Origin of the sequence: Pectobacterium araliae (assembly GCF_037076465.1) — a bacterium.
Lineage (GTDB): Bacteria > Pseudomonadota > Gammaproteobacteria > Enterobacterales > Enterobacteriaceae > Pectobacterium > Pectobacterium araliae.
On sequence record NZ_AP028908.1, the window covers coordinates 3,861,266 to 3,918,936 of the forward strand.

A 57,671-nucleotide genomic window follows, 5' to 3' on the forward strand; every position below is an offset into this window, starting at 1 on the left:
GCCTGCGGCGCTGCTGCTGGGTGTGTCTCCGGTCACAGCGGTAGCGTCTTTTGCTGCCGTTTCCGCCCTGTTCGTTCTGCCGACCTACCCGACCCTACTCGCAGCAGTGGAGATGGACGACACCGGCTCAACACGCATTGGCAAGTTTGTGTTTAACCACTCCTTTCTGATCCCCGGCGTGATAGCGATTACGCTGTCGGTAATATTTGGCTTCATCCTCGGTAGCATCCTGATCTAAAGATTTCCCTTCAGATAGGCCTCGCGGATCGACCTGACAGGTCGATCCGTATCATTTCCTCACGCAAATAAAGCAAGGTATAGTGTGGTTCTGGTTGTCTGGGATTTTGCTCATCTGACACGGAGGATATGATGTCTGACCGCCCGCTTTGCGACGCTGTCGTCATATTATGTACCGCACCTGACGATGCCTGTGCGCAACAGCTTGCCAACGCGCTGCTGGAAGCGCGGCTTGCAGCCTGCATCACTCTGCTGCCCGGCGCACGTTCGCTCTACTACTGGGAAGGAAAGCTCGAACAGCAATCAGAAGTACAAATGCTGATAAAAAGCGATATCTCACATCAGCAAGCGCTGCTGACCCACCTGAAACAACAACACCCTTATGATACGCCGGAACTGTTAGTCCTGCCGGTATCCGGGGCGACGGCGATTATCTGACATGGCTCAACGCATCTTTACGCTGATTTTCCTGTTATGGACAGCTGTCGGCACACCCAGTGTGGCCGCCTCTTCTTTTGGTCAGAAGCTATTTGGCAACAGTACGACGTCACGCTTTCTACCAGTCGATGGGGCTTTCGCCTTTGAGTTTCATCAGCAGGATAACCAGCTCAACCTGCGCTGGGATATCCATCCCGATTACTACCTGTACCGCGCGCAAATCAAGATCGAGGGAAACGGTGCCACGCTTGGCAAGGTGGAACTGCCACAGGGAGAAAGCCATAACGACGAGTTCTTCGGTCAGGTCTTTATTCTGCGGGATCGATTGGCGCTAACGGTCCCGATTGAACAGGCCGAAAACAGCACGACCGTCAAAGTAACCTATCAAGGCTGCGCTGATGCAGGTTTCTGCTATCCGCCGGAAACCCGTGTCGTTCCTCTCAGTCAGGTGTTGACTAACGCAGGCACAGGAGCGCCGCTCAATACCACATCAAACCAAAGCGCACCGCCGCAGAACACACCGATGCCCTTCTCACCATGGTGGGCGCTGTTGATTGGTATCGGCGTCGCCTTTACCCCCTGCGTCCTGCCGATGTACCCGTTGATTGCCAGTCTGGTGCTGGGCAGAAAAGAACAGCTGACACCGCGCCGCACGCTGCTACTGTCGATGACCTATGTTCAAGGCATGGCCTTGACCTACACACTTCTCGGGCTGGTTGTCGCCGCAGCCGGATTACGCTTTCAGGCCGCGCTCCAGCATCCGTACATTCTGATTAGCCTGTCGGTGATGTTTGTCGCACTGGCGCTTTCAATGTTTGGCCTTTATACGCTACAACTCCCGTCATCCGTACAGACTCGGCTGACAGAGTGGAGCAACCGCCAGCAAGGCGGCTCCGTCACTGGCGTATTCTTCATGGGCGCGCTGGCAGGGCTGATTTGTTCCCCCTGCACCACCGCCCCGCTCAGTGCCATCCTGCTTTACATCGCCCAGAGCGGCAACATGCTGGCAGGCGGCGGCACGCTCTATCTCTACGCACTCGGAATGGGTTTACCGCTCATTCTGGTCACGCTGTTTGGCAACAAACTGCTGCCGCGCAGCGGCCCGTGGATGCAGTACGTTAAGGAAGCGTTTGGCTTCATTATTCTGGCACTGCCCGTCTTTCTGCTGGAACGCATTCTGGGCGAAACGTGGGGAATGCGTATGTGGAGCACACTCGGCATCGCCTTCTTCGGCTGGGCGCTCATGCTGACGTTGCGTAGCAGCAAAGGCTGGATGCGCGGCGTACAGTTGCTGCTGCTGGCAGGCGTAGTGATCAGCGCTAAACCGCTGCAAGACTGGGTATTCCCCCCAACTGGCGTGGCGCAAACCCACACCTCGGCACTGAACTTCTCCCCAGTCGCCAACATTGCCGATCTCAACAGCGCGCTGGCAAAGAGCGCTCAGCCTGTTATGCTCGATCTTTACGCTGACTGGTGCGTGGCCTGCAAAGAGTTCGAGAAATACACGTTCAGCGACCCAGCGGTGCAAAACCATCTGTCGCGCATCACGTTACTACAAGCGGACGTCACCGCTAACCGCGAAGAACAAAACGCGTTGCTGAAAAAGCTACAGGTTTTAGGGCTGCCGACCATCGTCTTTTTTGACGCTCAGGGGAAAGAGATCCCCGGCTCGCGCGTCACTGGCTTTATGAACGCTGAACAATTTCAGGCACATTTGCAGAAATTCAGCCCATAAACAACACGATATATGTGCTTCTGGAGGAGACTTAATGCAACGGGAAGACGTTCTTGAACATGCGCTTACTCTGCTGGAGCAGCACGGATTTGCCATGACGACGCTGGATATGCTGGCGGAAAAACTGGGGGTTTCGGTAGAGGAACTGACGCCATTCTGGCCGGATCGGGAGGCGCTGCTGTACGACGGCCTGCGTCACCACAGCCAGCAGGTCGATACCTGGCGGCGTCAGCTATTATTGGATGACGAGAGAAGCATCGAGCAAAAGCTGCTGGCGCGCTATCAGGTTTTACATGAGTCGGTGAACAAACAGCGCTATCCAGGCTGTTTGTTTATTGCGGCGTGCAGCTTCTTCCCCGATATCAACCACCCTATTCACCAGATTGCGGAACAGCAGAAGCTGGCGTCTTACCAGTACACTCGCGATTTACTGGAAGAACTGGAAACGGACGATCCCGAGATGGTGGCACAGCAGATGGAGTTGATTCTGGAAGGCTGCCTGAGCAACCTGCTGGTCAAGCATCAGGCCGCCAGCATCGCCACCGCCCAGCGGCTGGCAGAAGATGTCTTACGCTTTGCGCTGTGCCGCAAAAATGGCGCACTCACCTGATTTCAGAAACAAAATGCGGTAAAGCCCGCATTTTGGCTGAAAAGTCGGCAGTCAGCAGGGTTTTCCGCGCTTTCGTTGATAAACCCGTTGACGCCGTGCGGCCAATACGGTTTAATGCGCCCCGTTGCCCGGATAGCTCAGTCGGTAGAGCAGAGGATTGAAAATCCTCGTGTCCTTGGTTCGATTCCGAGTCCGGGCACCATCTTTCCTTTTTTATGCTTCCTTATCAATCCCTATATTGTTGCGATTCAATAAGTTGGCGTGAAAATCTTTTCCGATGCGTTTTGATTTATCCCTTCGTATCGGGGAATTTGTGGGTCAGATTGCGGGTCATTCAGTTCGATGAACGGGAGTGACCCTCACATGTTAACTGACAGCAAAGTCCGATCCGCGAAACCTCTCGCAAAATCTTACAAGCTCACCGACTCGCAAGGCTTATACCTGACGGTATCCACCAGCGGCGCTAAGCTATGGTATTTCCGCTACCGTTTCGGCGGTAAAGAAAACCGTCTGGCTTTTGGCCCCTACCCGCAAACTACACTGGCGGAAGCCCGTGAAAAGCGCGATGCAGCGCGTAAGCTGCTGGCATCCGGCATCAGCCCTTCTCAGCTTCGCAAAACGAACAACCCCGCCGTTGATGAATCCCGCACCTTTCAGTATGTCGCTCAGACGTGGCACACCAGCAGCCTGAAACTCTGGTCGGACGCGCACGCCGATAAAATTCTCACCTGCCTGAAACGCTACGTTTTCCCGTCCATTGGTGCGATGGATATCGCGCAGGTTGAAACCCGCCATCTGGCGCAGTTGGTTAAGGCAATTGACGATAAAGGCGTGCATGACGTCGCCGGACGGGTACGCCAGCATCTGACCAAAATCATGCGTCACGCCGTCCAGCAGGGTGTCATCAAATACAATCCGGCTTACGATTTAGATGGCGTCGTGACCCCGGTTGTGACCCAACATCACCCCGCCCTGCCGCTGAAACGCCTGCCTGAACTGCTGGCGAAGATTGACAGCTACAAAGGCCGGATGCTCACCCGTCTGGCGCTGGAGCTGAATCTGCATGTTTTCTTGCGATCCAGTGAACTGCGTTTTGCCCGCTGGGATGAATTCAACCTGAAAGCGCATATCTGGAGCGTACCCGCCCAGCGCGAACCGGTAAACGGCGTGAGATTTTCAGAGCGTGGCGCAAAGATGAAAGATGAACATCTGGTGCCGCTGTCACGGCAGGCGGTCGCCCTGCTGAAACAGATTCAGGCGCTTTCCGGCGAATCGGTCTTCGTTTTTCCGGGCGCACATACGCTGAACAAGCCGATGAGTGAAAACACCATCAACAAGGCGCTGCGCGTGATTGGCTACGACACCAAAACCGAAATCTGTGGGCATGGTTTCAGAACCATGGCCTGTAGCGCCCTGAACGAGTCCGGACGCTGGTCAAAAGACGCCATTGAGCGACAGATGAGCCACAAAGAGCGCAACGGCGTGCGGGCGGCTTACGTGCATAAAGCGGAGCATCTGGAAGCCAGAATCGAAATGATGCAGTGGTGGTCGGATTATCTGGACGTCAACCGCGAAGGATATGTCGCGCCGTATATCTATGCGCGGAGTCATTCGGCAGACTAACGCGCTGCGCTTGTTGGCTCCTGACGGGCTTTCTATGTGATAGAAAACCCGTCAGGAGCGTTGTCGTAAAACCATTCGAGCATTCTGCCAAATGTTTCTTATACGTCAGGGTTTCACAGGCTTGTCGCGTTTTGGCGCTGCCAGTTTTCGGTTGCAAGCATCCAGAACCCAGGCTGAGAAATTAGCATCGGGATCTTCCGTTTTCTCCTGCGCAACGCTGGCGTTTATTTCTTCGATAAGCTCATGCGGGAAGCGGATTCCCTTCGTGGTCGAACGCTTGTTTTTAGAACCTGTAGGCATGCCGTTTTCCTTTCTCGCTGAACGCATACTATACAAGGAAAAATATTTTTAAACACGTTGACGTGTATGTGCACCTAGCGTTAAGGTGTATGAACACCAAGAGTGAATTCATGGTGAAAAACGAAACCCGGCAGTGCGCCAACACTAACCGGGCTTCTGACCACAACATTATGAGGACTAATGCTATGGCTGACACCAATAGTAACACGGGCGCGTCTTATCAATCACTGCCGGATTATGAGAACCGTTACTCTGCCATGAGTGCCGCGCTGGCTCGTCTGGACTTTTCACACATGGACAATGACGAACTTTCGCTGGTCACTGAATATTGCGCCGAAACGCAGGCAGGACTTTGCCATTGCCTGAATTTCATTGGCGATGCGCTAATTACCTTTGCCGATAATGACGTGTGCGAATCGACACCGGAAAGCCTGTGCCAGTTGGGACATGGACTAACCGCAATCAGTTTACTCATCCCTGCACTTACCGATATGCAAAAACGCGCACATTCACTCACCGCCAGATAGCCATCTGAATATAGACTGCCTGATTAAAGCTCTGCCGTTGTTGACTCACGGTCAGAGCTTTTTTGCTTTTGTGGCTGAATAACAATAATTCTTCCCATCCGATATTGAGTTGTTTGCAGGCAACATCGCCCTTTCCCTGTAGCCTTCCCTACTGGCTGATTTCAGTGGGGATAGATATGCCAGCACGTTTTATTTTCGCAACGCTGACCGCGCTCAACAGACCATTCAGCCACGATGCAGGACGCGACGGGGTTAGGCGATTGAATGCCTGCGCCTCACGCGCATTAAACCGTGGCGTGAGGCGAGTAAATGCCATTTCGCAGAAAGGGCACATTTGCGTCGCCCGAACCCACCTGCGAGCGCTTCCCCCAAGGGAAACCGAGCAGGCCGGGGGGAGCCGAATAAATTTTGCCGCCCCAGCGAGCAAAAAGACGCGCCCACGCGTCGGTTTATTTGGGGGGCTTCAGCCCCGCACACCGTCGCGGCTAAGTCTCCGGCCACAAGCCGGTAGCGAGGCGCGACTACCCGCTTTGAAGGCGTTTTCCCATTTTTTCGCTGACCGGAACGGGCAAAAGAAAAAGTGGGCTAAAAACGGCGTATCAAAGGGGGTAGTCGCGCGTAGCGCGCGACGGTGTGCCGCTGTTGACGTTGGGGGTTTTGGCGTGGCGTCCAGCAGCGACATTACCCCCATGCGACAGGCAATAAGGGCGTCCAGCCCGCATGAACTGGCGCACGCCGTTCTGTGCCGGGAAATGTATTTTCCGGCGCATGGCTGCAAAGCTGCCACCTCTTTATCCCCACAAGATCGCCTCATGACGTCGACTCATGCCAGTACCCCAAGGTATGCGCCCATGTAATGAGGCGATAAAGCCGAAAGAACGAACACCCCAGTAAAATGCGAAGGAGGAACCATGCTGATTTCTGATTACCGTGAACGCCGGGCGCGTAGTCACGAAAAAATGCGACTTCTGCTCACCTTTCTGAAAGAAGAAACCTACAGCGACTTTAAAACGTTAATGCTGCTTTTTGATTATAAAAATCACAAGCCGCTTTATCTGTTGCTGGCAAAAGCCATCGACATGGGATTGATCCAAAAGTATGAAATAAACACCAGAATGGTGAAAACCTCTCTGTGGGGGATCACCAATGACGGATTATCCGTTGTTGTCACACCCCATGAGGATGGTTTTCCTGCACGGTTTGAGCCCTCGAAAGTCACTGGCTGGACGCTGATGCAGCGCCTTGATCGTCAGCTAGCACGGCTCCTTCTTGAGAAGAAAGGCGCTTATGGGTGGATCAGCGGCGCGGATTCAACATTCCGCAGCCGCTATGAGGTACATCATCGCCCGGCCGGGGTGATAACGTTACCAGACGAAACCGTCATCGCCGTTGAGACTGAACGCCATCTGAAAACCAAAGCCCGTTATCAGGCGATTATCACCCAACATTTGATAACTCGTACTCAAAAACGTTGGATGTACGTCTTCTATATCGTGCCCGATCCGCAGATAAAGCGAGCTATTGAACGGATGTTCAATAGCGTGCAATACGCCATCGTCAGCCATCAGCGTATCCCGCTGGAAGCGAAGCACCGCAATGTTTTTCGGGTTTATACGTTTGAGGAGTTGAAGGGGTTGGATTTGAATCTTGGCTAATTGCTGAACAACCATGCGAAGTATATACTCAGAGTGTGCATAAAAGAGGATCACTATCATGAAACACCGCGTCAGCGTTACCGTAGACAAAGACAATTATCAGGTTCTGAGTGCTGCCGGAGTCAATATTTCCGGGCTGGTGAATGATGCCATTGGCAAAGAAGCCCGTCGCATTAAGGCTGAGGAGTGGAAAAAGGAAAATCGCGAAGGGATGGAGGAAGTCACCCGATTTATCGCGCAGCATGGCTCCTTTGCAGATGAAAACAGGAACTGGTGATCATGCAATTCATGGTTTATCAATACAAACGAGCCAGTCACTACAAAATGTTTGTCGATGTGCAAAGCGATATTGTCGAGACACCGAAGCGGCGCATGGTCATCCCGCTTATCGAATCGCATCACCTGTCTGAGAAAGTGAATAAGACTTTGTTTCCTCTGATCCGCATCGACGGCGAAGATTATCGGCTGATGACAACTGAGCTGTCTAGTGTTCCGGCTGAGGTTATTGGTGAAGAGATCGCGGATCTTGGCGAGTATGCCGATGAGATTAAGGATGCTATTAATCTTATGTTTTGGGGGATTTGAGAGGGGTTCATTGTGCTTGCATCAAGTCTTATGCATAGCGTCTCTTAAGCTGAGTACAATCAGTATGTCGGAAGAGCTCTAAAAGTGAATGCCTCAGCTTATTGGTATACTTACAGGCCATACCCAGGGTGTTTCGCAACAATTTTCCCAGTAGTATTATCCAGTCGGTACTGCGAAATAGTTCCGTCCACAATGTGCTGGATAACGGCCTGAACTGTAGCCAATGGGACATTAAACCACTCTCTTGGAGTATAGATCTGACCATTATGGCTCTTGAGCGTAATGTTGAGCCGACGGGCAGCGAGGAAACCATGTACCAATGCCTCTAATTTTTGAGCATTGAGGTTAAAACACTGGCTGGTAGCCACAATCCTGACAGGTGCTTCAAGGAAAGTACGGTCTTTCTCGGCATGCTCAATGCGCTGCTCCACAGTTGTTTCAGTAAAACCAATTTTGTAAAGACTTTGTTTATAAGGAATAAGCGCTGGGTCTGTACTTGTGGTCGCGAGCACATAAACCAAGCCGGTCGGCACCGCAGTATCTGATGGTTGCAACGTCTTGCCATTGAGTTGCACCTTGCGCCCTTCTTTATCCCTCACCAAACCGTGAGTTAAGGATTGATAGAGCATGTTCATTTCGGTGCCATTCTCAAATATCAGTCGCAATCGGGCGTTGTAAGTACGGTACTGACCCAGACGTTCACCAGCACTATGGACATATCCCAGTAACCCATTAAGAATAAAAAAATCGCCTTCAACAATTTTCAATTTATGTGTAAAACGCTCAAGACTAAAAACCCCATTTTTTAAGCCTTTATGCAGGCTATAAAACAAGGGCTCGAAACGCTGGAAGTCTTGACACGGCTGGCGCTGAGCAATGTCATCTGGCTGCTCTTTTTTATCAGCAGAAACATACTGTAAGCTGAAGATATCAGGCTCTGCAAAATTTAATAAACCGTCCTCATCGTCGGCAAAAATATCCTCTAAAGAAGTCACCAGTTCTGATTTGTTGGCATAGGATAATGGTGTTGGTTCAGCGGCTAGTGGGGTTCTACCATTTTCAATGTGATTTGAAGCCAGAAGCCCTCGGCAATCCAGCGTTTGCAACGAAGCACATATGTTGGGATTTTCTTTAATGATGCGCAATCGTCTTGCTAGGCGTTTTTCATCAAGAGAAGCGGCGCTGTTTTCAGTTGGCAGACGGCCATGCCGATCGTAAAACGCGGCAATTTCAGCAAACTGATTGCCAGCCAAATCGACGGGACTCGCCTTGTGCTTCAGAGGGTGAACATCCAATAAACAGAGATCATCTTCTTCACTGAGGATCTCATCTAATGTTGATTTGGCCGCTAATCGCGTTGTCGATAACCGGATCATTTTACTGCTCCTGATTAGCCAACTTCTGTTGCTTCATTTTGCGGATAAACGCCAGCGCTTCGGCATAACGCTTCTCAATCGGATCACTGGCATTCAGCGATGGCTCTCTCTGTTGTTCTCGGGTGAACTGCTTGATCTTAGGCCAAAGGATAATTGCCTCTTCTTCGGAGACCTGCGATCGGCTGGCACTTACTGCTTCCTGAATGGTTTTCAGCATAGGCGCAGTTACCGATTTAGAGATAATTTCATAAGCACCATGGAACGGATTCACCGCATCTATCAGGTCTATATCCAGATTATCAATACAGATGAACTTTTCACCCATCTTCAGGAACTGCTTACCTGCGACACTGTTTACTGACTCTTCTTCAGCGCCATTCGCCATATCCACATTGGCATCCTGCGGCAGGTCTTCCCAATCAACCACGCCCCCTTTCTGAGTGATCAACATACTTTGTAATACTCCTATGCGTACCTGTTCCTGCTCTTCGTCGGTCAAATCTGGGTAAAGCGTCTGAATCACAGCAGGCAAAGCCACTTGAGTGAAAGTTTCGGGGGGGATGGTTTCACTAATTGTCTCTTTGACCAACTGTTCGTTAGCCATCAGAGTCGCCATAATTTCGTTCTTGTCGCTGTTCAGAATATCCAATACTTTCGGGGATACCGGTAAGGTTGCGGAATCATCTACAAGCAGAGTATTAGGTGGTAGTGGCTGACCGTCCCATTGAGAACGAGGCTTGAACTGGATGTTGGGAGCCAGGATCTGCTCCATCAATAACGACGTGGTGATCGCCTTAAGCATATTATTGACCGATGCCTTCACATCATCATCCTGTGCATCAGGTTGAGCGATGAGATTGGTAAACTGAGCATGCGTTTTTCCCGTACAATCTCGGGTCGCCCGGCCGATAATCTGCACAATTTCTGTCAGAGAGCTGCGATAGCCAATCGTCAACACATGCTCACAGCAAGGCCAATCAAACCCTTCTTTCGCCATGCCTAAGGCGATGATGATGTCCATATCATCAACCGCTTTGATATTACGTAAATACGCCTGGACTTTGGATCGTTCGTTAGGATTATCATCAACCAGATTGGCTAATTTGAGCTCACAGCCATTTTTTCCCGCAATATAATAAACCCCAGTCAGAGGATCGCGTTTTATCACGCTGCCAATCACATCAAGGATAGAATCAACTTCTCCATATTTATCTTTGGTCGATTCACCGGAATTAACATTCGGGATATGAATAATCGTTTTTTTGCTGGTATCGAGTACCGTGGGCAATGCATCAATATAACGCCCCTGATAAAAATGATAACCAATACCCAGAGATTTAAGATATTGATAGCCATTCAACTGCTCGTAATAGGTGTATGTCACCTTAGTGAACTGCGCCTCATCCTCAGGCAACAAGATCGGCACGGTATCGCCTCGGAAATATGATCCGGTCATGGCAACGATATGCACACTCGATTTTTTTATGAGCTCATCAATAAGATTACCAAGCCGATTATCACCATCGGCAGAAACATGGTGAAACTCATCAATAGCCACCAGGCAATTATCGAAATCTGTTACCACTAATTTATCAAAGGCAAAACGCAAGGTCGCATGAGTACATATCAGAATACGTTCGTTGCCATGCATAAAGCGTTGGAAAGCATGAACCTTACCCGCTTCCCCACCATCCACACACAGATTGTTCTCGGATGTAACACGCCAGTCAGCAAAAAAACCTTGTTCGGTTAAATTGGTCTCCTGAAAAGAGCCACCGATAGACTTTTCCGGAACGGCGACAATCACTTTTCGCACGTTCTGATTTTCCAGTTTATCCAGCCCCAGAAACATTAACGCACGCGATTTCCCCGAAGCCGGAGGGGCCTTGATCAATAGATACTGACTATTTCGTTCAGCAAAAGCTCGGGCCTGCATTTCACGCATTCCCATCGAATTAAGGCCGGTACTTTGCCCCGTCTGACCATACTCAACGTGCAATAAATTATTCATTATGGTTTCCTGCGTTGGCCGGTGTTCTGCTCTTTCTTGGTTTAGCCTGAGTTACTGTCAGTTTCTGCGTCAGTGCTTCATAACGTGCCAGCAGGCAGCTTAAGCGGTCGGCTGCATCTTTGAATGGGCGCTCACGGTAAAGTCGATCCACCGCGGTATCGAGAGCCTGATGGGCGGTTAACAGCTTTTGCGGCATCTTATCGGGATCATAGAGTTCAGCAAGTGTACGTCCTAGGAATTCTTCACGGATTAAAATCACGTCTTCGGCGAGCATCTCGATTTGTTTGCGTTGTATGGATGTCACTTCAGGCCAAGGAAAAGGGTTGTAAACGACTGAAGCGGAATAGCGATAGTCACTTTTCAACCTACCAGCAACCAGTCTCATCCAGTCGTTATGCATTAACGAAGAAAGTATTGCGAATTCGTATAACGTGCCGTCAGGGATAATATAATTTGCATTTGTTGAAATTACTTCTGCATTAAAAAAACCAAGAGGAACATAAATACGGCGTTCAGAAGAAACACTTGGAACAAGAATGTAACTTCCTGATGCTGGATGTCTGTTTTCGTCAAACAGATGCGGGCTATTCGATTTTTTTCTTGTGCCAGATTTGGAGCTTTTAAGACGGGCATTTTTAACAGCAAGAACCCTTTTCCCGACTAATGGCATTGATTCTAAATCAGCAACACTCGCCTCAACCAACCATAAGCACCAACGTTCTTTTCCATTAAAAAACTCATCGGCGCCTAATACCTTTTTGAGCCAGCGTTCAGCTTGCGGTTCTTGTTTGAGTAATTCATCACGTTCAAAACGATCTAACAGTAGATAACCACCATCAGTAGGTTTATTTCCAAAAAATAATGGAGGTACACCTTTTATTAACGGGGAGTTTCGTGGAATAATTGCCAGCCGGCTTCCTTCTACTAAGTATGGGCTGATATTGTCGACCATTTTGCAATGCCATTCGCCTTGTACGTATTGATAAAGTCTGCTCTTTTCTGAACTCGCTGAAAGCCCAATAATGATTACATGTACCGCCGCTTTATCACGGGCATTATTTGCCCATGGAAATGTTGGGTATGCAAAATGGATATTTAGCCCGAGGGAAAAAATTGGCGGCCACAGTGTCGCAACCTGCTCTCCCTGACAAATGGAATTGGTTGCTACCAGAGCCAGCTCAGCACGTGAATTTTGAATATATTGCGCCCCTTTCCAGAACCAGCAAGCAACAAAATCTAAGGTTCCTAACGCTTTGAAGTCGCTAAATACAGCCTGCATATCAGCACGTTGCTCATCTGAACGTCCCAGTGTTCCTAAAAATGGCGGGTTACCGATTACATACACTTCGTCATCAGCTTGCTTAGGACAGACCTGATGCCAGTCAAGACGCAAACTATTACCACTATGAATATTTCCACTTTCACGTAACGGCAATGCCGGTGGCGCGAAACCAAACGCTTTTTCCCACTGACAATTCACCTGGTGCTCCGCCAGCCAGAGGGATAACCGAGCAATCTGGCAGGCGAAATCATCAATCTCAATGCCGTAAAACTGTGACAGGTGAAGACCGCTCATTGAAAATGTTTGAGGTTCCAGCTCACGCAGAGCCTCAATCACTTCAATTTCCAGATTGCGTAACGCTTTGTAGGCCACAATCAGGAAATTACCGGATCCACATGCAGGATCGAATACTTTGATCTTGCCGAGTCGCACCAGTAACGCTTTAAGCCCCTTGGCATTGTTACGTTGTTTATCCAGTTCAACGCGTAACGGATCAAGAAACAGGGGCTGAATCACCTTCATGATATTGCGATATGAGGTGTAGTGCTGCCCTAAGCGGCTGCGCTGTTCCACATCAATCACGGCCTGGAACATGCTGCCGAAAATGTCTGGGTTAATCTCACTCCAATTCATGGTTCCGCATTCGAGTAAGATCTTGCGCCCCTTTTTGCGCAGTTCGGGAACCGGTTCATCGCTGGCAAACAATCCACCATTTACATACGGAAATGCTGCAAGATGGGCGGGTAGCCTTTGTCGCTGCGGGCTGTCAGGCTTCTCATCTAACACACCAAATAACTGATAAAGAAATGAATCCAGATCGCTGCCATCTTCTTCGGTGAAACTTTTGACAGCAGACGTGAACTGGGCGAGGGCAAAAATACCGGTGTCTTCGGCAAAAAGGCAAAATAACAAGCGAGTCAGGAAGACGTTAAGGGCATGGATATCTTCCGACTTACTGAGGTCATTGTGGACTCGGATGAGGTCAAACAATCTCCCCATCTTCTCGGCGGCCTTCACATCAGCAGGGTTTTCACTGCTGATAATGGCTTTCTCAAGGCCCACTAACGGCAAAAAGAAACCATAGTTGCTATGTAACTCGTCCATTTCAATGTCGAGCCGCTCTTTACTTGCGGTATCCCAAGCCAGAAAGCGAGTAAAATCAGTGATCAGCACGAAGCGGATCTTATTTTTAGCTATCGCTGGGTCATCAATGCACTGATTTAGCAGAGTCTCAAGCTCTTCTCCTTCCGCAGCAGACTGAAACCAGAGTTTATTCTTGATACCGACCTGACCAGGCTCTTTAGCGATGTTACGGCTACTGCCCTGACGCACCTGTGTAATCGTTGGTTTACCTACAAGCGGTATATAGTTATGGCAAAAAACAAGTTATGCATTCTGAAGGATCATGTATGGCAGTGAATCAGGCGAGGATTTTCGAGCAGCTTGAACAGATAACCCACGAGCTGAATCGTGATGAATTTATTTATGGTTTTATGGCCGCTTTTGATTTTCCTAAATCAACAATTATGCAGATGAGCGTTATCTGGCGATCTGGCATTCTCCGTGCTTTTAGCAGGAGGAAATGGCGTGTTAATAGGCTATGTCAGGGTATCAACAAATGACCAAAACACCGATTTACAACGCGAAGCGTTGGAACGGCTAGGATGTGAACAGATATTTGAAGAGAAAATCAGTGGGACTACAGAGAAAAAACCGAAACTCAATAGTGCTCTGAAGGCATTACAGGCGGGGGATACGCTCGCGGTGTGGAAACTGGATCGATTGGGACGAAGCATGAGACAACTTGTCAAATTAATGGACACGTTGCAACAACGCGGGATTCATTTTCGTAGTGTGACCGATTCCATAGATACCGCCACGCCAATGGGAAGGTTTGTTTTTCACATTATGGGGGCGATGGCTGAAATGGAACGAGAACTTATTGTCGAGCGAACCCGCGCAGGTTTGGCTGCCGCTAGGGCTAAAGGACGTATAGGCGGACGCAGACCCAAGCTGACGCCGGAGCAATGGGCGCAAGCCGGACATCTTCTGGCTAATGGCGTCCCGCGACAGCAGGTGGCACTGATTTATGACGTAGCAGTAGATACCTTATATCGAAAATTCCCTGTCGGCAGAAAACTGAGTGCCAAAACGTAACGTTGAAAAGATTAAGTAATCTATTTTTGGTAAACCTGTCTTCCAGCAGAGAGACAGGTTTACCACACTGATTATCCGGCCAATTCACCACGAGCCCATACCGCTACAGCAGATAGTCAGATATTCCACTGTTCAGGTACTGAAACCGCATACTCGATACCAATTTCTCTAAAGTGTGCCTCGGCAGACTTGATTTTGGCATTTTCGGAGGGTCTCCTTTTTTGTTCATCCATAGTGCTCTTGGTTTCACGCACCATGTAGATTCGATCCTCACCTTCTTCGGATTTGATGATGGCCCAGTCGGGGTTATAAGGGCCAACTGGCGTGTCGATCTGGAATCTTGGCGGTAGCTTCATAAACAGCCTGATATCCTCGCGGTGATCGAGAAACTCGGCGAACTTCCGCTCCGGGCTGTCCGGCCCGCCATCAAACACGACGTAATCAAAATCGGTTTTCTCGGGGTGTTCGACACGGTACAAATGCTCTTTGAAGAAATCCTTTTCGGCAAGGCCATCGGCTTGCAACTCGCGGAGTTCATAGATGGAGCCGCCGATCTTTTCATACTGAACACCCTCCACAATGACACGCTGTAGCTCACCCTCTACGCAACGGCGTACCATCGCCATAAAGTCGTTCGGATTGGCAATGAACTCATCCAATCTTCCGCTACCAATGAGAATATCCACCAGCGTCTTGCGTGTAAGAGACGTACCTTGCTGCAACTCACCGATAATGTCCGGCAGATCATAACTGCCTTTGAGATCGACAGTTCGTGCCCCCAGTTCTAGCCCTTGCGTGCCGCCACGTAGCACCCTGACACCAGCACGAGTGACATCAATACGTAACGGCTGGATTTTCGGTTCAGCCTTGATCGCCTTTATACACGCCTCAACCAGCATAGGGTGTTTAACTGTCACCCGATAAGTAGTTTTCTGGCTGATAGCGCTCCAAAGCTTCTCAAAATCCGGCGAGGCGTAGAGCTCTTTATTGAATTTGCGCTTAGCCCGCGCACTTACAGGTTTCACATATTTCTCAATACCCGCATTAAGGATGCACCGGATAATATCTGATTCGTAAGGCCTGAGATCATCAGGCAAATGTAATGAGAATCCTTCTGCATCCGGCAGAAACATGGACGTTGTCTTACCATCCTTGATGAATCCTGCGTTTTCCAGATGCTTGAAGATGGCAGAAGATACCTTAAACCCCAGCATATCATCGGTCATCACGCCATGAATATCTCGCTTCGTCAGCCTGGAGAATTCATTGGGTCGCACCTGTCCGATGGCTACGCCCGCATCTTTGTATTCGGCTTGCAGATTCTCAGCGAAAGTAGCATAAGACTCATTAGCAACCACCGTGAGTTGTGCAACACTGCGGTCGGTAACGCGCTCATAACCTTTTACTGTTTTCGCTACAGGCAGACGCAGACCACGCCCCAGCGTCTGTCGACGTTCCGTGTCCGCGCCCATTTCACGCAGCGTACAAATCTGAAACACGTTGGGATTGTCCCAACCCTCGCGCAGTGCGGAATGGCTAAAGATGAAGCGCACAGGCTCATCACCATCCAGCAAGCGCTGCTTATCTTGCATGATGAGTTTGTAAGCGTCATCATCTTTGACCGTCGTACCAGATGAATCCACAAAGGTCGTGCCACCACGCATTTTCAATTGGGAAAAATACGCCCGCCGTAACTCGCCAGGATCCTGCGGCAGTAATTTTTGGTAGACGTCAGACTTGCTACGCTCTTCTCTGAACACCTCATCGAACCACTTGGTAAACTCGCCGTTTGCGTCTTCGTTATTGACCCCGTCGCCGAGAAAACTCGCCACTTTGTCTACGAAAAACAGACTCAATACTTTAATCCCCTTCGGGTGCAACATGGCTTCCTTGCGCAAATGCTCACGCACGGTTTCCCGAATCATCTCCTTGTAAATCGCGCCCGTTGCGCCCCCGAGGGATTCGCCTTCATGCAGCAGGTTTCCGTTCGGCGTCAGTTCAATACTGGCTGGTTCACCGAAAGCGGCGATGCTCAACGCATTAATACGCCAGCCTGCATAAGCAGGATTTCCAGTGACGTCTGACAATTCCTGATGCGGTTTGACCTTTTTGCTACGACGCGCGATAGAGCCATCGGCCTTGCGGCAAGCCAGTTCAAGCTTCGCGGCTTTCGTGTCTTTCACTTCGAGCAACTTGACGTAAGGAGCCACATCCGCACCGTGCTGTGCGACTTCAGCCACGACGATCTGTTTCACCAAACCGAGATCGTGCGCGTCAACCGGATCGAGCCGATAGACCAGGTTTCGCCGCTGCTTATGCGTAGCTGAGTAGCGTAGTGTGAATACAGGATCAAAATCACCCACAGCAGACTGCGATAGCAGTGATTCCATATTTTGTGGTTCATCCATGATCACCACAGGATGCGTGCCTTTCAGGTAATCCAACGGACGCAAGCCATTGAGCTTGTCATAAGGTTTGTGAATGATGCGCGCATTCTTTTTTTCATTTTTATTCTTGTCACTACGTATCGCATCAATCGTCATCACCAGTATTTGCACGTTGGTTGCAGTAGCAAAAGCCTGTACTTCCTCGGCCTTGTCGCCTCTGTAGACATTCGCATCGAAAGGCTCCGCCGGATAGAGGCTACGGAAGTGCTCGCGCATCAGGCGAATACTGGTGTTCACGCCTTCACGAATGGCGACGCTGGGAACCAGAATGATAAATTTGGTAAAGCCATATTTCTTTGCAAGTTCGAAAACGGTACGCAGATAAACGTAAGTTTTGCCCGTACCGGTCTCCATTTCGATGTCGAAATCCAGTTTGCCATCAACCAGCTTTTCGCTGACCTCCAACCCGTTGCGATCCTGTACCGTTTGTAAGTTAGCAAGGATAGTGCCTTCATCCAGTACCAAATTATTGCCGATAGCGCCGATCTCCTGCTCAATACCTAAATCCAGCTCACCTTCCCGTCTGGCAACGCTGCCACGCAAGGCAATCGCGAGCTTGTCGGCATCCTTTGGCTGACCATCGAACAAATCCACCACGGCGTTGATGGCATCAAGCTGATATTGCTGATGCGAATCAAATTGAAAGCCCGTATTTTGAGAATGACTGTTCATCACGCTGTCCTCAGATCAATACCTTTGCTTCTGGCATATTGAGCAATATTGGTTTTCAATTCATCATCGCCGTGGAAAGCATCTTCCAGAACGATCAGGCGCGTAGGTTCGGCATTCACCAGTTCCCGCAATTGTTCCAGTGTGGGCTTGGTTCGCTCGTTTAAGTAGGCCAGCAGGCGTGGCTTATCGGTATCGCCAACTATGGCATGGATGTCCAGCCCGGCGATAGTCTGCATACTGAGATGTTCGTTCAACGAATAGCCAAGTTTCAACAGCAGCTCAGTAAGCAGATCATCGAGACTGGCATCATCAACGCTACTACCACGCAGGTCGAGCAAATGCTGGGCTAGCTTGTCAGGTTCGATATCGCTGGTGACGCGCCATTTGGTGAAATTGGTGTCCGTCAGCTTATAGGCGCGAAAGCCGGTATCTATATTGCTTTCTGCAACATCGGATTTTATTTTCTCGCCCGCTAGTTCGATGCGCTTGCGTGAGATATCAGCAATAGTGGCAAAGCCTGCCTTGCGCGCTTCTGAAGCTTCAGGAGTAGGTTCCGGCAGTTGTACCATGATAAAACGACGTTTGCCGTTGTCTTCAGCATTAAGCTGCATTACGGCATGAGCGGTGGTGGCACTGCCAGCGAAGAAATCCAGTACAGTAAAATTATCTTTTTTTGAAGCTATAGTGAGAATGTGCTCAATTAACCGAACAGGCTTAGGACTATCAAAATAAGCTTTATCATCAAATAGAGCTTTTACTTCCTGTTTAGCTTCTTGATTATGCCCTACATCTGAATGCATCCAGATAGTATTTGGTCTAAGTCCATCTTGAACCTCAGATAAGAAAGTTTTGAGCCTTGGTGTACCACTCCCCTCTTTACCGAACCAAATGCGTTTACCTCTCACCAGCTCGTCGAATTTTTGTTTACTTACGCTCCAAAAACGCCCATCTGGGGGTGGGCAAACTCTACCACTAGGTGTAGTTATGTCATAGCGAAGCTTATCTGTACCTGATTTAGCAGATAAAACAACAGAGGTCCAAATCCCTCTAGGGTCGTTATCAGGATTCGAGTAACCGGCTGGTATTTCCTTTCCCCTTGGAAGTAAGTTCAGTACCCACGAATTTTCAATACTTGTCAGAGAGCTCGACTTTACATAGCACAATATATGATCATGCATTGTGGAGAAGTACCTAGCATCATTCGAACGACTAAACTTTTTTTGCCAAATTATATTTGCAACAAAATTATCCTCACCAAAGACCTCATTGCAGAGTTTCTTGAGATTATCCGCCTCATGATCATCAATACTAATAAAAATCACCCCATCATCAGCAAGCAGATTACGGGCTAACTTAAGGCGCGGATACATCATGTTCAGCCAGTTGGAGTGATAACGCCCTTCGGTCTCGCTGTTGGTGGAAACTTTCTTACCTTCCTCATTCACCTGCCGCGTCCACTCCAGATAACTGTCCAGCCCCTCCTTGTAGTTATCGGGATAAACAAAATCCTTGCCGGTGTTATAAGGGGGATCGATGTAAATCAGTTTGACCTTGTTGTGATAGTGTCGTTGCAGAATCTTTAGTACCTCAAGGTTGTCTCCCTCAATAAACGCATTCTGCGTTGTGTCCCACTCTTTCGAATTGGCGAAGTCTGGTTTCAGTGTTGCAGTCGTCGGTGCTTGTGCGGCACGCAGCGCACGCTTTTTGCCCGGCCAGAACAGGCCAAAGCGCTCGTTACTGTCAGCCACATCATCAGCCAGCAGCTCACGGAGCTTTTCAACATCCAACTTACCATCAGCAACAGCCTCTGGAATCAGTTCGGCAAGCTGACCAGCCAGTTCGGTGCGAAAATTCGGGGTTGTGCTCGGGATCTCAAAGAGGTCGTTGCTGATATCAGAAAATGATGAACGAGACACCTTCTTCTGGCCCTCGGCCAAAGCATCAACACTGCAACGTTGTTCCGCATTTTCTTTCTGTTTAGCGCTATATTCAGTAATACGTTCATTTGCCATACTGATAATCCGGTGTGACATCAGTCAGAATCAGCAGGCATCCTCGCTCTGAAGTGCTAAATTAAGTTTTGCTATCGACTCAATGACTCGTAACATTCATATGTTATGTACAACAATCACTAAAACACACCGGATTATCAGTGTGATATGTAAAACACGTCGTCTGGATAGACAGTCTGATTAGTCGAGATCCCGACATAAAAAATGACGATATTTAGCTCAACATCGTCATATAAAAGTTATCTACATTGCTAAAGTGGGCTGATAAGAACCCTATCAACTGAATTGACTGAGATAGCGCCGGGTGGCGGAAGTCTCTTACCGTTTTTCGCTGCTATAGCCTGAAATCGAAGTAATTCCACAGAGGCAATTTTCAGGGCATCATCATGCGTTGAAGCCGTCACAGACAGGTTATCAAGATCGGAGAATTTCAATGTAACCGTTGTATCATCGACATCAATATCCGCTGGGTAAGGAACAAAGATGGAGGCGAGTTTTTTAGCCTGTTTCTTATGTGCATCCAGTTTGCTCACGAGGTGTGTTGCACGAAGGTGGGTATAGCGTTTCAACATATTCATTGATTTATGACCTGATATCGCCGCCACTTCCATAACATTTAACGTTCCCAGTTCAAAGAATCGGCTGATTGCCTCATGTCTGAGATCGTGAAAATGTAGATCGTCGATAGCCAGAGCCTTCAAAGCCACACGCCATGCGCTTTTAAAGCCACTCGACGTGTAGCTAAAGATATAGCCATTCTCATGATGTGGCCGTTCACCTAGACCACACAGAATTTGCCGTGCTTTTGATGATAATGGAACGTCTCGCGATGTCCCATTTTTCGTCAAAGGCAAATGGGCAACGCCGAGGCGAAGATCGGTATATTCCCATCTCAACGACAAAATTTCGCCTTGCCGCATTCCGGTTTCCAATGCGATCTGAAAAATAGCCAATAATTCAGGATTTTTATCTTTGAAGTATCTAGTTAGCTGTCGTTCTTCCTGAGTCGTTAACCTCCGGGTACGGCCTGACGATACGGTAGGTTTGCGAACATTTTCAACAGGGTTTATAGAACATGTGCCCCACTCAACTTTTGCCAGATTATAAAGCGCCGATAACAATGCTAATTCCAGTCGTACCGTATTCGCACTTATCGGCTTTTGCGTTCTAGAGTTAAATTCCGATAATCTATTATCTCTATATTCTGCAATGTCTATGGATGAAATTTCATCCATATTTCTATTAGCCAAACGCGAACGCTTGATAACATTGATTCGATAGAACTCCTGCAATTCTCCTCGCTTGTGTCGAGATACCGTGGAAAAATACTTATCCAACGCTTTACTTAACAGTATCTTTTTTATACGTTTTTTCACTACTATTATCTTCCCTATTGGCCAAAGGGGAAGACAATACAACAAATTAGAGAGCGCATTTAGGTCTCTGCTCGCATGAACCTTCCAATGCGGCGTGGGGTGGCTCAGGGGCTGAGCTCATTTTTTCTGTTCCCACGGTGCCAGTGTTTGCATGGTGTTGCAAAGTGAGGCATTTGGTGCAGGAGGCTGATCCAAGCGGACGAGGAATTCCGGATAAGCATCTGAACTTGCCATGATAAGCGGCTGATCGATCAACGTCTCCTCAGTAACAGCTTGTTCATCGGGCTCGGTACGTAAATTTAATGCCACGCGTTTAGCAGAAACGTCTTTTGCTGCCGACATAATGTCATCCCTCATGGTTCCCTCTGGAGAGTAATTATACAGTTTGCATAAGGCTTATATCATTACGATTTGCAGATACCATGGGAACCGAACCGAAGGAACGAACCGGGAATTTTTTATCGTATACATCCCATCATTCTGATCTATCTATGAAAATACGGGTCAACCTACGGGTCTTGACAACAGCCACGCTTAAAATTTATGCTGTATTTCAACTTAATAGAAAGCTGAATGATCCCGAGTCCGGCACCACCTTTCCTTTTTTATGCCTCCTTATCAATCCCTATATTGTTGTGATTCAATAAGTTGGCGTAAAAATCTTTTCCGATGCGTTTTGATTTATCCCTTCGTATCGAGGAATTTGTGGATCAGATTGCGGGTCATTCAGTTCGATGAACGGGAGTGACCCTTTGCCAAAAAATCAAGAAATGCCCGTAATGGTGGGATCATTTGCCGGCGGCTGGTGTAGTACACATAAAAACCAGGGAAAGCGGGCGTCCAATCTTTTAAAAGTTGTATCAGTTGTCCATTTTCCAGAAAGGGATCGACCTGGTGTGCGAACTGATACGCTATTCCTGCACCATCCAGTGAGATTTGAGTAGGCATCGCCGGTTCATCGACTATCAGCGCACCCTTGACGTGCACTTCCAGTTGTTCACTCTGACGCTGGAATTCCCACCGGTAAACGCTGTTATCGCTTGGACGGCGATAGGTCAGACACCGGTGACGAACCAGATCCTGTGGTTTGCGTGGATACCCTGCCTTCACCAGATAAGCAGGGCTGGCAACGACTTTCATTTCCAGATCGCCGCTGAGCCTGACAGCCACCATATCACGATGCAGCTTTTCACCAAGCCGCATCCCAGCATCGAAACGTTCGGCCACGATATCAATCAGCCGGTCATCCGTCACCACATCCACGGTGATATCCAGGAAAGCGCTAAGAAAGCCACCTAATATTGGCGCCAGGTAGTGTATTGCAGCCACTCTCGCAACGTTGAGCCGCAGTAGGCCAGACGGGCGATCTGCCTCCTGAACCGCATCGGTCACTGCACCTTCCAGTTCTTCCAGCGCCTGCGGCACCGACACACGCACCGCCAGGCCGTCTTCGATAAACCAGCCGCCGATCCTGGCGCAATATCGTTGGCCCAGTTCCTTGGCGCTATCAAAATCGGCGCCGACCTGCCTGATATCTGCCTGCGCTGTAGGCTGCAATGGCCTCAATTTTCAGCGGGTTGGCATTTTTCGCGGCAAACACCGTCACTGGCAAGCTGGCCTTATGGCAATAGAACGCCAGCACCAGACCCCAATTGCCCGCGCTGGCGCAGACCAGCGGACGCGATTCGCTGCGGGCGAGCGCGCCGGCGATAACCAAGCCTGCGCCGCGCCCGAGCTGAGCAGATAGCTGGGGGCATTCATACTGCGGCGTATTAAGGAATACAGGATCGATGGCATCGGGCGCCTGGCGGATATGGTCCAGGCTGAGCCGGTGCGCGGGCCGCTGTCCGTTGATCAGGGCTGAACGTTCGGCTATGGGTCGGATGGCACCAGCACTCATCGCCCGGTCGGTCATCAAGATGCCGTCGAGGTGATCGATTTCATGTTGGATCAGTTCTGGGATATCAACCTGCGGCGCGGCCATCGCCCAGCCAAAACCAGCCCTCAGGCGAAAATCCGCCAGCGTGGCCTGCAAATCGCCGATAATTCGCCGCAGTTCGGGATCGAAATCAATGACCGGATCGGCAATGCCATGCAACCCCGGCGCGTCGTCGGTGATAATGGTGAGCACTCGGGACATCTTTTCCCCCTCCGCCGTTAGTGTTAACGTAGTTTAACGGCGTTGCAGCGCCTGGTGACGGCATATTCAGGCGCGTTCTTGCGGACTAACGAATAAATGAGCGATAAAAACGCGGCTAAACTGCAACAGAACCACAGCATAACCGCTATCGACGAGTTCGACCGCCGTATCTTGGCGCGTTACCAACGCGATACCCGCCATATTGCGCAAAGCATCGGTGAAGAGGCTGGCCTGTCGGCTGCTGCGGTGCAACGGCGGCTTAAACGGATGCGCGAGAGCAGCAGCATCGAGCAGGAGACCGCCACGCTGGACGCCCACGTCCTCGGCTACCCGGTAACGTGCCTGGTGGGTATCAATTTGCTTGAAGAGCGCAACGAACAGATCAAAGCGTTTAAACAAGCGATGCTTAAGCAAGCACAAGTCCAACAGTGTTATTACGTCACCGGAGAGTATGACTTTATTTTGACGGTAGTCTGCCGCGACCTTCAGGATTATGAACGTTTTACGCAAGAGGTCATAATGGCCGAACAGAACGTACGTAGTTTTACTACCTGGGTAGTGATGGGCAAAGTAAAATCCGGCACCGCCCTGCCCCTTGCACCGGATTAAGCCGCACTGATGCGGGAGTCATACTTACAAACACGTCTGAGCAATTTCGATAATATAATGCTAATAACATAGAAGAGTAACCCACACCGGTAACGAACTGACATACCAGCGCGACTCTCTGTGTACCGTTTTTCCCCGCTCGCCACGCTCACTCACTACTTCTATTAACGTACGGATTGTTGGCCAGCGTTGTGTTAGTTCGTCGGGAAAGTCCGCACTTATCTGCATTACCTGACGATGCTCCGCCCGCCCATGAGCCTGATTATTTTCCGTATGCGTCGCCAGCCCCTTATCGTCATAACATGAAGAAAAACGTTGCTTAACAAATTCATACAGCTTAACAGTGCCGACATCAGAGACTCGCTATCTAATGCCTTGATAATATTGGCGATACAATGACGTCTGGGAATGCCGTGAATAAAAGGGGAATGCTGCCTTAGCCACGGGAGCTGACACTCGCCGAACTGCTGTATGGCTTTCTATCCCGATGCGCCACTGAGCACGGCAGCAAAGGTGAGGAAGATGACGTCCATCAATTCATGCTTTTTGTTCGTTTCGCAACGTGGGTTGGGTATTTCATTGATATAATTAAAGAGAGTCATTATCTTTCACTGTGTTTTGGGGGGATAAAACTCAGGACAATGAAATCGAAATAAGTTCTCTATTTCAATAAGTAAAGTGGGATCCCGCCCTGAACCTTGACCTGATCGTTTTTGCTTTGAGAAGATTCAGGAAAATAAAAAAAGGAGAGACGCCTTATCTTAAATAATCAACATACTGGTGGATGCGTTCAATAGAATTTGCAATATTCCTTCATGCTGTGCCAAAGACAACGTATATAGCCGGATTTGACTTACCCTTATCGATCACACAACACAAAGATTACATTAAACGTATTCAATCGGTCACTTTTCCTGAGCGAGAATTATTACTCGGGTTGCTTGAGTATGATCTTGATAACGGACTTTGTATAGCTAATGCAACTCCCGAGCAACGTGAAGTCACTATGGCGAAAAAGATTGAAATTGCCGTAAAACTTAGTTTTGAGTCCATCATCGTTATTTGCCATAACTTTCATGCAACGTACAACTCTTGGCTTAACTATCCTTCGCTATGCCAGATTATCGAAGACAGATTTTGTAAGAACGTTGGTATCACATCGTATGGACTCTTTTCGGAAAACATAGAGTTTATTGCCACGCCAGACGGACATTCTTTGGCAGTAAACACTGTAAAAAACACTTGCGAAAAAATTGATAGTCAAACATACAAAGTAAAAATGATATCCTCTCATTACAGAACAGAAAATAGTGATGTGATGGAGCCGATTCTTAATGCTCCTCAACATTTCGATGAATTTGTTATTTTCCCCCATGGGAAGAAACTGAACATGGAGCTTTACTGATGAAGAAAATGCAGGAAAAAATAAAGTTGGTGACTTACTCACTTTCATTATTATTCAGGAAATCGCCATGGTTATCAATACTATTCATTATTCTTATCGCCTTGCAGGGATTGCTGCCGACCATGAGTGTTATAGCAAGCATCAAACTGGGAAATATTATTAGTAGCTCCGATCATTCTGAGCTAATGATGGTGGCGATATTCTGGGCGTTAACGTTTGTCTTCCCCGGGGTGCTAGCTCCCATAACAAGTACACTACAAAGTATTCTAAATCAGCATGCTACCTATCTTACTCAGAGAACAGTGATGGAAGCAGCCTGCCGTATCGAAGATTTGAAAATTATTGAGAAATCTGATATTCACGATAATCTGGAAGTACTTTCTAGGGAGGCAGCACATCGTCCTCTTAATCTTCTGGTTAATCTCGTTGAGATATTTCGAGGTCTACTGACTCTTTTGTCACTTTCCTTTGTATTAGCTGCTGTTGTCTGGTGGCTGCCATTGGCATTTCTTCTTCCTCTTATTCCAGTAACATTTACAGTAGCTCTATCACAAATAGATATCTTTCGCGCTTTACTCGGGAAAGGGGCAGCAGCACGTCTTATAAGATATTATCTTTCCGTTCTACTTGATGTCAAATTAGCCAAAGAAATTCGGATCTTTAGATCTGCTACCTTCTTTTTTACTAAGCATGCACAAGCTTTTGAAGAACTTGAAGATGAACTCAACCAGGTTCGACGTAAGCAATTGTTAAGACCTCAGCCATGGAATTTATTGTATCTCATATGTGCCTTAGGTGTCATGTACTGGTTTGTTGAATATATACAGGCAGGAAGAATTTCTATTGGGGGGCTGTTAGGCACTATTCAGTCAATTTCATATTTTGGTCTTTCTTGCCAATGGATGGTATATTCATTTGCAAATGTAGGAGTTTGTTTTAGCTTCTTTTCTCGATTAAGAGACCTTGAAAAGGTTGCTCAAGAGATCAATTATCCATTTACTGCGATTTCTGCACTCGACGAAATCAGGTTTGAGAATGTTTCTTTTTCCTATCAGGACGGCCATCCTGTCCTCAGTAATATCAATCTTACGATCCATGCAGGTGATCATCTTTCAATTGTTGGTGAAAATGGGGCAGGTAAATCGACTCTTGTAAAATTACTCTGTCGCCTGTATCAGCCAACATCGGGCCGGATTACATGGAATGGAATAGATGTTTCCAGTATTGATATAGTGACATGGCATCGTCGGCTTAGTGCTATTTTTCAGGATTTTGGTCACTACAACATGACCGTAAAAGATAATGTTACATTTAAAACCCATATGAATGAATTCGAGCAGCAGCGCTTTTTACTTGCTTGCCAGCAGGCTCAATTTCCACTTGAGTTCCCCCATGATTCCGACGATTTTATAGGTAAGGAATACTCAGGGACTGAACTTTCAGGGGGACAATGGCAACGCCTTGCTCTGGCACGCGCTTTGTTTTCTGATGGTGAATTGATAATACTCGATGAACCTACAAGTGCAATGGATCCGAGAATTGAAACTGAGCTATTTACACGTTTTTCGGAGCTGATTCAGGGGCGGACATCTGTAATGGTTACTCATCGCTTGAGTGCTGTTAAAAATTCAACTCGTATTGTGGTACTTAAACAAGATGAGATTATTGAAAGTGGAACTCCAACTGAGCTTGAAGCAAAGCAAGGAGAATACTATTCACTGCTGTGCTTACAAAGAAGTCAATATGACTCTGCCTCTGAAATAAAACATTGTGCTACATAAGAAAATATCATGAAAAAATCGATAATGACTTAAAAGCGTTTTTTGACCGCCACTATTGATGTTTCCTGCCGATATTGTCAGCAAACAGAACCCGTCCGTAAGCATGGAATGGGAAAGGCAGGATTTCCCCGATATTACTGTCAACATTGTCGCCGTACTTTCCCGATTAACTACCGCTATAACGCCCATAAGCCCGGAACAAAAGAAAAAATTGTCGATATGGTTATGAATGGAGCTGGGGTCAGAGACACGGGGCGAGTTCTGAAAATCAGTATGAACACCGTCATGAGCACATTAAAAAACTCGCACCGCGACAAGTAACAAGCAAACCCACCGTCTATGACGCTCTCATCCTGACTTGTGAACTGAATGAACAAGGGTCATTCACGGGGAATAAAAAACAGCAGCACTGGCTTTGGTATGACAAAAAGAAAACAGGTTGTTGCCCCTGTATTTGGTCCCCGCAGCAGTTACGCGAGATGTTCGCGATACATCAATTCGATGACCTTGATAACCTGCTAGAGCAAGAACACCAGATTTGGCTGGATGACCCTAACCTACCTTATAGCGACAATTGACACATTATGTTCGAAGGAACGCTATTGATATTGTCAGTTTGGTCCATTCTGTACCATGATATCTACCAAAATAAGAACCGCTAATGGGTGAAAATTCAGAGGGCCACCACGCTTTCTGACTTGGCATACATCTCAACGAAATTAAGGCAGGTCAGTGTGGATAGTTTCAATCGCTCAGCACTTCGTCGTGCTTTTACGTCGCTGGCATTTTGCCTATTGGCATTTAGCGCTCATGCCCAAACTAGCGATCCGCTACTGACGCATCCTTCTCATGATAACCAAACCTCTACCCCCGCAGACAATCAGGCGCGTGGGATTTTGGTCGCCGTCGATCAGGCCACGCTGTCCAGCGATCTGGCTGGGCGTATTGTGGAAATACCATTTAGAGAAGGGGAAGCCTTCAAGAAAGGCGACCTATTGGTGCGGTTTGACTGCTCGGTTTACCAGGCTCAATTAGCAGCGGCTCAGGCAGCCATGCGGGCAGCGGAAGCAGAGTTAAGTCAAAATCAGCAACTGGCACAAATGAAATCGGTGGGAAGACACGCGGTATCGTTATCCGCCGCGCGCTTTGCGCAGTCTCAGGCGGAAAGTCAGGTCTATCAGATCCAGGTCAATCGCTGTCGCCTTCTGGCCCCGTTCGATGGACAAGTGGTCAAACGCCGAGCCCAAACGTATGAAAGCGTCGGCGTTGGCGTGCCGGTGCTGGATATCGTCAATAATCGCCACCTTGAGATTAACCTTCTAGTGTCCTCCCGCTGGTTGTCGGCCATTAAACCTGGCCTGATATTTACGTTTACGCCGGATGAAACCGGTAAACCACTACAGGCCAGCGTGGCCCGATTGGGCGCACGTATTGATGAGAGCAGCCAAACGCTAAGCCTGACTGGCGTTATCGAAAGCAAAGACAGCAGCCTGATGGCCGGTATGAGCGGCACGGCGCAATTTCCGGAGGCACCGTGAACACCCCGCCTTCCGTTCTGGGCGCGCCAGTTTTCGCCCGTTTTCTTGATGTAGAGCGTCAGGCTCGCGCAGCAAAAAATAGTGAGGAGCTTGCCTATTGCATCGTTAACGACAGTCAACCGCTGTTTGGTTTTCGCCACGCGGCGTTGATGATCCATGGTCGGATACGTGCGGTAACTGGCGTGACCCAACCCTCTCCCCATGCGCCTTTTGTCGCTTTTATCGAACGAGCCTGCACCCAGTTACTGGCGGAGCCAGACAAGAAATATCACCAGTGCACCATCATTGAGGCCTCACAGCTTGATGAGCAGAGCCACAGTGACTGGCAGGCGCTGTCGGCACCGGAAGCACTATGGGCACCGCTAAAGGATCGACAGGGAAACCTCTTCGGCGGCATCTGGTATGCTCGCGAACAACCTTGGCAATCTGCCGATCGTGTGCTGGCCGAGCAGCTTACCGACACATTCAGCCACGCCTGGTTGGCGCTGGAGCCCAAGACCGGCACCTGGCGACATCGCCGACCACTCTGGAAGATCGCCATACCGGTGCTGTTGCTGCTTGCTAGCCTGTTCATTCCGGTGCGCCAATCCGTGTTGGCACCCGCCGAAGTCATCCCTCATCAAGGACGTGTGGTGGCCGCACCGCTAGATGGCGTTGTCCAGACGTTTGCCGTATTACCCAACCAGAGCGTGCGCACGGGTGATGTGCTGGTACGCTTTGACGCCACCAGTCTAAAAGCACAAGCTGACGTGGCAGAGCGGGCGCTGAACGTCGCGGAGGCAGAACACCGCACCAGTTCGCAACGCGCCTTCCAGGATGCCGATTCCAAGGCAAGGCTCGATTTTCTCGCCGCGCAGGTGGCGCAGAAGCGTGCCGAACGTGATTACGCCAATGCACTACTAAATCGAGCCGAGATCCGCGCCGATCGCGATGGTATTGCCGTATTCGCCGATGCCGAACGTTGGAATGGCAAGCCGGTGCGTACTGGCGAGCGATTGATGGAGCTGGCAGATCCGGCACTCGCGGCGTTGCGCATCGAGCTGGACGTGGGTGACGCCATTCAGCTTGGTGCTAAAGCACCGATCACCCTCTTTCTTGATAGCGATCCACTCACCCCACACGCCGCGCTGCTGGAACGTATCGCTTATGAATCTGAACTGACACCCGCGGGTAATCTGGCCTATCGATTGGACGGGCGCTTCAGCGACGCCCCTCCTCGTATCGGTCTGCGCGGCACCGCCAAAATCTCTGGTGACTACGTGCCGCTGGCTGTCTATCTGTTTCGCCGCCCGCTGGCGGTAATCCGTCAGACCATCGGGATATGAGTTCGTTGCTGCCCGCCCTGCGCGCCGACATTCAGTTGGCGGAATCTGCCACCGGGCTAAACGGCGCGCCACAGTGGATACTGTCCGATCCCGTGACCGGACGCTATTTCAACCTGACGCCCGCCGCCATCCGAATGTTGCGCCACTGGGCGCTATGCCATCCGCAGCAGGTACTGGCAGCGGCTAATAGCGAACCCGGATTACCGCTACGGCCGAAGGATCTGGAACAATTGGTGCAATTTTTACGTCAGCACGATCTGGTCGCGGCGAGCGATCCCGATCAGCGCCAGCGCTATATAGGCAAAGCCAACGCCATGCGCACCAGCCTGTGGAAAACCGTGCTGCACCAGTATCTGTTTTTTCGCATTTCGCTGTTTCGACCCGATCCCCTTCTCAACCTCTGTTGGCCCTGGCTACAGCGCTACGGCGGGCCGTTTCTCCGCTACCTGTTTCCTCTGTTAGTGCTGCTGGGTGCGTTTCTGGTCAGCCGCGACTGGGTACGTTATTCCCATTCGTTTCCACACCTGTTCAGCCTGACCGGCATGGCGCTGTTTGGCTTGACGCTGATTTTCGCCAAGTTTTTCCATGAACTGGGGCATGCTTTTATGGCTAAGCGTGCGGGCTGTCGCGTGCAGAGCATGGGGGTGGCCTTTATCGTGCTGTTCCCGTTGTTTTACACCGACGTGACCGATGCCTGGAGGCTCAAGGATCACAAGGCACGGCTGCTGATCGGTGCAGGCGGTATTCTGGCCGAGCTGGTTCTGGCTGGGATCGCGCTGCTGGTGTGGGCGCTGCTGCCTGACGGCCCGGCGCGCACCGCGGCCTTTATGCTCTCTAGCGCAACCTGGCTCACCACGCTGGCAGTAAACCTGAATCCGTTGATGCGTTTCGATGGCTATTTTTTGCTGAGCGACTACTGGCGCGTCGAGAACTTGCAGGAACGGGCGTATGCACTATGCCGCTGGCACCTGCGCGAAAGTCTGTTTGGTTACGGCCACCCGCCGCCAGAAATCTGGTCACCTGCAATGCAACGTAAGCTGCTTTTCTGGGGATACGCCTCCTGGATATGGCGTTTTTTCCTGTTCTTCGGTATTGCACTGGTGGTGTATCATTTTTTTATCAAGGTAATCGGTATTGGCTTGATGCTTATTGAGATCGCTTGGTTTATTGCACTTCCTATCGTGAAAGAAATTTACATTTGGTGGTCTATGCGCAATGCCATCCGTCCTTCAACCTTACTGCGATCCGCCCTGCTGTGCCTGATCATGTTACTGGTACTGTTTTTCCCCTGGCGAGGCAGCGTGCAAGTGCCCGCCGTGCTGGAAGCCGAAAACGTGAGCACGCTCTATGCGGCGATTCCCGCTCAGGTGAAAACACTGCATGTTAGCGACGGTCAGTTGGTAAAAGCGGGTGATACGTTGTTGGAATTGACTTCGAGCGATCTCGATTATCGGCTAGACATTGAACGTCAGCGGATTACCCTGCTGCAACAGCAGCGCCAACGCGGCGCGGCGCGTCAGGAAACCGCAAGTGAAACTCAGGTGATCGACCGTCAACTGGCGGAATCGCTGGCACGTTACCGGGGATTGGCAGCCCAGCGCCAGCGCTTGTCGATTGTGGCACCGCAGGACGGCACGGTACGCGATACCGCGCGCGACATGACTGCCGGACGCTGGCTCACCGCCGATATGCCAGTGCTACGCGTTGTAGAACCCACACGCGGCAAAGTACTGGGCTATCTGCCCGAAGATAATCTGGCGCGCGTCAAAGAGGGCATGCGTGGCGTGTTTATCGCCGATGATCCCGCCTATCCGCGTTTAGCGGTGCAACTGCATGCCATCGCCCCCACTGGCAGTGCCTATTTGCAACAAGAGATGCTAGCGTCCGATCGCCACGGGCCTATCGCCGTACGCCGCGATAACGATCGTAATCCTCAGCCAGTGCAAGCGCAATACAGCGTGCGCTTTACCCTGGAACAGGATATTGCCTTGCCGTCTCAGCCGCTACGCGGCAGCGTCATTTTACAAGGTGAGAAAGAATCGTTATTAAGTACCGTGTGGCGTCGTATCGCGGCATTAGGCATCAGAGAAAGCGGTTTCTAGCCACTAGTACACTTGCTAATAGGCAGACTATATTCTGCAATTCCTGCGCAAGCGGGAATCGTCTTCAGTATTAACGCATCCCGCCTATGAGAGATCTTCCGCCGCCGTGGAAGATGACAGAGTCATGTTGGAATATAGCCAGTGTCATACAGGCCATCATTGTGAGTTGGCGAGATAGGCCGCTTTGCATCCTCTTTCTTCAGAATATTGAAATTAATTATCCCGCACAGCTAACAAAATTGGTGGCCTTAGCTATGTTTCATAAATAACTAAAATTTATACAAAAAAATCATATTAAATAATAAGTCAGATAATTAATTGACCGAGATGGTATTCCCACAACAGACAGTAAATCTATCAAGGAGAGTCGTTATGAAACTTAGCAAAGCGTTATTTGCCAAAACGGCCCTAGCATCGACGTTGGCGGTTGTCCTACTGCACACAGAAAATGCTTCAGCTTGCGCCGCCGAACCTTTAATCGGCTCGGTCTGTTTTATGGCCACCAATTATTGTCCGCAGGGATTTATACCCGCGAAAGGGCAAGTCGTACAAATCAATGCTTACCAGGCACTCTATGCGCTGGTCAGTAACACCTATGGGGGTTCAGCGGCATCAGGCACCTTTGGTCTTCCCGATTTGCGTGGCAGAGGCGCCATCGGCACCGACCAGGGGACTGGTCTGAGCAATATAGCCCTCGGTCAAATGTTGGGGGCCGAAACCGCTACCCTCAGCATCGCGAATCTGGCCGCACACAGTCACACCGTTACCCAGACTCAACCCCCGGCAGATAACGTGTTCATCCCTGCCGTGCCGGGCACTTTAAACGTAACAGCCAGCCTGCCACTTGCCACCACCGCGCCCGCCAGTGGCGGTGCCGCGCCAGTTAGCGGACTTAACTACCTCACAGCCATCGCCGGCACGGTGCCCGCCGGTGCTGGCACAGCGAATGTGACCTTCAAAGGTCCCTATACGCAAACCAAACCCAGCGCCGGTGCCACCCTGCCCGCTGACGTGGTGACGACAGGAAATTCCACCATCCCAGCATTCTCGTTTAAGGTGCCGACTGTCACGGTCGGAACTACGGGTTCAAGCACCCCCGTCGCGGTACGCGACCCGGCGTTAGGGCTGACAGCCTGCATCGCAACGCAAGGTATCTACCCACAGCATCCCTAATCAGGCACTTACGGAGTAAGTCGGTACTGATTACCGTATTTCCGACGATCGGTACCGATTATTTATCGCAGGAAAAAAATCGTCCAAAACCGAATTTTCAGGAAAAATCTCAAAAATCAATTAAATTATTATTTAATGGTTGCAATATTAATATTTTCAATATTCGAATTTTAACTTAAGTTTACAGACAGACAACAGAAGAATCATGTCGCAATAGTTTCATTACACTTTCGCCACATGAGGTTTTCCGTCTCCCAGCAATGTTAATCCCGCTGTTTTTCACACAAGCAGCCATGCAACAAATATGATTATCGGGAGTAAAGCCTATGCTTCGGCGCCTTTTTGCAACGTTACGCACACCTCGCCACCACACAACTGCGGCTGACGCGGCTTCATCAACACCACTCGGGTTCGCTCTGGAGGCACGCATGATGTTTGACGGAGCGGTAGCCGCCACCGCCACGCAGGCCGATGCGGCACAGAACACCAGTGAGGCGATGCAGGCAGCCAACAGCGCGGCACACGCGACGGATGACTCGCAGACCCATAACAACGATCAAACACAAAATGGGCAAGACGATCACGGCGTTACACCGGATGATGCCACCAGCAATATTGCCGTCGCCGGTGAAGCACCACGCAAAGAAGTAGTGTTTATCGATACCTCGCTCACCGATTATCAAACGCTGGTGAACAATGTGCCGAGCAGTATTGAGGTTGAACTATTTGATGGTAGTAAGGATGGCCTCAGCCAACTGGCACAGTGGGCGCAGGACCACAATGGTTATGACGCGATCCACATTCTGAGCCACGGTGCAGAAGGGGAAATTCAGCTAGGTAGCCTGAAACTGGATAGCGATACCGCTAACACCCGTGCCGCCGATCTCGCCACCTTGGGTGCCGCGCTAACTGACTCAGGCGATCTAATGATTTACGGCTGCGACGTGGCACAGGATTCCGGGCAAAGTTTTGTCACGCTGCTTGCACAGTTGACAGGAGCCGATGTCGCCGCCTCCAGCGATTCCACCGGAGCAAGCGCCCTCGGAGGAGACTGGGATCTGGAAAGCCACAGTGGCTCGATAGAAACCGGTGCGTTACAGATGGACAGCTATCGGCACACACTGGATGTTAGCGGCACCACAGCAGATTTTGTGATTAACGGTGTTTCCTATTCCACTGGCACGGTCGGTTCTGGTGTGGAACTGTTTCTTGATGGCGGGCTCGATGTCGACAGTTCCAACTGGTACGCCGATATCGATCCCACCACTTCCACCATCACCATGACCATGCGTAACGGCATCTACGCCAGCGACGGACTGACCTCGTTTGATTTTACCTTCTCCGGCAGCACGCTACTTGCCATTACCTCGGTCACCAAAGACAATGCGGCCACCACCAGTGCGGCAGATTTCTCTGCCACGGTCAACGGCAACGATAAAACCATCACCTTCCATATCAACACCAATGAAACCGGTGGTGACGGCGTGCTGGTGTGGCACTTTACCTCCACCAATACCGGCGGCAGTACCGATACGGCACCTAGCGTGGTCGCCATCGGAGCCAACCCGACCTACACCGAAAACGGTGCGGCTGTCGGCCTGTTTACTGGTGTCAGCGTCGACACCCATGACACCGGACAGACCTTCGCCAGTGCAGTTTTTACGGTCAGCAACGTGGCAGGCAACACGGAATATCTGACCCTTCACGGCATCAATGTGGCACTGAGCAATGGTAACAGCGTCTCGCTCGGCAGTGGCTATGGCTCCGCCAGCGTTAGCCTGAGCGGCGGGATTGCTACGGTCAGCATCACGGGTGCAACGCTGAGTAACAGCGACATGGGCAGCCTGTTGTCCGGCATGACGTATAGCAATAGCAGCGACAACCCCGGCAATGCCACACGCACAGTGACGCTGACGCAACTGACCGATTCCGGCACCAGTAACAATACCGTTGCGCCGAATATCAGCAGCGCCATCACCGTGGTGCCGGTGAACGATGCACCGACCGATATTACACTCTCTGCCACCACCTTTGCGCAATCGCTCGGCAGCAATGGCACTGTCGCCACCCTGACAACGACCGATGTGGATTCCAGCGTCTTTACCTACAGTCTGGTGAGTGGCAGCGGCAGTACCGATAACGCGCTGTTCACCATTAGCGGCAACACCCTAAAAGCAGTCAACGCCACTGGCATGGCGGCGGGCACCTACTCGGTGCGCCTGCAAGTGTCTGACGGTGCCGCTACCTATGACAAAGTGGTGTCATTGGTGGTGGTGGATGATATCGCCCCCACGTTTGACCAGTCACCCAGCGTCTCCAACGCCACCGTGGGCGGTTTTAACCTAAGCGGCAGCCTCACTGAAACTGGCAATGTGTATTATGTGGTGGTGGCTGACGGTGCCAGTGCTCCAACCGCGACGCAAGTGATCGCCGGGCAAACCGCCACAGGCAGCAGCGCCACTGCCTCCGGCAGCCAGGTGCTGGGTTCTTCGCCATTCAACTTTAGCTTTACCTTGACCGGCCTTGCCGCCAGCACTGCGTATGATGTGTATGTGGTGGCTAGGGACAGTGCAGGTAATAATACGGTCAGTGTAGTTAAGGTTGATGCCACAACGACCAGCGCGGGCACAGCGCCGACACTCAGCGCCACCGGCAACAATCCGGTATTTATCGGCGGTATGGCGGGTTCGATTGATCTGTTCAGCGGCGTCAGCGCCAATACCAACGACAGCAGCCAGACCTTTAGTTCGCTAACGTTGACGGTTTCCAATGCCACCGACAGCGGCGAATTTATCAACGTTGGCGGCAATAACATCAACCTGAGCGCCAACAATTCCGGCACCCTGACCGGTATCGGTAACTATAGCGTGACACGCTCCGGTAATACCGTCACGCTGCAATTGAGCGGCATGAGCGCCAGTAACAGTGAGATGGCCGGGGTAGTAGATGGCTTGCGCTATGGTAATACCAGCGCCAGCGCCACTGCGGCTACGCGTGCTGTCACCCTGAGTGCTGTCAGCGATAGTGGCAGCAGTAACAACAGCACAGCACTCAACCTGACCTCAACGGTGAACGTGCTTGCCAGCAACAGCGCATTGTATGTGACCGCCGGGGATGATACTGGCGACAATGCAACTTTCGGCAGTTCGGTGCAAGAGGATGCCAATGACGGCGGCGGGCTCAGCCTGCGTGAAGCCCTGTATTGGGCGAATAACACAGCGGGTATTGACCGTATTGTGTTCCAAACCGACGTGACGCTGGCCAATTCCCTTCTGTCGCCGACCGACAGCGTGCTGATTGACGGTCAGAGTTTCACCCTGAACGGGGGCGGCTATTCCGGTTTCCAAATCGTTACCGGGTCGATCACCCTGGCCATCCAAAACCTGACACTGACCAATTTTACCACCGATAACAGCACCGACACCGGCGGTGTGCTGGGGCTCAGCTACAGTGCCAGCGATGTCAACTTCCGACTGTACAACGTGGATATTTCGGGCAACCGTGACACCACGTTCGGCAATGGCGTCTTCGACCTGTACAACATTGCGCCCGGCAGCTACAACTTTGATTTCGACCGAGTGAATATTCACGACAACCTGATGGTTGGCAATTTGAATGAAGGGGTGATCAGACTGTTTGTGTCCAGAACCCAGCAAACGGTGTTCTTGTCGATCACCAATTCCGCCATCACCAACAATACCGGTATCAACTCGGCGGGCAGCACCTTCGGTGTCAGCGGGTTGTGGTTAACCGGGAACCAGGGTAACCCCACCGCTACCCACATCAGCCTGATCAACACCACCATTACCGGTCAGAACAACGGCATCGTCTTCGAATTCATCAACAATGCCCTCAGTTGGGTCGCCAGCGTGCGCAATTCCATCATTACCGGCACCAGCCAGGATATTGTAGCCTACACCCCAACGGGACAACCCGCCGGCGGCAGCTACACCTTGTACGGCGGCAACAACATCCTGAGTGGCAGCGTGAATCAGGTGTCGTCAACCGATCCGCGACTGGCCGCCACGGCCAGCAATGCGATTAATCAAGGCAACCGTTTCTATGTTACGGGTGAGACAGATGTGCGCGGCTTGGATAGGGTACGGCAAGGCGCCGTTGATATTGGCGCTTATGAATCGCAGTTTGCTGCGGGTACCGCCCCGCAGGTCGATTTGAATGGCAGCACCACAGGCAATAATTACTCCACGACGGTACCCGCCGCCTCCGCCGCTACGGGTATTTCTGTGACGGATGCCTTAGCAACCCTGAGTCAAACCGACGGGGATGCCCGCCTCTGGACGCTGACGCTCAATTTGGCAGGAACGACAGACGGTAGCAGTGAGTCCTTATCCCTTTCACGGCAGGCATTGCTCGCAGCCCATGCTGCCGGCATCAACGTAACCGGTAATGGTAGCCAGACGCTGACGCTGACAGGCGGTGCGACGCAGGAAGCCTTCCAGATCGCGCTACGTGCCATTGTGTATGCCAACGTAGCCGCTACGCCAACGGCAGGAAATCGGACCGTATCGGTAACGGCCAATGATGATGCCAGTAGCGCCGCAACCTCTACCTTGACATTGACTGCGAGTAACAACGCGTCTCCGGTAGTGTCCGGCACGATTGCCGCGCAGAGCATCGCGCAAGGCGGCAGTCTGAGTGTCACCGTACCCGCAGGCACCTTTACCGATCCCGATGTGGGCGATACGCTGACCCTGAGCGCCACCCTTGCCAACGGTTCTCCGCTGCCAAGTTGGTTGACCTTTAACGCAGCTACCGGCACGTTCTCCGGCACACCGGCCAACGGGGATGTGGGCAACCTGACCATCAAGGTCACCGCCACCGATGGCAGCAACGCCTCGGTCAGCACCACCTTTGGCCTGACCGTTACCAACGTTAACGATGCCCCGGTGGTCTCCGGTACCATCCCGGCGCAGAGCATTGCGCAGGGCGGTAGTCTGAGTGTCACCGTACCCGCAGGCACCTTTACCGATCCCGATGTGGGCGATACGCTGACCCTGAGCGCCACCCTTGCCAACGGTTCTCCGCTGCCAAGTTGGTTGACCTTTAACGCAGCTACCGGCACGTTCTCCGGCACACCGGCCAACGGGGATGTGGGCAACCTGACCATCAAGGTCACCGCCACCGATGGCAGCAACGCCTCGGTCAGCACCACCTTTGGCCTGACCGTTACCAACGTTAACGATGCCCCGGTGGTCTCCGGTACCATCCCGGCGCAGAGCATTGCGCAGGGCGGTAGTCTGAATGTCACCATCCCGGCAGGTACCTTTACCGATCCCGATGGCGATACCCTGACGCTCAGTGCCACGCTGGCGGATGGCACGGCACTACCCAGTTGGCTGTCGTTTAACCCTGCCACCGGTACTTTCTCTGGCACACCTGCCAACGGGGATGTCGGCAACCTGACCATCAAGGTCACCGCCACCGACGGCAGCAACGCCTCGGTCAGCACCACCTTTGGCCTGACCGTCACCAATGTGAATGAAGCCCCGGTGGTCTCCGGCACGATTGCCGCACAGAACATCGCGCAAGGCGGCAGTCTGAATATCACCATCCCAGCAGGCACCTTTACCGATCCGGATGGCGATACGCTGACGCTGAGCGCCACGCTGGCGGACGGCACCGCACTGCCCGCCTGGCTGTCGTTTAACCCGGCTACCGGCACCTTCTCCGGCACACCGGCCAATGGGGATGTGGGCAGCCTGACCATCAAGGTCACCGCCACCGATGGCAGCAGCGCCTCGGTCAGCACCACCTTTAGTTTGACGGTCACCACCGTTAATGAAGCCCCGGTGGTCTCCGGCACGATTGCCGCACAGAGCATCGCGCAAGGCGGTAGTCTGAATGTCACCGTACCCACCGGTACCTTTACCGATCCGGATGGCGATACCCTGACGCTCAGCGCCACGCTGGCGGACGGCACCGCGCTGCCAGCGTGGCTGACCTTTAACCCTGTCACCGGTACTTTCTCTGGCACACCGGGCAATGGGGATGTGGGCAATCTTTCCATCAAGGTCACGGCCAGCGATGGCAATGCTACCGTCAGTACCAGCTTTAGCCTGACCGTTACCACCGCGAACGATGCGCCGGTGGTCTCCGGCACGATTGCCGCACAGAGCATCGCGCAAGGCGGCAGTCTGAATATCACCATCCCAGCAGGCACCTTTACCGATCCGGATGGCGATACGCTGACGCTGAGCGCCACGCTGGCGGACGGCACCGCACTGCCCGCCTGGCTGTCGTTTAACCCGGCTACCGGCACCTTCTCCGGCACACCGGCCAATGGGGATGTGGGCAGCCTGACCATCAAGGTCACCGCCACCGATGGCAGCAGCGCCTCGGTCAGCACCACCTTTGGCCTGACCGTCACTAACATCAATGATGCGCCGATCGTCGCAACCCCAATCCCCGCGCAAAGTGTCGCGCAGGATGGCAGCCTGAACTTCACCGTGTCCGCAGGCACCTTTACCGATCCCGATGGCGATATGCTGACGCTCAGCGCCACGCTGGCGGATGGCACGGCACTGCCCAGTTGGCTGTCGTTTAACCCAGCGACCGGCACCTTCTCCGGTACGCCGGGCAATAGCGATGTCGGCAGCCTGACCATCAAGGTCACCGCCACCGACGGCAGCAGCGCCTCGGTCAGCACCACCTTTGGCCTGACCGTCACCAATGTGAACGATGCCCCAGTGGTCTCCGGCACGATTGCCGCGCAGAGCATTGTGCAAGGTGGCAGTCTGAATGTCACCATCCCGGCAGGCACCTTTACCGATCCGGATGGCGATACGCTAACGCTCAGCGCCACGCTGGCGGACGGCACCATGCTGCCAGCCTGGCTGTCGTTTAACCCGGCCACCGGTACTTTCTCTGGCACACCTGCCAACGGGGATGTCGGCAACCTGACCATCAAGATCACCGCCACCGACGGCAGCAGCGCCTCGGTCAGCACCACCTTTGGCCTGACCGTCACCAATGTGAACGATGCCCCGGTGGTCTCCGGCACGATTGCCGCACAGAGCATCGCGCAAGGCGGTAGTCTGAATGTCACCGTACCCACCGGTACCTTTACCGATCCCGATGGCGATACCCTGACGCTCAATGCCACGCTGGCGGACGGCGCCATGCTGCCAGCCTGGCTGTCGTTTAACCCTGCCACCGGTACTTTCTCTGGCACACCTGCCAACGGGGATGTCGGCAACCTGACCATCAAGGTCACCGCCACCGACGGCAGCAACGCCTCGGTCAGCACCACCTTTGGCCTGACGATCACCAACGTTAACGATGCGCCAGTGGTCGCCACGCCAATCCCGCCGCAAAGCGTGGTTCAGGGCAGTGGCTTCAACTTTACCGTGCCTGACGGCACCTTTAGCGATCCCGATGGTGACACGCTGACGCTGAGCGCCACCCTCGCCAACGGGTCACCGCTGCCAAGCTGGCTTCGTTTCGATCCGACCATCGGCACCTTCTCCGGCACGCCGGGCAACGCGGATGTCGGTACGTTGGTGATCAGGGTTACGGCCACCGACGGCAGTAATACATTCATCAGCACCAGTTTTGGCCTGACGGTAACTAACGTCAACGATGCACCCGTAGTCGCCACGCCAATCCCGTCGCAAAGCGTGGCTCAGGGGGGTGGCTTCAACTTTACCGTGCCTGACGGCACCTTTAGCGATCCCGATGGTGACACGCTGACGCTACGCGCCACCCTAGCCAACGGATCACCGCTGCCGAGCTGGCTGCGCTTCGATCCGGCCATCGGCACCTTCTCCGGCACGCCGGGCAATGCAGATGTCGGTACCTTGGTAATCCGGGTAACGGCCACCGACGGCAGTAATACGTCCATCAGTACCAGCTTTGGCCTGACGATCACCAACGTTAACGATGCCCCCGTGGTTGCCACGCCTATCCCGCCGCAAAACGTGGCTCAGGGGGGTGGCTTCAACTTTACCGTGCCTGACGGCACCTTTACCGATCCGGATGGCGATACCCTGATCCTCAGCGCCACCCTCGCCAACGGGTCGCCGCTGCCAAGCTGGCTGCGCTTCGATCCGACCATCGGCACTTTCTCCGGTACACCGGGCAACGCAGATGTCGGTACGTTGGTGATCAGGGTTACGGCCACCGACGGCAGTAATACCTCCATCAGCACCAGTTTTGGCCTGACGGTAACTAACGTTAACGATGCGCCAGTGGTCGCCACGCCAATCCCGCCGCAAAGCATGGCACAGGGGGGTGGCTTCAACTTTACCGTGCCTGACGGCACCTTTAGCGATCCCGATGGTGACACGCTGACGCTGAGCGCCACCCTCGCCAACGGGTCACCGCTGCCAAGCTGGCTGCGCTTCGATCCTGCTATCGGCACCTTCTCCGGCACACCGGGCAACGCAGATGTCGGTACTTTGGTGATCAGGGTTACGGCCACCGACGGCAGTAATACATCCATCAGCACCAGCTTTGGCTTGACGGTGACGAGCAGTATTGTAAGCAGCGATCCTCAGTTCAAAGCCAACGACGGTATTGGACGGACACCGTCAGCCAGCGATACACGCCAGCTGTTTACGCAGGATGCCACGATAGCACTGCCGGCATTGGATGGTCTGATTGCCAATCCGTCGCTCGGCAGTTTCACCGTGGGTAACGACGGTGCACCGAGGTCAGTGATGTCTGCCATTTTTACTACCGGACGCCAGAACACCGAGGGAGGCACTATCCCAACTAGCCAGGTGGCTAGCACTTTCGGACGTGGAGTCGCCAGCGGCATTGGCATTAACTTCGACAGCACACTAGGTTCCTTCCCCAGCTTCAGCAAAGATCCCGCTTTAGGCGGCACCTCATCGCTGGCTAGCGTGTTCTCGGGAATCTATCTGCCTTCACTGACGCCAATGGAGGTCTTCTCCGGCGGTAGTTGGAAGGATATTCCGCTCGATAGGACGAGTAGTGCGATGAATAGCACGGATAACGGCACGGGACGCTCGGTGGCATTTACACCTTCGCTGCATCAGCAATTACAACAGATAGGTGATTCTAAACTGCAACGCCTCGCGGCCATTGAGCAAGCATTGCAGGAAAGTGGTCAGCAGCAGGGATAGCCCTGCGCGACAGCGCAGCAACTGGCGATACGCAGGACGATCGCAAGAACATCCAGAACCATCACAAAAATAACATGGGTAATGATGATAATGACGAGGAGCGGAATCGTGTTAAAGGGTCGGAAACTATTTAGCCTTAGCGCCATCGTGCTAGCCGCCAGCGGCTGTGCCGTGACCACACAGCCGATCAGCAAGGTCGAAAGCGGGCAACGCAGCCAGCAGGACCGAGTCGCCATGTTCAGCCAGCAGGAGCCCGTCACGGCACCGATCACGCTGTATGATGCCATGGCACGTGCGCTGAAATATAACCTCGAATCACGCTTAAAAGTGATGGAATATGCGCTGAGCCAGCAGCAGGTGGAGCTAGCACGCTACGATATGTTGCCGAAACTGGCGGCATCAGCGGGCTATGTGGGGCGTAATAATATGAGTGCCTCCAGTAGCCGCAGCGTGGAAACAGGACGTACTTCTCTGGAACCTTCCACCTCACAGGATCGCGACCGAGATGTAGCCGATCTGACTATGGTGTGGAACGTGCTCGACTTTGGCGTCAGCTACGTGACCGCCCAGCAAAAATCAGATCAGCGCTGGATTGCCGAAGAGCGTAAACGCAAGGTCGTGCACACCATCCAGCAAGACGTACGCTCCGCCTACTGGCGCGCCGTGGCAGCTGAACGCTTGTTGGGGCAGATTGATGGCCTGATCGTCCGTGTCAACGCTGCGCGCGACGCGAGCGAACACATGTCGTCACAGCAGATTGGCGACCCCATTGAAGTCCTTAGCTATCAACGCGCGCTGATCGACGCCACACGCCAATTGGAAGAACAGCGTCGCGCACTGTCGCTAGCCAAGACTGAGCTGGCGACCTTGATGAACCTGCCATTGGATACGGCCTACAAGCTTGCATTGCCACAAAGCGGTGACGAAACCGTACCGCAGCTGAATGTCGATGTGAAGGTGCTGGAAGAAGCGGCGCTGGTCAGTCGCCCAGAACTGCGCGAGCAGGATTATCAGGTCCGAATTCATGCCGCTGAAACCCGTAAAGCGCTGCTGCGTATGCTGCCCGGCGTGGAAATCAGCGCAGGTGGCCACTATGACAGCAACTCTTTTCTGGTCAACAACAGCTGGGCTGACGTCGGCGTGAAAGCCACCTGGAACCTGTTCAATCTGCTGTCCGGCCCCGCCGCGCGTAAAGCCGCTCAGGCTAACGAGTCCGTGTCGGAAGTGCAACGCCAGGCGATGTCACTGGCAATTATGGCACAGTTATACATCGCCCGAGCCAACTTCAATGAGGCGCAGCGACAATATAAAACCAGTTCAGAATTGCGTAATCTTGACACTAAAATTGTCGAACAGCTGAGAAACCGCTATAAGGCTAACAGCATCGGTGAACTACAGTTGATTCAAGGTGAGCTGAACGCCCTCAACGCCAGTTTACGTCAGGATCTGGCCTATGCAGAACTACGCAATACCTACGGTCAGATATTCTCAACGATCGGACTGGATTTGCTACCGAAAACCCTCCCGTCCAACAGCCTTGCAGATATCAGTCAGGCACTGCGTCAATCTGACATCAACTGGCAACAGGGTAAAATCAGTACCTTGCAATCGTTCTGATACGCACTATTGTCGTGCCTGAAATATCATGTTTTACGCGAGTAGGAGGGGCAGCACCGCTGCCCCTCCTACGGTCAGACGTCCGTCAGGCGCTTGCGATCGACCTTGCCGCTGCCGGTTTTCGGCAGTTTGTCGAGTACCACAATGCGCCCTGGCACCATGTAAGCTGGTAAGAACTGATGCAACTGTTTGCGCAGCGCCAGTTTGGTCATCTCCGAGCCGGGTTTATACTCAACGTAGCCAACCAGCACCGCCTCATCCCCTTCCCTCTGAAGTTTAACAGCCGCATCCTGCACTTGTTCGATCCGTTTCAATTGCGCCTCGATCTCCCCTAATTCGATGCGAAATCCCCGTAATTTTACCTGATCGTCGAAGCGACCAAGATACTGATAACGATCGTCCGCTAGCAGCCGGACTTTATCGCCAGTGCGATACATCCGCTGCCCGGATTCCATCTGCTGAATAAAACGATCCTGCGTCAGATCGTCACGCTGCCAGTATCCACTGCTCAGTGCATCACCGAGAATGCACAGTTCGCCGACCATCCCTTCCTCTAACGGATGGCGATCGTCATCGATCACCAGATGCTGATAGCCTGCCAACGTGTTCCCCAGCGTGACCGTGTGCTGATTCTCCAACGCTGCGCTGTCTATCTGCGCCATCTGCGACCAAATCGTCGCTTCGGTTGGCCCATAGCAATTCCACAGCGTCCTACAACGGCTAACCAGACGCTGTGCCAGCCGCAGATCCAGCGCTTCACCGCCGCACAGCGCCACCAGATCGGGTTTGCCCTGCCAGCCCGCTTTGAACATCATGCGCCAAAACGCGGGTGTGGCCTGCAATACGTTGATTTCCGGCCGAGTCTGCAAATACGCCGCGACCGCCTGCGGATCTTTGTATTCCTCGTGCGTGGTCAGGTGCTGCACGCCACCCACCCACAGCGGCGCAAACACTTCCAGCATGGAGATATCAAACGCCAACGTGGTAATCAGCAGCCAGTTGGCTTTATCCGTTAAAGCCAGCCGCGCTACGCTGGCATGAATAAAGGTTTGCAGCGCCCGCTGACCAATCACAACGCCTTTTGGTTTCCCCGTCGAACCGGAGGTAAACATCATGTAGGCGGCCGTTTCCGGTCCACCAGCGCGCGCCAGCTGTACGCTCGCCGTGGAATCACTGGCGGCATACGGTAAATCGCAAAGGTTCAGTATCGGGCAGTCAAACGCCAGCGAACCGCCGGTATAACCGTCCTGTAAGACCGTAGCTAACGCCGCCTCCTGCTGAATCGCCTGTAGACGCTCTCCCGGAAAATCCGGCTCCAGCGGCACAAACGTCACCTGAGAAAACAGGCAAGCCAGCAGCGCCGCAACCGTATCAGGCTGACGACTCAGGTGCAGCCCCACGCGCTGACCCGCCGTCACCCCCTGTGCAGCCAGTGCCTGTTGAATTAGCGCCACGCGTTGCAGCAGTTCCCGATAGCGAATGTCACGCTCCTGAAAGACGATCGCCACACAATCCTGACGCGCTTCCTGAGTTAAGCGCGCCAGCAGTTCATCGTGCAGCGCGTGCGTCGCCGCTCGGTGCGGTAACGGCGCCACCCGCGGACTGAGGCGGATCTGCGCCAGCCGTTCCCAGTGCGCTGCCAGCAGGCCATCAAGTAGCTGCGTGAGATGGCGGGCAATGCGCTGTAGCTGCCGATTATCGAACTGTCCGTCAGGCGCAGTCAGAATGACCCGATCGTTTTGAACCTGTACGATCAGCGCCACGTTTTGCGCCGCTTTTTGTACTACCACAGGTAACGATGTCATCTCCCCCACGATCAGCAGGCTGCTAAACAGCGCATGCTGGATGTCTGCTGCCAGAAGCTCTGACGCAGACTGCGGATCGCACGACGATCCCACCGCAGCGATCCACTCGCTGACGAGACGATCGCGCTGTTGAAAATGGGCGATCAGCGGCCTTACGTTATCAGGAAGATCGGCCGTGACGAGCGCGGCGCACACCTGCTCTTCACCGCTGTATTTGTACAGCAGCCAGCTCCATGCTGCGCTCACCAGCGACGCGGGATAATGCTTAATCAGCTCACTGCTGTGCCGCTGTTCACCGTGCGCGGCACCTACCCGCTGCCCGAAGGCCGTGGGCTGTTGGATATCCGCTAACGGGTTCCCAACGGCTTTATTGCACCCTGTCATGACAGCGTTTCCTCATTGGCGGTAACCCTCGACTGTGCCAGATACTCGCTCAGCGCCTGCGGTGACGGGTAACGCTGCAAGAGCGCAACATTTATCGGCAGCGCTAACGCACGGCTCAATGCCTGTGCCAGCGCAATACGCTGGAGTGAATCGACACCGCTTTCACACAGCGTCTGCGACCAGAGGCCAGGTTCACTGAGATGCAGCGTCTGCGCCCACACTCGCAGCAGCGACTGGGCTGACGGCGTATCAGGCGAGCCTGCACGGCTATCCGGCGTGACAGCCTGTCTCATCGCTGCATCTGCCACCTTATTATGTCCAACGATCTCGGCTGGCTGCTGCGGTGAGCTATTCACCAGCGCCACCACTTCGTCATGCCAGCGCATCAGCACCCGACGCACCTGCGCACTGTCCAGCACATCGGCATCAAACTCGAAGCGCAGCAGCATGCAGCCCGCCTGCTCACGCACCACCAGATTCAGCGGCATTTCGACCTTTTCATAGGCCGCGGAGAATTCGGGAGATAGCCGATGCGGATCGTCAGCACGTTGGCCTTGCTCCGCTTTCGCGCCGGGCTGGTTTTCATAAGCAGGATAGTTTTCATAAATAAACAGGCTGTTGAACAGACGCGGGCGTCCAGCCGTCAGCGCAATCAGCGACTGCGTGGCATGCTGATTCATCGCCATCAGCTCATTCTGCAACTGCACCAGATGCTGTTGCAGCGATATCGGCTGCTGCCAGCTCAACACCAGCGGCAGGCTGTTGATGTACAGACCCACGCTGCTCGCCACATCTTCTACCGGACTTTCCCTGCCCGACAGCACGTTGCCGACAATACTGACCGCATCGCCAGTCGAGCGCGCCAGCAGCCGGTGCCAGGCATATTGCGCGATAATGCTGTGCGTGACCCCCACCTCGCGGGCAAAGGCAATGAGTGCAGCCTGATCCTGCTCGTTCAGGCTCACACCGGTAACCTGCGGTTCAACCTGCATCAGATGCTGGCTGAGATCGGCACGTTTCCCTGCCGCCGCAAACAGCATCGCCACATCATTCGTCTGCGCCAGCAGCGGCTGACGCTGCTGCCAGAAGGCATCGACGGCAGGCTGCTGCGCCACGGCGTGCAGCGCATGATCCACATAAGCACGATCCGACTGAATCGCGGATGTTTCGCCGTGCATAAATGTTTCACCGCGCATCAGCAGCAGATAGTCGCGGTGTACCGCGCCCAGTAGCTGTGGCCCGCTCCAGCCATCAATCACGCTATGGTGACAGCTCAGGAGCACTCGATAGTCACGCTCACCCAAACGGAAACAGGCGATGCGCAACAACGGCGGCTGCGACAAGTCAAATCCTGAACGTAAATCCTGCTGGCGATAGCGCTCGATGACAACGTGCGGATCGGCGTCCTGCGCCACATCCTGATAGTAGAAAGGCAGGTCTGCCTGCTTCACAATCACCTGCACGCTGGCACATTCGCTTTCCAACGCGGCACGCAGCGCCGGGAAACGCTGAATCTGACGCTGCCATGCCTGACGATAGCCTTCCATATCCAGCGCCTGCGCATAGCGAATCGGCGTTTGCAGATGATAAGCATCATCCTGCGGACAGCGCAGGCGGTGATACAACATCGACTGCTGAAGCGATGACAGCGGCAACAAGGTGTCGATGTCATAACGCTGCGACAGGTTATCGAGTTGCGTCTGGCTCAGCGCAACCGCTGGGAAATCGCTGGGGGTAAAGGCCGTGCCGTGGTGCAACTGTGCCAGACAGGCTGCCGTTAGCGCCCGCAGATTCTCCGTCAGCCGCAGCATCAGGCGTTCGCTGTCGCGCTGATTGAGGCAGCCGACCTGACGCAGCGTTAACTGCCCGCCGGCAATACCGCCGTGGAGACTGATCACCTCCGCTGGTTTATTCTCCGGCGCTACGCAGCAGCCCGGTGCGACGTCCACCGGACGCCATGTGCCAGCAGCCTGAACCGACAGCCCGAGATAGTTGAACACAATCGGCGACAGCGTTAGCACACTGCCCTGCGGATGATGGTAGCGTAACGGGTTAAACCCAACGCCTTTATCCGGCACCTGACGCAGCTGTTCCTTGCTGGATTTAATCAGGGAAGCCCAGTCAGGTTTATCTTGCAGACACACCGGATAGGTGCTGGTAAACCACCCCACCGTGCGGCTGACATCCAGCGTCGGATCAATCGCTTCGCGGCCGTGCCCTTCCAGCATGATGCGCGCGTTGTCGCCCCAGCCGAGATCGTTTAACGTGCGGGTCAGTGCCGCCAGCAGTAAATCACTGACTTCGGTGTTAAAGGCACGATTGGCCTCGCTTACCAGTTGGCCTGTAGTTTCGGCATCCAGAGTCAGAATCGCGGCGCTGGCCTGGCCCTGCGGATCTTTCGCCGCCAGCAGCGCTGCCTGATCCACGCCGTCTTCCTGCGCCTGCCAGTACGTCAACTGATCCGCATGCTGTGTGGCGTAGTTATGCAGCGCCGTGCCCCACTGGCGATAGCTCGACGTTTTCGGCGCCAGCGCTTCACCAAGGTACAGCCGTTCCAGATCGTCAACCAGAATGCGCCAAGACACGGCATCAATCACCAGATGGTGGAAAGCGAGGAACACCGCCGTGTCCGCCTGCGGATGGTGCCGCACCAGCGCACACCCCATCGTTCTTCCCTGCGCGGGATCGAATTCACTCTGCAACGCGGTAAACGCCTGTTGCAGGCCGCCATCGCCAAGCTGGCGATAATCCAGCGTCGACACAACCGGGCAAGGCACCTCCGTCAGATAACGTTGCCCGTCGGTATCACAGGCCAGACGCAGCGCGTCATGCTGCGCCATCAGCGCCTGCAACAGCGTGGTCAGTCGTTCGGTATCCACGTCTGGCAGTTGGATCATCGCCGCCTGATTCCAGTGCTCTGGACGTGCCAGCGGCTGTTCCATAAACCAGCGCTGAATCGGCAGCAGCGCGAATTCGCCTTCCAGCGTGCCCTGCTCTGCCACGATACCAACATCACGGTTATTCTGCGCCAGCACGCGGCACAGACGCCGCACGCTCTTCGCTTCAAAAACGTCCTTCACCGTGCAGACATAGCCCACACTGCGCAGGCGGGTGGTCAGTTGGATACTGAGGATGGAATCTCCGCCTAAGCGGAAGAAATCATCCTCAACGCCCAGCGGTGTATTCAGCACGCTGCGCCAAATCGCCAGCACGTCCGCTTCCAGCGGATTATCGGCTTCGCCGTCGCCCTCGCTGGTTTCCAGCACCGGCGGCAGCTGTTTCGTATCGAGCTTGCCGTTCGGCGTCAGCGGCATGTCTTCTAGCAGAATCAGTCGGAACGGCACCATGTATTCGGGAAGATGCTTTGCGACATCAATCAGCACGGCGGCGGGTTCCGGCGTGCTGCTACCGGCTTTCACCGTGCCATAGGCGACCAGCGCCGGGCGGTTCCCCACCTGTGCCACGATGACTTTAACCTGCTTCAGCGACGGGCATACTGTCGCCAGCTGTGCCTCGATTTCACCCGGTTCAATGCGGTAACCGCGCAGCTTGATCTGCTCATCAATACGGCCACAGTATTCATAGTCGCCGTTGTTCAGCAGTCTGGCCTTGTCACCCGTGCGATAAATGCGCAGCGTCGCCGTGCCGTGTTCAGCATTATTCACGTCATTCAGCGTGATGTGTTCGAAGCGGCTGGCCGTCATTTGTGGCTGGTTGAGGTAGCCACGCGCCAGCCCAAGCCCCGCAAGACACAGCTCTCCCGGTACGCCCGCCGGACACAGTTGCCCGGCCGCATCCAGAATCAGCGCCTGAATATGGGTGATGGATTTGCCGATAGTGACAGGCTGGCCTTTGCGCAGACGGGTACTCAACGCCGTGACGGTACACTCCGTCGGCCCGTACATGTTGTACAGCGCCACCTTATCGGCCCAGTTTTCCACCACCGCATTCGGGCAGGCTTCTCCGCCCATGCCAATCGCCTGAATGCCATTAACCTGCTGTGGATCGAGAATCGACATCAGCGCCGTTGGCAGGATCAGATGCGTCGCGCCCGCCTGTTCGGCCTGCACAATCGCCCGATCGTTGGGTTCGCCAAACGCCAGCGTGCCACCGCTGCTCAGCGGCAGCAGCGTCGTCATGTTACCGGCGTCAAACGAGAGCGACATGCAGTTGAACATGGTGCTTTGCGGTGTGAAACCGATACGATCGCGGTGATCGTCCAGCAGATTGATCAGCGAACCGTGTTCGATCATGACGCCCTTCGGCAAACCGGTCGATCCCGAGGTGTAGATCACCTGTGCCAGTTGCTGTGCATGACGCGGAATGGCTGGCGGTTCATCGCCCGGTAGATCGTGCCACTGCGCGACAACCGTAGGATCGGTCAGATCGATGCACTGTTCGGCAGACCACTGCGCCAGTTGCTGCCCATCGCCGCCGAGAATGACGGCAAGATTGGCATCGGTAATGATGTGGCGCAGCCGCTCCGGTGGATAGTCGGGATCCAACGGCACATAGGCAGCCCCCGCTTTCCAGACAGCCAGCAGCGCAATGACAAAATAGCGATCGCGTTTCGCCAGCACGCCAACCAGCGACTGTTCACCCAGACCCTGGCGGTGCAACCAGTGTGCCAGCTGATTCGCCTGCCTGTTTAGCTCGCCATACGTCAGTGTGTCGGAGAGATGTTCACCGTCAAAAGTAATTGCCAATTGCTGTGGATCGCGCTGAGCTACCGCTTCAATCACGTCGGTTACCGTCAGCTGTGGCTGCGGATAGCTACGCGGCAACTGCTGCGTTTCCGCCAGCACGGCAGCAAACCGATCCGCTTCCATCAGCGGCAGGTGCCAGACATCGGTTTCCGGTGCCTCAACCACAGCTTCAATCAGTCGCATAAAGCGGTCGGCGTAATACTGGATCGTCTCGCGCTCAAACAGCGCGGTGGCAAACAGCCAGTCCAGCCGCACTTCACCCATCAGTTCCGTCACCTTGACCGAAATATCCGTCTTGGCAGGCAGCACGGGCGAGGTTTCTTCCGCCGCATCACAACCGGGGATCAGATCGTTGAAATCTACTTTGGCCTGATAAACCAGCATCACCTGAAAGATCGGGTTGATCGCAGTGGTGCGATCGGAGCCGATCGCCTCGCTTAATGCTTCAAAACGGTAGAGTTGATGATCGAAAGCCGACAGATCCTGCTCGCGGCAGTATTGCAGGTAATCGACGAAACTCTGGCTGTCCTGCAACTGGGTACGCAGCACAATAGTGTTAACGAAAAAGCCGACGACATCTTCGATATCCGGCCGCTCGCGGTAGGCCAGCGGCGAACCAATCACGATATCTTTCTCGCCGCTGATCCGCGCCAGCATCAAGGAAAACACCGCATGCAAGCCAATGAAATTAGATGTGTTATAGCGCTGGCACAGGCGTTTGAATTTATCCCACAGATCGTTGTTGATCGCGGAGAAGATCACTTCCCCACCGCTGTTCTGATGCGCCGGACGCGGTTTATCCAGCGGCAGGCTGTGCACTTCGGGGATCCCTGTCAGACGCTCAACCCAGAACGGTTTGAATTCATTGTGGTAATCCAGAAACGAGGCGGAATTAAACCAGTGTGCGTAATCGATATAGTTAAGTTGGGTCGGTTCGACGGGATGAGGCTGGCGATTTTGACAAGCAAGAAAAGCCGGTTTGAAGTCCGCGAACATATTCTTCACCGACCAGCCATCGGAAATAATATGGTGCTGGGTGATCATCAGAACATGCACCCATTCGCTCATCTTCACCAGCCGCACGCGGGTGAGATCCCCCGCCGTGAGATCGAACGGCCGGCTGATTTCCGCTTTCACCTGCTGCTGCAAACACCCTTCCCGTTCGGCTTCCGGCAACAGTGAGAAGTCATCATGCTGTATCACAAACGGTTGATAGGCATCGATACGCTGCTCACCTTTGCCTTGTTCATTGACCACAAAACGGGTGCGCAAGCTGGCATGACGCTGCGCCAGCGCGTCAAAGGCAAACTCCAGCGCAGCCACATCCAGCGTGCCGGTCAGACGAAAGTAGACCGGCATATTGTAGAGGTGTGATTGCTCTTCGTACTGCTCGATAAACCACAGTCCGCTTTGCGATGATGACAGCGGGCCAGACGTCGCATTCTGCGGCGTGATGGGGCGCTCAAACGCCTGCTGCGCCGTCAGGCAGCGCACAATAGCATCTTTGTTTTCCTTAATCGTGCGCCCAATGTCTGCCGTGATCGCGTCTTTGTTGGACTGCGAAATCAGCTGCCCCTGTGCATTCAACGCCAGACGAACGCCCTGCCGTTCCAACTGTTTTAACAGCGTTACGATATCTTTCATGACTTATCACTCTCTTCGCAAATCAAGCCGTCAGCGTTGCCCCGCCATCCACCACCACGTCCTGCATGGTGATGTGGCTGGCCAGATCGGAAGCCAGAAAAACCACGGTATTGGCGATCTCTTCCGGCTGAGCGATCTTGCCCAGAGGAATTCCCAGTTTGTACTGGTCAGGAAAGCCCGCGATAGTGTGCTGCTCGGCATCCGCGCTGTGCCACATGCCGCGCTGCATCGGCGTATCCGTTGAGCCTGGCGACACCAGATTGCAGCGCACGCCGTAAGGCGCTAACTCCAGACCCGCACAGTGAGACAGGCTAGTGAGCGCCGCTTTCGAGGCACAGTACGCCGCCATTTGCATGCGGGGAACATGAGCGGCATTGGAGCCGACGCAGACAATCGCGCCGCGACGCTGCTGCTTGAAATGCGGTACCAGTGCGTTCAGCAGGTAAAACGCGCCAGAAGCGTTAACGTTAATGCACTGGTGCCAGTCGTCCACACTCAGCGCATCGATGTCGCCCAGACGCAGAATCCCGGCCGCGTTGACCAGAACGTCGAGCCCGGTTTCCGCCAACTGCTGGCGACACACCGTCGCCACGCTGTCCGGCTCGCTGATATCCAGCGTCACGCAAGTAAACGGACATTCCTGATCCGGTGTGTCCTGATGCTGGAATGCGCGATCGAAACCGATCACGTTCGCGCCCAGTGCGACAAACTGGCGGGCAATGCTTTCGCCAATGCCGCTCGCCGCTCCGGTTACCCAAATGGTCTTGCCGCTGAAATCAAACTGAAGAGGTTGTGCCTTGTTCATCATTTTCCCTACCACACCATTTCCACGCTGTTTTCGTCCTGTGACAGCCTGTCGTCCAGATAACGGCAGAAATCGCTGAGCTGGGGATGATCGAACACATCAGACACCTTGATGCTGACGGAAAATTCGGCAGCCAGACGATTAACGATCTGGATGGTCTGCAATGACTGCCCGCCCAGTTCGAAGAAGTTATCCCGCGATTGAATCCCCGACACGCCGAGGATCTGCTGCCAGATGGCGCTGACCCGATTCTCGGTTTCGCTGGCTAACGCCTGCGTCGGTGCCTCATCGTGATATTCCGCCAGCAGACGCTTGCGATCGACCTTGTTGGAACCGGTTTTCGGCAACTGGCGGAAGGCACGGTAATCGGTGGGGATCATCGCAGGCGGCAGCACGTTGCTCAGACGCTGCTTCAGCGCGCGTGCATCCATTTCGCCCGCTTTCGTCGCAACAAACGCCACCAGACGCCGCACCCCGTTGGGATAAACCATGCCCTGCACGCAGGCTTCATCGATATCAGGTTGTGCCAGCAGATGCGCCTCGACTTCCCCTGGCTGAATCCGATAGCCACTGATTTTAAATTCGTTATCCATCCGTCCGAGGTACAGCAGCCGCCCTTTTTCCAGCCGAACTCTGTCGCCGGTACGGTAAGCCGGAAGATCCTGATCACCCACCGCTATTTGCGTAAACGCCGTGTGTTCTGTACCGATGTAACCCGCTGCCAGCGTTGGCCCCAGCAGCACCAGTTCTCCTTCTGTCGCGGGGCGATCGCCCGCTGCCAAAATCAGCGCGTTGACGCCCGCCAACGGCAGACCGATAGGAAGCTGCGCCACATCGGCAGACTGCGTTTGCAGATCGCAACTGGTCGCCACCACCGTGGTTTCCGTTGGGCCATACGTGTTGATTAAGCGCAATGTGTTCGGCGCATGGCGTTGCCACTGCACCAGCTGTTCGGGGTACACCGCTTCACCGCCGATGATGATGGCGCGCAGTGCGGAAGGCATGGTCAGCGTGCCGGTTTTCAGCCCCACCACCCATTCATTCCAGAATGCCGTTGGCAGATCGAGCAGCGTAATCGCCTGTTCTTCAACCTGTTCGACAAAGGTCGGTATCGATTCCAGCATCTCATCGGTACGCAGCACCAGCGTCGCACCGCTGGTCAGCGTGGCAAAAATTTCTTCAATGCTGGCATCAAAATTAAACGGAGCAAATTGCAGCACGCGATCCGCCGCACGCAGGCCATAGCGCTGACGTGCCGCCGCCGTGAAGTGATCCAACGCGCTGGTGCCGATCTCCACGCCTTTCGGCAATCCGGTCGATCCCGATGTGAACATGACATAGGCAATCTGCCCGTCTCTCGCTTCCACAGGCGGCAGTGCGGCGGCCTGTGCGTGGGATGACAGAAGATGCCCCGCCAGCACGATCTCGCCGGAAAAGACCGACGCCAGCCGATGTTGATAATCCGCCTGCGTGACGATCGTATGCAGATCGGCAATCTGGATGATGTGCTGCTGACGTTCACGCGGCTGTTCAGGATCGAGCGGCACATACACCGCACCGCACTGCATCACGGCCAGCAGGCAAATGATGGTTTCAGGGCTACGGTTCAGCATGATGCCGATGCGTTCGCCGGGCTGAACGCCGCGTTCATGCAGCCCCGCGGCGACCTGACCGCTCAGATCCAGCAACTGCTGGTAGCTGTACTGTCGATCGCGCTGCGTCAGCGCCGGATGGTTCGGGTTTTTACGCGCCTGTTTGGCGATCGCCGTCAGAACCGGTTCGGCAAACGGCTCAGGCTCACGGCTGGTGATTAGCGCCAGTTCGCGTTCTTCTCGCAGCCAGCACTCTAGCAGTTCGCCACTGGTTTGCTGCGGCCGCGCCAACCAGCGTTGAAGCAGCGTGAACAGGGTTTCTTGCAGGCTGGCAAGTGCTTCTGCGCTGTAACAGGCTGGGTTAGCATCAAAATCCAGCACCGGGGTGCCATCCGATTTAAAATGGATCTCGATCGTCAGATCTTCTACTGGCCCGGCACTGATATTCAGCGTGCAGGACGACAGCGATCCGTAATTGAGCGGATGATCGAACGGCATGATATTGATCAGCGGACCGAAGAGGCGCTGTTCGCCGCCGACGCGGTTCAGATCGCGCCGTAAATGCTCATAGCGATAATGTTGATGACGACGCAGCGTGCGCTTGGTACGGGCAACCTGCTGCGCCAGTGTGACAAAGTCCGCCTGCTCATCCACCTGAATGCACAGCGGCACGATATTCATCTGCATGCTCGGCACCATCAGCGAGGCGGAATCGATACGGTTCATCACCATCAAGCCAAACGTCAGCCTGTCGCTACCGGACACCAGCTTAAGATGCGTCGCCAGCATCGCCAGAAACAGATCCGGCCAACTGATTTTGTTGCCTTCACACAGTGCTGTCAGCGGCTGCCAGAGATCCGCCGGCAACACACTGCTCTGGCGCAAAAAACGCGCCGCGATCGGGGCTCTCCTCTCGCTGAAACTGGCCGGTTCCGGCATCGCATTCAGCGTTTCCAGCCAGAAATCACGCGCCTGCGCCGTCTGCCCGCTGGCATCACGCTGCTGCTCTTCTTCCAATACCTCGCTGAACGGGTCGAATTCCGCCACCGCCACAGGTTGCCCCGCCGTCAGTGCAGTGTAAATCTGGGCGATGCGTTGAAACAGCATCGTGGTGCCAAAACCATCCAACGCAATGTGGTGAACGCAACTGTAGAGAAAATCGCGCTTTTCACCGCACAGCAGCGCAAAGCGGCAGGGCAATCCGTTCAGCAAATCCAGCGGCCGAGAGATTTCGTCACGCGCCCACCGGCGTATCGTCTGCTCTTCATCCGTCATCGGCGCAGGCAACAGTTCAACAATCGGCAACACACCGATCGGCACCGGCAATTGTGAAGCCACAAAACCGATTTCCGGCTGGGCGGCCTGTTCACCCGCAATTTCAACAAACTGGCAGTACAGGCACTCACACTCCATGACTGCCTGACGGATCGCGCTTAACATGGCTTCAATATCGATTTTGCCATCAAACGCGATGCACTCCGCCGTATTGAACGTCGCTTTATCATCATTCAGGGCATGACCTAACCACAGTCCGCGCTGCGCAACGCTCAAGGGCTTCATGATGCAGTTCCCTGCTGTTTTTCAATCAACGCCCACCAGGCATTCAGGCTAGGGTTACGCGCCAGATCGACAAAGCTCAGCGTGACACCCTGATTGCGCCATTCGGTCAGCAGCGCCATCATGCGCACCGAATCCAGACCGTAGTCGATCAGGTTTTCATCTTCATCGAACTGATCTTCATCTTCGTCGATCAACGTCAGCAGATGTGCTCTCAATCCTTGTTTCGTCAGTGCCTGTGCCATTTTCGCTCCTGTGAGTTCTGCCGTGCTAACCACCTGTCCGGCGCGCGTCGCCACATATTTCAGCGCCATCTGGTGTTCCTGAAGTGAGAAATCCGCGACCGCATCGCCGACCATGAAGGGCTTGATGTCGCGCATGAAAGCATCTGTCGCGGTAATCATGCAGCCGATATGCGCGTAAACGCCGCAGATAATCAGTTGATCTTTACCCATCTCCTTCATCATGGATTCCAGCGGCGAACGATGGAAGGCGCTATAGCGCCATTTCACCAGCACGGTGTCGTGCTCATCCGGTGCCAGTGCGCTCACAACACGCTGCTTTTCGGGGTGATTATTCAGCCCCGCGCCCCACATGTCGTTCAGCAGCGCACGGTCGGCTGCGCTTTGTGCGTTCGGCTGCGCGGTATACACCACCGGAATCCCCTGCGATTTGCAGTAGGCTCGTAACGCCGCAATGTTCTCAATCAGTTGCTGCGCCAACGGGCTGTCCGCGCCATAGAAATTCACGAAATAGTCCTGCATGTCGTGAATCAGCAGTACCGCACGCGCAGGTTCAAACGCCCAGGAAACCTTGTTGTCCGGGAAATCCTGTGCGCGCGGCAGGGGATACGAAGCAATAGAAGGGATTGCCATCACAAAATCCTTATTTATTTTGAGTGCTAAGTTGGGTCTGAATGCGCTGACGGAGTGATTTCTTATCAATCTTGCCGACGGGTGTAACGGGCAAGGTGTCGATCATCTCGAAGCGGTCTGGCAGTTTGAATTCAGCAATACCCTGATTGCGAAGATATTTTCTTAATGTGATGGCTTTCAGCGTAGGATCGCTGACCACCAGAAAAGCGCAGCTCTTTTCGCCCATAACCGGGTCAGGCATGGACACCAGCGCGGCATGGAGAATGCCGTCATGCTTAAGCAACAGGTTTTCGATTTCTTCGGCAGCAATCTTTTCACCGCCGCGGTTAATCTGATCTTTCTCCCGTCCGACCACGCGCAAATAGCCCTCTTCAGTCATCTGCACCACATCACCCGAGTGATAGAAACCTTCTACGTCGAAAGCACGGGCATTGTGTTCTGGGCTGCGGTAATAGCCACGGAA

Annotated in this window: 40 protein-coding genes, 1 tRNA gene and 1 pseudogene (2 of these 42 running past the window's edge); 23 read left to right on the forward strand and 19 right to left on the reverse strand. The window is 53.2% G+C overall.

Features of this window, described 5'->3' with window-relative positions:
• The 6 genes and pseudogenes from AACH44_RS17550 to AACH44_RS17575 form a co-directional block, all read left to right on the forward strand.
• Positions 1-238, forward strand: the final stretch of a protein-coding gene (locus AACH44_RS17550; RefSeq protein ID WP_261849488.1) for an anaerobic C4-dicarboxylate transporter. It extends 1,064 nt beyond the left edge of the window; the window shows 238 of its 1,302 coding nt (coding positions 1,065-1,302); its start codon lies beyond the left edge, outside the window; the stop codon is at positions 236-238.
• Positions 239-369: 131 nt separating this feature from the next.
• Positions 370-701 (forward strand): annotated as a pseudogene (cutA, locus tag AACH44_RS17555) (divalent cation tolerance protein CutA).
• The gene (locus AACH44_RS17560; protein WP_261849489.1) at positions 677-2,410 is read left to right on the forward strand and encodes a protein-disulfide reductase DsbD; all 1,734 of its coding nucleotides are present in this window, start codon (positions 677-679) and stop codon (positions 2,408-2,410) included. The pseudogene cutA and the gene AACH44_RS17560 overlap by 25 nt, the downstream one beginning before the upstream one ends.
• Positions 2,411-2,444: 34 nt before the next feature.
• Positions 2,445-3,020, forward strand: coding sequence for a transcriptional regulator (locus AACH44_RS17565; protein WP_261849490.1), 576 nt, complete (start codon positions 2,445-2,447; stop codon positions 3,018-3,020).
• A gap of 126 nt (positions 3,021-3,146) precedes the next feature.
• Positions 3,147-3,222: transfer RNA gene (locus AACH44_RS17570), tRNA-Phe, on the forward strand.
• 161 nt (positions 3,223-3,383) lie between these two features.
• Complete coding sequence (locus tag AACH44_RS17575) at positions 3,384-4,643, forward strand: tyrosine-type recombinase/integrase (protein WP_261849491.1); 1,260 nt, start codon at positions 3,384-3,386, stop codon at positions 4,641-4,643.
• Positions 4,644-4,748: 105 nt separating this feature from the next.
• Here AACH44_RS17575 and AACH44_RS17580 read toward each other — a convergent pair whose 3' ends face one another.
• Positions 4,749-4,943 carry a YlcI/YnfO family protein gene (locus tag AACH44_RS17580; protein WP_010299634.1) on the reverse strand — a complete coding sequence of 65 codons (195 nt, stop codon included), beginning with the start codon at positions 4,941-4,943 and terminating at the stop codon, positions 4,749-4,751.
• 185 nt (positions 4,944-5,128) lie between these two features.
• On the opposite strand from AACH44_RS17580, the gene AACH44_RS17585 reads away from it, so the two are divergent.
• Complete coding sequence (locus tag AACH44_RS17585) at positions 5,129-5,470, forward strand: hypothetical protein (protein ID WP_261849492.1); 342 nt, start codon at positions 5,129-5,131, stop codon at positions 5,468-5,470.
• A 148-nt stretch (positions 5,471-5,618) separates the two neighbouring features.
• Here AACH44_RS17585 and AACH44_RS17590 read toward each other — a convergent pair whose 3' ends face one another.
• Complete coding sequence (locus AACH44_RS17590) at positions 5,619-5,804, reverse strand: hypothetical protein (RefSeq protein ID WP_261849493.1); 186 nt, start codon at positions 5,802-5,804, stop codon at positions 5,619-5,621.
• Positions 5,805-6,069: 265 nt separating this feature from the next.
• On the reverse strand, positions 6,070-6,240 hold the full coding sequence (locus tag AACH44_RS17595; RefSeq protein WP_226297842.1) for a hypothetical protein: 171 nt from the start codon (positions 6,238-6,240) through the stop codon (positions 6,070-6,072).
• A gap of 141 nt (positions 6,241-6,381) precedes the next feature.
• Here AACH44_RS17595 and mobC point away from each other — a divergent pair, with 141 nt between their 5' ends.
• The 3 genes from mobC to ccdB are packed head-to-tail and all read left to right on the forward strand — an operon-like array spanning position 6,382 to position 7,710.
• Entirely contained in the window at positions 6,382-7,125 is a 744-nt protein-coding gene (mobC, locus tag AACH44_RS17600) for a MobC family replication-relaxation protein (protein WP_261849495.1), read from the forward strand.
• 58 nt (positions 7,126-7,183) lie between these two features.
• On the forward strand, positions 7,184-7,402 hold the full coding sequence (ccdA, locus tag AACH44_RS17605) for a type II toxin-antitoxin system antitoxin CcdA (protein ID WP_038903500.1): 219 nt from the start codon (positions 7,184-7,186) through the stop codon (positions 7,400-7,402).
• Between the two features lie 2 nt (positions 7,403-7,404).
• On the forward strand, positions 7,405-7,710 hold the full coding sequence (gene ccdB / locus AACH44_RS17610; protein ID WP_261849496.1) for a type II toxin-antitoxin system toxin CcdB: 306 nt from the start codon (positions 7,405-7,407) through the stop codon (positions 7,708-7,710).
• 110 nt (positions 7,711-7,820) lie between these two features.
• Here the strand turns inward: ccdB and AACH44_RS17615 are convergent, their stop codons facing one another.
• The 3 genes from AACH44_RS17615 to AACH44_RS17625 are packed head-to-tail and all read right to left on the reverse strand — an operon-like array spanning position 7,821 to position 13,711.
• Positions 7,821-9,086, reverse strand: coding sequence for a GIY-YIG nuclease family protein (locus AACH44_RS17615; protein WP_038918041.1), 1,266 nt, complete (start codon positions 9,084-9,086; stop codon positions 7,821-7,823).
• A gap of 1 nt (position 9,087) precedes the next feature.
• The gene (locus AACH44_RS17620) at positions 9,088-11,097 is read right to left on the reverse strand and encodes a DEAD/DEAH box helicase (RefSeq protein WP_338659358.1); all 2,010 of its coding nucleotides are present in this window, start codon (positions 11,095-11,097) and stop codon (positions 9,088-9,090) included.
• On the reverse strand, positions 11,090-13,711 hold the full coding sequence (locus AACH44_RS17625) for a class I SAM-dependent DNA methyltransferase (RefSeq protein WP_261849498.1): 2,622 nt from the start codon (positions 13,709-13,711) through the stop codon (positions 11,090-11,092). The genes AACH44_RS17620 and AACH44_RS17625 overlap by 8 nt, the downstream gene beginning before the upstream one ends.
• 77 nt (positions 13,712-13,788) lie before the next feature.
• On the opposite strand from AACH44_RS17625, the gene AACH44_RS17630 reads away from it, so the two are divergent.
• Positions 13,789-14,001 (forward strand): hypothetical protein, encoded by a 213-nt coding sequence (locus AACH44_RS17630; RefSeq protein ID WP_023638430.1) that lies wholly within the window; start codon positions 13,789-13,791, stop codon positions 13,999-14,001.
• Positions 13,967-14,536 carry a recombinase family protein gene (locus AACH44_RS17635; RefSeq protein ID WP_085653890.1) on the forward strand — a complete coding sequence of 190 codons (570 nt, stop codon included), beginning with the start codon at positions 13,967-13,969 and terminating at the stop codon, positions 14,534-14,536. Before AACH44_RS17630 ends, AACH44_RS17635 begins: the two co-directional genes overlap by 35 nt.
• A gap of 116 nt (positions 14,537-14,652) precedes the next feature.
• Here the strand turns inward: AACH44_RS17635 and AACH44_RS17640 are convergent, their stop codons facing one another.
• The 6 genes from AACH44_RS17640 to AACH44_RS17665 all read right to left on the reverse strand — a co-directional run bounded on the left by AACH44_RS17640 (position 14,653) and on the right by AACH44_RS17665 (position 23,183).
• Positions 14,653-17,655, reverse strand: coding sequence for a DEAD/DEAH box helicase family protein (locus AACH44_RS17640; protein WP_261850192.1), 3,003 nt, complete (start codon positions 17,653-17,655; stop codon positions 14,653-14,655).
• Positions 17,655-19,667 (reverse strand): site-specific DNA-methyltransferase, encoded by a 2,013-nt coding sequence (locus tag AACH44_RS17645; RefSeq protein WP_261850193.1) that lies wholly within the window; start codon positions 19,665-19,667, stop codon positions 17,655-17,657. Before AACH44_RS17645 ends, AACH44_RS17640 begins: the two co-directional genes overlap by 1 nt.
• 251 nt (positions 19,668-19,918) lie before the next feature.
• Positions 19,919-21,043, reverse strand: a complete 1,125-nt coding sequence (locus AACH44_RS17650; RefSeq protein WP_261849307.1) for a site-specific integrase — start codon at positions 21,041-21,043, stop codon at positions 19,919-19,921.
• A gap of 117 nt (positions 21,044-21,160) precedes the next feature.
• Positions 21,161-21,385: a DUF1778 domain-containing protein gene (locus tag AACH44_RS17655; RefSeq protein ID WP_261849306.1), complete on the reverse strand. Its 225-nt coding sequence runs from the start codon at positions 21,383-21,385 to the stop codon at positions 21,161-21,163.
• A gap of 384 nt (positions 21,386-21,769) precedes the next feature.
• A complete protein-coding gene (locus tag AACH44_RS17660; RefSeq protein WP_261849305.1) occupies positions 21,770-22,600 on the reverse strand; it encodes a LysR substrate-binding domain-containing protein in 831 nt (276 codons plus the stop codon).
• A complete protein-coding gene (locus AACH44_RS17665) occupies positions 22,551-23,183 on the reverse strand; it encodes a pyridoxal-phosphate dependent enzyme (RefSeq protein ID WP_261849304.1) in 633 nt (210 codons plus the stop codon). The genes AACH44_RS17660 and AACH44_RS17665 overlap by 50 nt, the downstream gene beginning before the upstream one ends.
• Before the next feature lie 96 nt (positions 23,184-23,279).
• On the opposite strand from AACH44_RS17665, the gene AACH44_RS17670 reads away from it, so the two are divergent.
• On the forward strand, positions 23,280-23,792 hold the full coding sequence (locus AACH44_RS17670; protein ID WP_261849303.1) for an Lrp/AsnC family transcriptional regulator: 513 nt from the start codon (positions 23,280-23,282) through the stop codon (positions 23,790-23,792).
• 227 nt (positions 23,793-24,019) lie between these two features.
• On the opposite strand, the gene AACH44_RS21280 is transcribed toward AACH44_RS17670, so the two are convergent.
• Positions 24,020-24,265 (reverse strand): hypothetical protein, encoded by a 246-nt coding sequence (locus AACH44_RS21280; protein ID WP_425606660.1) that lies wholly within the window; start codon positions 24,263-24,265, stop codon positions 24,020-24,022.
• Between the two features lie 311 nt (positions 24,266-24,576).
• Here AACH44_RS21280 and AACH44_RS17675 point away from each other — a divergent pair, with 311 nt between their 5' ends.
• The 10 genes from AACH44_RS17675 to AACH44_RS17715 all read left to right on the forward strand — a co-directional run bounded on the left by AACH44_RS17675 (position 24,577) and on the right by AACH44_RS17715 (position 43,840).
• The gene (locus tag AACH44_RS17675) at positions 24,577-25,197 is read left to right on the forward strand and encodes a hypothetical protein (RefSeq protein ID WP_261849302.1); all 621 of its coding nucleotides are present in this window, start codon (positions 24,577-24,579) and stop codon (positions 25,195-25,197) included.
• Positions 25,197-26,978 carry an ABC transporter ATP-binding protein gene (locus AACH44_RS17680; RefSeq protein WP_338659359.1) on the forward strand — a complete coding sequence of 594 codons (1,782 nt, stop codon included), beginning with the start codon at positions 25,197-25,199 and terminating at the stop codon, positions 26,976-26,978. The genes AACH44_RS17675 and AACH44_RS17680 overlap by 1 nt, the downstream gene beginning before the upstream one ends.
• A 42-nt stretch (positions 26,979-27,020) precedes the next feature.
• Positions 27,021-27,299, forward strand: a complete 279-nt coding sequence (locus AACH44_RS21285; protein ID WP_425606603.1) for an IS1-like element transposase — start codon at positions 27,021-27,023, stop codon at positions 27,297-27,299.
• A gap of 44 nt (positions 27,300-27,343) precedes the next feature.
• Positions 27,344-27,556, forward strand: coding sequence for a DUF4034 domain-containing protein (locus AACH44_RS21290; RefSeq protein ID WP_425606661.1), 213 nt, complete (start codon positions 27,344-27,346; stop codon positions 27,554-27,556).
• 156 nt (positions 27,557-27,712) lie between these two features.
• The gene (locus AACH44_RS17690) at positions 27,713-28,516 is read left to right on the forward strand and encodes an efflux RND transporter periplasmic adaptor subunit (RefSeq protein WP_261849300.1); all 804 of its coding nucleotides are present in this window, start codon (positions 27,713-27,715) and stop codon (positions 28,514-28,516) included.
• Entirely contained in the window at positions 28,513-29,841 is a 1,329-nt protein-coding gene (locus tag AACH44_RS17695; RefSeq protein WP_261849299.1) for an efflux RND transporter periplasmic adaptor subunit, read from the forward strand. The genes AACH44_RS17690 and AACH44_RS17695 overlap by 4 nt, the downstream gene beginning before the upstream one ends.
• Positions 29,838-31,943, forward strand: a complete 2,106-nt coding sequence (locus AACH44_RS17700) for an HlyD family efflux transporter periplasmic adaptor subunit (protein ID WP_261849298.1) — start codon at positions 29,838-29,840, stop codon at positions 31,941-31,943. The genes AACH44_RS17695 and AACH44_RS17700 overlap by 4 nt, the downstream gene beginning before the upstream one ends.
• Positions 31,944-32,315: 372 nt before the next feature.
• Positions 32,316-33,116 (forward strand): phage tail protein, encoded by an 801-nt coding sequence (locus AACH44_RS17705; RefSeq protein ID WP_261849297.1) that lies wholly within the window; start codon positions 32,316-32,318, stop codon positions 33,114-33,116.
• A gap of 428 nt (positions 33,117-33,544) precedes the next feature.
• Complete coding sequence (locus AACH44_RS17710) at positions 33,545-42,223, forward strand: putative Ig domain-containing protein (protein WP_338659361.1); 8,679 nt, start codon at positions 33,545-33,547, stop codon at positions 42,221-42,223.
• 108 nt (positions 42,224-42,331) lie between these two features.
• A complete protein-coding gene (locus tag AACH44_RS17715) occupies positions 42,332-43,840 on the forward strand; it encodes a TolC family protein (protein WP_261849295.1) in 1,509 nt (502 codons plus the stop codon).
• 74 nt (positions 43,841-43,914) lie between these two features.
• Here AACH44_RS17715 and AACH44_RS17720 read toward each other — a convergent pair whose 3' ends face one another.
• The 6 genes in view from AACH44_RS17720 to AACH44_RS17745 are tightly spaced (at most 22 nt apart) and all read right to left on the reverse strand, a layout consistent with a single transcriptional unit that may run on beyond the window.
• Positions 43,915-46,029, reverse strand: coding sequence for an amino acid adenylation domain-containing protein (locus tag AACH44_RS17720; protein ID WP_261849294.1), 2,115 nt, complete (start codon positions 46,027-46,029; stop codon positions 43,915-43,917).
• Complete coding sequence (locus AACH44_RS17725) at positions 46,026-52,379, reverse strand: amino acid adenylation domain-containing protein (RefSeq protein WP_338659362.1); 6,354 nt, start codon at positions 52,377-52,379, stop codon at positions 46,026-46,028. Before AACH44_RS17725 ends, AACH44_RS17720 begins: the two co-directional genes overlap by 4 nt.
• A gap of 22 nt (positions 52,380-52,401) precedes the next feature.
• Positions 52,402-53,187, reverse strand: a complete 786-nt coding sequence (dhbA, locus tag AACH44_RS17730) for a 2,3-dihydro-2,3-dihydroxybenzoate dehydrogenase (protein WP_338659363.1) — start codon at positions 53,185-53,187, stop codon at positions 52,402-52,404.
• 5 nt (positions 53,188-53,192) lie between these two features.
• Positions 53,193-56,336 carry an amino acid adenylation domain-containing protein gene (locus AACH44_RS17735; protein ID WP_261849291.1) on the reverse strand — a complete coding sequence of 1,048 codons (3,144 nt, stop codon included), beginning with the start codon at positions 56,334-56,336 and terminating at the stop codon, positions 53,193-53,195.
• Positions 56,333-57,208 carry an isochorismatase gene (locus AACH44_RS17740; protein WP_261849290.1) on the reverse strand — a complete coding sequence of 292 codons (876 nt, stop codon included), beginning with the start codon at positions 57,206-57,208 and terminating at the stop codon, positions 56,333-56,335. Before AACH44_RS17740 ends, AACH44_RS17735 begins: the two co-directional genes overlap by 4 nt.
• A 10-nt stretch (positions 57,209-57,218) precedes the next feature.
• Positions 57,219-57,671: the 3' portion of a (2,3-dihydroxybenzoyl)adenylate synthase gene (locus tag AACH44_RS17745; protein ID WP_261849289.1), read on the reverse strand. 1,173 nt of this gene lie beyond the right edge of the window; only the last 453 of its 1,626 coding nucleotides appear in the window; its start codon lies off the right edge, out of view — the gene reads right to left on this strand; the stop codon is at positions 57,219-57,221.

Excerpts from the sequence above, each read along its gene's own strand:
- AACH44_RS17560 (WP_261849489.1), top strand. The coding sequence starts at position 677 with ATGGCTCAACGCATCTTTACGCTGATTTTCCTGTTATGGACAGCTGTC.
- AACH44_RS17565 (WP_261849490.1), top strand. The coding sequence starts at position 2,445 with ATGCAACGGGAAGACGTTCTTGAACATGCGCTTACTCTGCTGGAGCAG.
- AACH44_RS17575 (WP_261849491.1), top strand. The coding sequence starts at position 3,384 with ATGTTAACTGACAGCAAAGTCCGATCCGCGAAACCTCTCGCAAAATCT.
- AACH44_RS17580 (WP_010299634.1), bottom strand. The coding sequence starts at position 4,943 with ATGCCTACAGGTTCTAAAAACAAGCGTTCGACCACGAAGGGAATCCGC.
- AACH44_RS17585 (WP_261849492.1), top strand. The coding sequence starts at position 5,129 with ATGGCTGACACCAATAGTAACACGGGCGCGTCTTATCAATCACTGCCG.
- AACH44_RS17590 (WP_261849493.1), bottom strand. The coding sequence starts at position 5,804 with ATGTGCCCTTTCTGCGAAATGGCATTTACTCGCCTCACGCCACGGTTT.
- AACH44_RS17595 (WP_226297842.1), bottom strand. The coding sequence starts at position 6,240 with ATGCGCCGGAAAATACATTTCCCGGCACAGAACGGCGTGCGCCAGTTC.
- mobC (WP_261849495.1), top strand. The coding sequence starts at position 6,382 with ATGCTGATTTCTGATTACCGTGAACGCCGGGCGCGTAGTCACGAAAAA.
- ccdA (WP_038903500.1), top strand. The coding sequence starts at position 7,184 with ATGAAACACCGCGTCAGCGTTACCGTAGACAAAGACAATTATCAGGTT.
- ccdB (WP_261849496.1), top strand. The coding sequence starts at position 7,405 with ATGCAATTCATGGTTTATCAATACAAACGAGCCAGTCACTACAAAATG.
- AACH44_RS17615 (WP_038918041.1), bottom strand. The coding sequence starts at position 9,086 with ATGATCCGGTTATCGACAACGCGATTAGCGGCCAAATCAACATTAGAT.
- AACH44_RS17620 (WP_338659358.1), bottom strand. The coding sequence starts at position 11,097 with ATGAATAATTTATTGCACGTTGAGTATGGTCAGACGGGGCAAAGTACC.
- AACH44_RS17630 (WP_023638430.1), top strand. The coding sequence starts at position 13,789 with ATGGCAGTGAATCAGGCGAGGATTTTCGAGCAGCTTGAACAGATAACC.
- AACH44_RS17640 (WP_261850192.1), bottom strand. The coding sequence starts at position 17,655 with ATGAACAGTCATTCTCAAAATACGGGCTTTCAATTTGATTCGCATCAG.
- AACH44_RS17645 (WP_261850193.1), bottom strand. The coding sequence starts at position 19,667 with ATGGCAAATGAACGTATTACTGAATATAGCGCTAAACAGAAAGAAAAT.
- AACH44_RS17655 (WP_261849306.1), bottom strand. The coding sequence starts at position 21,385 with ATGTCGGCAGCAAAAGACGTTTCTGCTAAACGCGTGGCATTAAATTTA.
- AACH44_RS17665 (WP_261849304.1), bottom strand. The coding sequence starts at position 23,183 with ATGTCCCGAGTGCTCACCATTATCACCGACGACGCGCCGGGGTTGCAT.
- AACH44_RS17670 (WP_261849303.1), top strand. The coding sequence starts at position 23,280 with ATGAGCGATAAAAACGCGGCTAAACTGCAACAGAACCACAGCATAACC.
- AACH44_RS17675 (WP_261849302.1), top strand. The coding sequence starts at position 24,577 with ATGCGTTCAATAGAATTTGCAATATTCCTTCATGCTGTGCCAAAGACA.
- AACH44_RS17680 (WP_338659359.1), top strand. The coding sequence starts at position 25,197 with ATGAAGAAAATGCAGGAAAAAATAAAGTTGGTGACTTACTCACTTTCA.
- AACH44_RS17700 (WP_261849298.1), top strand. The coding sequence starts at position 29,838 with ATGAGTTCGTTGCTGCCCGCCCTGCGCGCCGACATTCAGTTGGCGGAA.
- AACH44_RS17705 (WP_261849297.1), top strand. The coding sequence starts at position 32,316 with ATGAAACTTAGCAAAGCGTTATTTGCCAAAACGGCCCTAGCATCGACG.
- AACH44_RS17710 (WP_338659361.1), top strand. The coding sequence starts at position 33,545 with ATGATGTTTGACGGAGCGGTAGCCGCCACCGCCACGCAGGCCGATGCG.
- AACH44_RS17720 (WP_261849294.1), bottom strand. The coding sequence starts at position 46,029 with ATGACAGGGTGCAATAAAGCCGTTGGGAACCCGTTAGCGGATATCCAA.
- AACH44_RS17725 (WP_338659362.1), bottom strand. The coding sequence starts at position 52,379 with ATGAAAGATATCGTAACGCTGTTAAAACAGTTGGAACGGCAGGGCGTT.
- dhbA (WP_338659363.1), bottom strand. The coding sequence starts at position 53,187 with ATGATGAACAAGGCACAACCTCTTCAGTTTGATTTCAGCGGCAAGACC.
- AACH44_RS17735 (WP_261849291.1), bottom strand. The coding sequence starts at position 56,336 with ATGAAGCCCTTGAGCGTTGCGCAGCGCGGACTGTGGTTAGGTCATGCC.
- AACH44_RS17740 (WP_261849290.1), bottom strand. The coding sequence starts at position 57,208 with ATGGCAATCCCTTCTATTGCTTCGTATCCCCTGCCGCGCGCACAGGAT.